Annotated in this window: 52 protein-coding genes and 1 pseudogene (1 of these 53 running past the window's edge); 30 read left to right on the forward strand and 23 right to left on the reverse strand. The window is 38.5% G+C overall.

Annotated features, from left to right (window positions below; genetic code table 11):
• From CRO15_RS12675 to CRO15_RS20035, 6 genes and pseudogenes are all read left to right on the forward strand, one after another.
• Positions 1 to 1,023, forward strand: a pseudogene (locus CRO15_RS12675) (hypothetical protein); the annotation flags it as partial.
• 6 nt (positions 1,024 to 1,029) lie between these two features.
• Positions 1,030 to 2,043, forward strand: a complete 1,014-nt coding sequence (locus CRO15_RS12680; protein WP_097046226.1) for a hypothetical protein — start codon at positions 1,030 to 1,032, stop codon at positions 2,041 to 2,043.
• Between the two features lie 27 nt (positions 2,044 to 2,070).
• On the forward strand, positions 2,071 to 3,246 hold the full coding sequence (locus CRO15_RS12685; RefSeq protein ID WP_097046227.1) for a gliding motility-associated C-terminal domain-containing protein: 1,176 nt from the start codon (positions 2,071 to 2,073) through the stop codon (positions 3,244 to 3,246).
• Positions 3,247 to 3,333: 87 nt separating this feature from the next.
• A complete protein-coding gene (locus CRO15_RS12690) occupies positions 3,334 to 4,068 on the forward strand; it encodes a M15 family metallopeptidase (protein WP_097046228.1) in 735 nt (244 codons plus the stop codon).
• A 40-nt stretch (positions 4,069 to 4,108) separates the two neighbouring features.
• Positions 4,109 to 4,873 carry a M48 family metalloprotease gene (locus CRO15_RS12695; RefSeq protein ID WP_097046229.1) on the forward strand — a complete coding sequence of 255 codons (765 nt, stop codon included), beginning with the start codon at positions 4,109 to 4,111 and terminating at the stop codon, positions 4,871 to 4,873.
• Between the two features lie 118 nt (positions 4,874 to 4,991).
• Positions 4,992 to 5,159, forward strand: a complete 168-nt coding sequence (locus CRO15_RS20035) for a DUF6747 family protein (RefSeq protein WP_313788691.1) — start codon at positions 4,992 to 4,994, stop codon at positions 5,157 to 5,159.
• Between the two features lie 99 nt (positions 5,160 to 5,258).
• On the opposite strand, the gene CRO15_RS12700 is transcribed toward CRO15_RS20035, so the two are convergent.
• Entirely contained in the window at positions 5,259 to 5,651 is a 393-nt protein-coding gene (locus CRO15_RS12700) for an ankyrin repeat domain-containing protein (RefSeq protein WP_097046620.1), read from the reverse strand.
• A gap of 206 nt (positions 5,652 to 5,857) precedes the next feature.
• Here CRO15_RS12700 and gpmI point away from each other — a divergent pair, with 206 nt between their 5' ends.
• From gpmI to CRO15_RS12715, 3 genes are read left to right on the forward strand one after another with little or no spacing between them, the layout of a single operon-like run.
• On the forward strand, positions 5,858 to 7,375 hold the full coding sequence (gpmI, locus tag CRO15_RS12705) for a 2,3-bisphosphoglycerate-independent phosphoglycerate mutase (RefSeq protein WP_097046230.1): 1,518 nt from the start codon (positions 5,858 to 5,860) through the stop codon (positions 7,373 to 7,375).
• Between the two features lie 59 nt (positions 7,376 to 7,434).
• Positions 7,435 to 8,253, forward strand: a complete 819-nt coding sequence (gene map, locus CRO15_RS12710; RefSeq protein WP_097046231.1) for a type I methionyl aminopeptidase — start codon at positions 7,435 to 7,437, stop codon at positions 8,251 to 8,253.
• A 27-nt stretch (positions 8,254 to 8,280) separates the two neighbouring features.
• Positions 8,281 to 9,045 carry a class I SAM-dependent methyltransferase gene (locus tag CRO15_RS12715; protein ID WP_097046232.1) on the forward strand — a complete coding sequence of 255 codons (765 nt, stop codon included), beginning with the start codon at positions 8,281 to 8,283 and terminating at the stop codon, positions 9,043 to 9,045.
• A gap of 32 nt (positions 9,046 to 9,077) precedes the next feature.
• On the opposite strand, the gene CRO15_RS12720 is transcribed toward CRO15_RS12715, so the two are convergent.
• From CRO15_RS12720 to CRO15_RS12770, 11 genes are all read right to left on the reverse strand, one after another.
• Positions 9,078 to 10,151, reverse strand: a complete 1,074-nt coding sequence (locus tag CRO15_RS12720) for a TlpA family protein disulfide reductase (protein WP_207763882.1) — start codon at positions 10,149 to 10,151, stop codon at positions 9,078 to 9,080.
• A 109-nt stretch (positions 10,152 to 10,260) separates the two neighbouring features.
• Positions 10,261 to 11,334 carry a helix-turn-helix domain-containing protein gene (locus CRO15_RS12725; RefSeq protein ID WP_097046234.1) on the reverse strand — a complete coding sequence of 358 codons (1,074 nt, stop codon included), beginning with the start codon at positions 11,332 to 11,334 and terminating at the stop codon, positions 10,261 to 10,263.
• A gap of 104 nt (positions 11,335 to 11,438) precedes the next feature.
• Positions 11,439 to 12,449 carry an FAD:protein FMN transferase gene (locus CRO15_RS12730; protein ID WP_097046235.1) on the reverse strand — a complete coding sequence of 337 codons (1,011 nt, stop codon included), beginning with the start codon at positions 12,447 to 12,449 and terminating at the stop codon, positions 11,439 to 11,441.
• Positions 12,446 to 12,811, reverse strand: coding sequence for a Na(+)-translocating NADH-quinone reductase subunit F (locus CRO15_RS12735; protein WP_097046236.1), 366 nt, complete (start codon positions 12,809 to 12,811; stop codon positions 12,446 to 12,448). The genes CRO15_RS12730 and CRO15_RS12735 overlap by 4 nt, the downstream gene beginning before the upstream one ends.
• A 23-nt stretch (positions 12,812 to 12,834) precedes the next feature.
• Positions 12,835 to 13,695, reverse strand: coding sequence for a DUF4846 domain-containing protein (locus CRO15_RS12740; protein WP_097046621.1), 861 nt, complete (start codon positions 13,693 to 13,695; stop codon positions 12,835 to 12,837).
• Between the two features lie 123 nt (positions 13,696 to 13,818).
• The gene (nqrF, locus tag CRO15_RS12745) at positions 13,819 to 15,126 is read right to left on the reverse strand and encodes an NADH:ubiquinone reductase (Na(+)-transporting) subunit F (RefSeq protein ID WP_097046237.1); all 1,308 of its coding nucleotides are present in this window, start codon (positions 15,124 to 15,126) and stop codon (positions 13,819 to 13,821) included.
• A 2-nt stretch (positions 15,127 to 15,128) separates the two neighbouring features.
• The gene (gene nqrE, locus CRO15_RS12750) at positions 15,129 to 15,869 is read right to left on the reverse strand and encodes an NADH:ubiquinone reductase (Na(+)-transporting) subunit E (protein ID WP_097046238.1); all 741 of its coding nucleotides are present in this window, start codon (positions 15,867 to 15,869) and stop codon (positions 15,129 to 15,131) included.
• Between the two features lie 10 nt (positions 15,870 to 15,879).
• Positions 15,880 to 16,527: an NADH:ubiquinone reductase (Na(+)-transporting) subunit D gene (locus CRO15_RS12755; protein WP_097046239.1), complete on the reverse strand. Its 648-nt coding sequence runs from the start codon at positions 16,525 to 16,527 to the stop codon at positions 15,880 to 15,882.
• A 1-nt stretch (position 16,528) separates the two neighbouring features.
• Entirely contained in the window at positions 16,529 to 17,278 is a 750-nt protein-coding gene (locus CRO15_RS12760; protein WP_097046240.1) for a Na(+)-translocating NADH-quinone reductase subunit C, read from the reverse strand.
• A gap of 2 nt (positions 17,279 to 17,280) precedes the next feature.
• A complete protein-coding gene (locus CRO15_RS12765) occupies positions 17,281 to 18,546 on the reverse strand; it encodes an NADH:ubiquinone reductase (Na(+)-transporting) subunit B (RefSeq protein ID WP_097046241.1) in 1,266 nt (421 codons plus the stop codon).
• A gap of 1 nt (position 18,547) precedes the next feature.
• The gene (locus CRO15_RS12770) at positions 18,548 to 19,900 is read right to left on the reverse strand and encodes a Na(+)-translocating NADH-quinone reductase subunit A (RefSeq protein ID WP_097046242.1); all 1,353 of its coding nucleotides are present in this window, start codon (positions 19,898 to 19,900) and stop codon (positions 18,548 to 18,550) included.
• Positions 19,901 to 20,050: 150 nt separating this feature from the next.
• Here CRO15_RS12770 and CRO15_RS12775 point away from each other — a divergent pair, with 150 nt between their 5' ends.
• The 4 genes from CRO15_RS12775 to pruA all read left to right on the forward strand — a co-directional run bounded on the left by CRO15_RS12775 (position 20,051) and on the right by pruA (position 24,654).
• Entirely contained in the window at positions 20,051 to 21,295 is a 1,245-nt protein-coding gene (locus CRO15_RS12775; RefSeq protein WP_097046243.1) for a type IX secretion system plug protein, read from the forward strand.
• 29 nt (positions 21,296 to 21,324) lie between these two features.
• A complete protein-coding gene (locus CRO15_RS12780) occupies positions 21,325 to 22,518 on the forward strand; it encodes a DUF3667 domain-containing protein (protein WP_097046244.1) in 1,194 nt (397 codons plus the stop codon).
• 3 nt (positions 22,519 to 22,521) lie between these two features.
• Entirely contained in the window at positions 22,522 to 22,908 is a 387-nt protein-coding gene (apaG, locus tag CRO15_RS12785; protein WP_097046245.1) for a Co2+/Mg2+ efflux protein ApaG, read from the forward strand.
• 117 nt (positions 22,909 to 23,025) lie between these two features.
• On the forward strand, positions 23,026 to 24,654 hold the full coding sequence (gene pruA, locus CRO15_RS12790) for an L-glutamate gamma-semialdehyde dehydrogenase (RefSeq protein WP_097046246.1): 1,629 nt from the start codon (positions 23,026 to 23,028) through the stop codon (positions 24,652 to 24,654).
• 241 nt (positions 24,655 to 24,895) lie between these two features.
• Here pruA and rsmG read toward each other — a convergent pair whose 3' ends face one another.
• Positions 24,896 to 25,537 carry a 16S rRNA (guanine(527)-N(7))-methyltransferase RsmG gene (gene rsmG / locus CRO15_RS12795; RefSeq protein WP_097046247.1) on the reverse strand — a complete coding sequence of 214 codons (642 nt, stop codon included), beginning with the start codon at positions 25,535 to 25,537 and terminating at the stop codon, positions 24,896 to 24,898.
• A 112-nt stretch (positions 25,538 to 25,649) separates the two neighbouring features.
• Between rsmG and CRO15_RS12800 the strand changes: the two genes are divergently transcribed.
• Together CRO15_RS12800 and CRO15_RS12805 are read left to right on the forward strand one after the other, a co-directional pair.
• A complete protein-coding gene (locus CRO15_RS12800; RefSeq protein WP_097046248.1) occupies positions 25,650 to 26,753 on the forward strand; it encodes a fatty acid desaturase family protein in 1,104 nt (367 codons plus the stop codon).
• A gap of 13 nt (positions 26,754 to 26,766) precedes the next feature.
• The gene (locus CRO15_RS12805) at positions 26,767 to 27,957 is read left to right on the forward strand and encodes a pyridoxal phosphate-dependent aminotransferase (RefSeq protein WP_097046249.1); all 1,191 of its coding nucleotides are present in this window, start codon (positions 26,767 to 26,769) and stop codon (positions 27,955 to 27,957) included.
• Between the two features lie 47 nt (positions 27,958 to 28,004).
• On the opposite strand, the gene CRO15_RS12810 is transcribed toward CRO15_RS12805, so the two are convergent.
• From CRO15_RS12810 to trkA, 5 genes are read right to left on the reverse strand one after another with little or no spacing between them, the layout of a single operon-like run.
• Positions 28,005 to 29,069, reverse strand: coding sequence for a proline racemase family protein (locus tag CRO15_RS12810; protein ID WP_097046250.1), 1,065 nt, complete (start codon positions 29,067 to 29,069; stop codon positions 28,005 to 28,007).
• The gene (lhpI, locus tag CRO15_RS12815; RefSeq protein ID WP_097046251.1) at positions 29,066 to 30,022 is read right to left on the reverse strand and encodes a bifunctional Delta(1)-pyrroline-2-carboxylate/Delta(1)-piperideine-2-carboxylate reductase; all 957 of its coding nucleotides are present in this window, start codon (positions 30,020 to 30,022) and stop codon (positions 29,066 to 29,068) included. Before lhpI ends, CRO15_RS12810 begins: the two co-directional genes overlap by 4 nt.
• A gap of 28 nt (positions 30,023 to 30,050) precedes the next feature.
• The gene (locus CRO15_RS12820) at positions 30,051 to 30,482 is read right to left on the reverse strand and encodes a YybH family protein (RefSeq protein WP_097046252.1); all 432 of its coding nucleotides are present in this window, start codon (positions 30,480 to 30,482) and stop codon (positions 30,051 to 30,053) included.
• Positions 30,483 to 30,516: 34 nt separating this feature from the next.
• Positions 30,517 to 32,007, reverse strand: coding sequence for a TrkH family potassium uptake protein (locus CRO15_RS12825; RefSeq protein WP_097046253.1), 1,491 nt, complete (start codon positions 32,005 to 32,007; stop codon positions 30,517 to 30,519).
• Positions 32,007 to 33,356: a Trk system potassium transporter TrkA gene (gene trkA, locus CRO15_RS12830; RefSeq protein ID WP_097046254.1), complete on the reverse strand. Its 1,350-nt coding sequence runs from the start codon at positions 33,354 to 33,356 to the stop codon at positions 32,007 to 32,009. The genes CRO15_RS12825 and trkA overlap by 1 nt, the downstream gene beginning before the upstream one ends.
• A gap of 195 nt (positions 33,357 to 33,551) precedes the next feature.
• On the opposite strand from trkA, the gene ubiE reads away from it, so the two are divergent.
• A complete protein-coding gene (ubiE, locus tag CRO15_RS12835) occupies positions 33,552 to 34,280 on the forward strand; it encodes a bifunctional demethylmenaquinone methyltransferase/2-methoxy-6-polyprenyl-1,4-benzoquinol methylase UbiE (RefSeq protein WP_097046255.1) in 729 nt (242 codons plus the stop codon).
• 4 nt (positions 34,281 to 34,284) lie between these two features.
• The gene (porT, locus tag CRO15_RS12840) at positions 34,285 to 34,983 is read left to right on the forward strand and encodes a type IX secretion/gliding motility protein PorT/SprT (RefSeq protein ID WP_097046622.1); all 699 of its coding nucleotides are present in this window, start codon (positions 34,285 to 34,287) and stop codon (positions 34,981 to 34,983) included.
• Between the two features lie 13 nt (positions 34,984 to 34,996).
• Here porT and CRO15_RS12845 read toward each other — a convergent pair whose 3' ends face one another.
• Complete coding sequence (locus CRO15_RS12845; protein WP_097046256.1) at positions 34,997 to 35,728, reverse strand: TrmH family RNA methyltransferase; 732 nt, start codon at positions 35,726 to 35,728, stop codon at positions 34,997 to 34,999.
• A gap of 24 nt (positions 35,729 to 35,752) precedes the next feature.
• Between CRO15_RS12845 and tamL the strand changes: the two genes are divergently transcribed.
• From tamL to accD, 3 genes are read left to right on the forward strand one after another with little or no spacing between them, the layout of a single operon-like run.
• Positions 35,753 to 38,344: a translocation and assembly module lipoprotein TamL gene (tamL, locus tag CRO15_RS12850; protein ID WP_097046257.1), complete on the forward strand. Its 2,592-nt coding sequence runs from the start codon at positions 35,753 to 35,755 to the stop codon at positions 38,342 to 38,344.
• Between the two features lie 54 nt (positions 38,345 to 38,398).
• Complete coding sequence (gene fbaA / locus CRO15_RS12855; RefSeq protein ID WP_097046258.1) at positions 38,399 to 39,466, forward strand: class II fructose-bisphosphate aldolase; 1,068 nt, start codon at positions 38,399 to 38,401, stop codon at positions 39,464 to 39,466.
• Between the two features lie 34 nt (positions 39,467 to 39,500).
• Positions 39,501 to 40,361 carry an acetyl-CoA carboxylase, carboxyltransferase subunit beta gene (gene accD, locus CRO15_RS12860; RefSeq protein ID WP_097046259.1) on the forward strand — a complete coding sequence of 287 codons (861 nt, stop codon included), beginning with the start codon at positions 39,501 to 39,503 and terminating at the stop codon, positions 40,359 to 40,361.
• Between the two features lie 130 nt (positions 40,362 to 40,491).
• Here accD and CRO15_RS12865 read toward each other — a convergent pair whose 3' ends face one another.
• Positions 40,492 to 41,370: a hypothetical protein gene (locus CRO15_RS12865; protein ID WP_097046260.1), complete on the reverse strand. Its 879-nt coding sequence runs from the start codon at positions 41,368 to 41,370 to the stop codon at positions 40,492 to 40,494.
• A 151-nt stretch (positions 41,371 to 41,521) separates the two neighbouring features.
• On the opposite strand from CRO15_RS12865, the gene rpsO reads away from it, so the two are divergent.
• Both rpsO and CRO15_RS12875 read left to right on the forward strand, forming a co-directional pair.
• Positions 41,522 to 41,791, forward strand: a complete 270-nt coding sequence (gene rpsO, locus CRO15_RS12870) for a 30S ribosomal protein S15 (protein ID WP_097046261.1) — start codon at positions 41,522 to 41,524, stop codon at positions 41,789 to 41,791.
• Positions 41,792 to 42,010: 219 nt separating this feature from the next.
• On the forward strand, positions 42,011 to 44,230 hold the full coding sequence (locus CRO15_RS12875; protein WP_097046262.1) for a polyribonucleotide nucleotidyltransferase: 2,220 nt from the start codon (positions 42,011 to 42,013) through the stop codon (positions 44,228 to 44,230).
• A 69-nt stretch (positions 44,231 to 44,299) separates the two neighbouring features.
• Here CRO15_RS12875 and CRO15_RS12880 read toward each other — a convergent pair whose 3' ends face one another.
• Positions 44,300 to 45,544 carry an acyloxyacyl hydrolase gene (locus CRO15_RS12880; RefSeq protein WP_207763884.1) on the reverse strand — a complete coding sequence of 415 codons (1,245 nt, stop codon included), beginning with the start codon at positions 45,542 to 45,544 and terminating at the stop codon, positions 44,300 to 44,302.
• Positions 45,545 to 45,747: 203 nt separating this feature from the next.
• On the opposite strand from CRO15_RS12880, the gene CRO15_RS12885 reads away from it, so the two are divergent.
• From CRO15_RS12885 to CRO15_RS12920, 8 genes are all read left to right on the forward strand, one after another.
• Positions 45,748 to 46,611, forward strand: coding sequence for a sigma-70 family RNA polymerase sigma factor (locus CRO15_RS12885; protein ID WP_097046264.1), 864 nt, complete (start codon positions 45,748 to 45,750; stop codon positions 46,609 to 46,611).
• Positions 46,612 to 46,898: 287 nt separating this feature from the next.
• Positions 46,899 to 47,684, forward strand: a complete 786-nt coding sequence (locus CRO15_RS12890; protein ID WP_097046265.1) for a leishmanolysin-related zinc metalloendopeptidase — start codon at positions 46,899 to 46,901, stop codon at positions 47,682 to 47,684.
• Between the two features lie 194 nt (positions 47,685 to 47,878).
• Positions 47,879 to 48,946 (forward strand): sensor histidine kinase, encoded by a 1,068-nt coding sequence (locus CRO15_RS12895; RefSeq protein WP_097046266.1) that lies wholly within the window; start codon positions 47,879 to 47,881, stop codon positions 48,944 to 48,946.
• Between the two features lie 16 nt (positions 48,947 to 48,962).
• Positions 48,963 to 49,715 (forward strand): LytR/AlgR family response regulator transcription factor, encoded by a 753-nt coding sequence (locus tag CRO15_RS12900; protein WP_097046623.1) that lies wholly within the window; start codon positions 48,963 to 48,965, stop codon positions 49,713 to 49,715.
• Positions 49,716 to 49,935: 220 nt separating this feature from the next.
• On the forward strand, positions 49,936 to 52,149 hold the full coding sequence (locus CRO15_RS12905) for a DUF5916 domain-containing protein (protein WP_097046267.1): 2,214 nt from the start codon (positions 49,936 to 49,938) through the stop codon (positions 52,147 to 52,149).
• 61 nt (positions 52,150 to 52,210) lie between these two features.
• Complete coding sequence (rpe, locus tag CRO15_RS12910) at positions 52,211 to 52,870, forward strand: ribulose-phosphate 3-epimerase (protein WP_097046268.1); 660 nt, start codon at positions 52,211 to 52,213, stop codon at positions 52,868 to 52,870.
• A complete protein-coding gene (locus CRO15_RS12915; protein ID WP_097046269.1) occupies positions 52,870 to 53,841 on the forward strand; it encodes a YpdA family putative bacillithiol disulfide reductase in 972 nt (323 codons plus the stop codon). Before rpe ends, CRO15_RS12915 begins: the two co-directional genes overlap by 1 nt.
• Before the next feature lie 64 nt (positions 53,842 to 53,905).
• Complete coding sequence (locus tag CRO15_RS12920; RefSeq protein WP_097046270.1) at positions 53,906 to 54,655, forward strand: hypothetical protein; 750 nt, start codon at positions 53,906 to 53,908, stop codon at positions 54,653 to 54,655.
• Between the two features lies 1 nt (position 54,656).
• Here the strand turns inward: CRO15_RS12920 and CRO15_RS12925 are convergent, their stop codons facing one another.
• Together CRO15_RS12925 and CRO15_RS12930 are read right to left on the reverse strand one after the other, a co-directional pair.
• Positions 54,657 to 56,270 (reverse strand): glutamate synthase-related protein, encoded by a 1,614-nt coding sequence (locus CRO15_RS12925; RefSeq protein ID WP_097046271.1) that lies wholly within the window; start codon positions 56,268 to 56,270, stop codon positions 54,657 to 54,659.
• A gap of 198 nt (positions 56,271 to 56,468) precedes the next feature.
• On the reverse strand, positions 56,469 to 57,671 hold the 3' portion of the coding sequence (locus tag CRO15_RS12930; protein WP_097046272.1) for an aldehyde dehydrogenase (NADP(+)). The gene runs 381 nt beyond the window's last position; 1,203 of the gene's 1,584 nt are visible here — the last part of the coding sequence; its start codon lies beyond the right edge, outside the window; the stop codon is at positions 56,469 to 56,471.

Genomic DNA, 57,671 nt, shown 5'->3' on the forward strand with positions numbered 1-57,671 from the left:
AATCAAGGACCTGACGGGAACCAAGGACCGCAAGGACCAATAGGAAACCAGGGACCAGATGGAAATCAAGGACCCGATGGAAATCAAGGACCCGACGGAAACCAAGGACCTGACGGAAACCAGGGACCCGATGGAAATCAAGGACCTGATGGGAACCAAGGACCCGATGGAAACCAGGGACCCGATGGGAACCAAGGACCTGACGGAAATCAAGGACCTGACGGTAACCAAGGGCCGCAAGGACCAATAGGAAACCAGGGACCTGATGGGAATCAAGGACCTGATGGGAATCAAGGACCGCAAGGACCAATAGGAAATCAAGGGCCTGATGGGAACCAAGGACCGCAGGGACCTGACGGAAATCAAGGACCTGACGGTAACCAAGGGCCGCAAGGACCAATAGGAAACCAAGGACCCGACGGAAACCAAGGACCTGACGGAAATCAAGGACCTGTTGGTGACCAAGGGCCGCAGGGGCCACCTGGACCATCAGGGCCTGTACAAACTCTAACCAAAACAGGTATCACCATTACATTAAGCGATGGTGGGGGATCAGTTGATGAAACTGTAACCAACTTATCACAAAACACAGGAACAGGGGTAATAACATATACCAATGAGAATTCAACAAACCAAACCGCAAATGTAGTAGGTACGGAAACCGACAATAGCATTTCCGTAGGCTCCAATGGTGGTGCTTATTACGTAAGTCCAATTAAAGCCTTCGGAAAAATTGCTTCAAATGGTTCCATACTAAGGGCAACTTCAGGTATAACCGTTACCAAATTGGGAGGAAATGGTCGCTATCGGGTCAATTTACCATCCGGATTAGTATCAGACGCAAACTATATAATACAACTAACTCAACCAGGAAGGGGTGGCGCAGGAAATGATGATCCAGGGATATCATACAACAATCAAACATCATCCAGTTTTGAAGTCATTGTTGGTGATAACGACAATGGTGGTGGCAACCGATTTAGATACAATTCTGAATTTATGTTTACCATTTTAGATTTATAGATAACTATGAGAAACGTATTCACAATATTAGTTTTTATTTTAACAGCCAACGCTTCTTATGCCCAAATTGAGGCTGGCCTATTGTTTAGCCTCAATACAGGTACTACATCTGAAATAAATGCCATTACCGGCATGCAACAGGGGCAAATGTTATTCAATACGGATACCCGGGAACTATTGGTTTTCAATGGGAGTAACTGGGTAACCACTTCAAATTCCAATTGGCTTTTAACAGGAAATGTAGGTAGCAATGGATCCTTCTTAGGCACAACCAATGATGTCAGTATGGATATAAGATCCAACAATGTTAGTACTCTAGAGGTTGGAAGAAGACAAACACTAGGGTTGGTCCAAAATTATCTTGATTATACCGATGGAAATCAATACCTCACCTACCTTAAAGGTGTCAATGGAGTTTCTGCATTACAATTTCAAGCGGACGCCGCAGCTTTTTACAAGCCTATGTTCTTTACCAATAGTGATGGAAACTTTAGACTAAAAGGGAGTGCAGCAAGTACTGATTTTTTTGAAATTGGATCCAATGGAGTATCCAACGCTGGAGAACTGGAATTTATTATCGCTGATGATGGTGCAGAACCTTTCATTTTTAAACGCTTTGATTATAGAGATCAGCAGCTTAAAGAGCTTTTTAGAATTCAAGGAAGTGCCAATGCCCAAAATGCAAAACCCAGAGTTGGTGTAAACACAGGGCAAATGGCCAATTCCACCCTACAGGTCAATGGGTCCGTATCAGCAGCAATTGCAAGAATTACAAATAGTATCACACTTACAGAAGATCACCATACCATTATTATGACAGGTGGTTCTCCCAATATAACCTTACCAAATGCCAATAGTTGTTTAGGAAGGGTTTACATTATTAAAAATTATTCAGGTAGTAATAGATTTAGTTCAACATACAGAACCGATAATGGGGGCACCAGTACCCAAATACGCAACGGAAGATGTTATATGCTTCAAAGTGATGGTGTAGAGTGGCAACAAATAGTTAGAGATTAGATAAAACACAAGCATATCAATGATCATATGTTAAAATCTAAAAAGCAAATAAAATCTTTTTTACTAGGATTAAGTCTAAGTTGGGCTTTATTCGCCAACGCCCAAGATGCGGTACATAACTTTGGAAATCTTCAGTTTCACGCTACGGCGTCCGTAGGTTTCCATATTGACCTAATAGATGATGGTGTATTTGATAATAATAAAGGGTTGGCAGGTTTTTACAGTTCAAACAGGCTGACTGTATCTGGTTCCTCAAACCCTATTTTCAACGATCTTGAAATTGTTGTGGATAATGGTCTACAATTGGATACTTGGATGGGAGTTACCAATAACACCAATTTTGTGATAGGCAATATACTTACCCAAAAAGGCACATCCAATAATTATTTGAACTTCATGAATGCCGCATTTTATAATGGAACAGGAAATTCTACTCATATAAATGGGTATGCAGGTGCCACCAACAAAGAAACTATAACATTTCCAGTTGGAAATGGGGAACGATTGCGGTATCTAACACTAACATCAAGTGCCATTAACAGCTTGGCCAAATGCGCCTATTTTTTTGAAAATCCCAATAACCCTGCCTCAATTGAACAGCAGTTTAATACCGAGAATAAGGAGTTTGACAACCTAAAAATCAGTGAACTTGAATTTTGGAAATTGGAAGGTAATCTGCCTTCCGTGGTAACACTTAGCTGGGACACCAACAGTAATACCAGTTTGTTGGCAAATACTACGGATGAATTGGTTGTTGTGGGTTGGAGCAAGCAAGAAAATCGCTGGGAACAATTGGGAAATTCTTCAATAAATGGAAATCTCCAAACTGGTTACATTACTTCTGACACCTTCGTTCCTGATGATTATGAAGTTTTGACCCTGGGCGGAACAGATGATTTATTGGAGCCTTTCTCTGTACTTGACCTCGACAATTACTTCTTAACTCCAAATGGAGATGGTGTCAATGATTTTCTATTGATTGACGGTATTGAGAATACGCCCAATAATATTCTGAACATTTACAATAGATATGGGGTTTTAGTATATTCCAAATTAAATTACGCAAACGAATTTAAGGGCGTTTCCAATAGAAATTCTGTCATTAGCCGGGATTCCGGTCTCTCCTCTGGAATCTACTTTTATGTACTTACCGTGCAAGATACACGCGAAAAGTTTCAGGGATATATGTACATTTCGGAATAAACAAGAGTTAAAGTTAAATCAAAGTCTCTGTACCTCCCTTACACTTAAAAATACTTCTTAACTTACTCACATAAACAAATCATATTAATGAAACGTAGGACTTTTATCAAAAAAACTGCTGTATCAGGCTTGGCATGTACCCTTCCTCCTATTTTCCCAGTATATCCCGATTTGGAATATTCAGTGGATGAACTAATGGGAAAAGCAGATATTGAACTCTTTGGTGAAGGAATAAATCTGCGTAAAGAGGCTTTTGAGTCTTTTGAAAAAATGAAAAAAGCAGCCTATTCGGATGGATTTGATATCAAGATGATTTCCAGTTATCGTGATTTTTACAGACAGGAAGGTATTTGGGAAAGAAAATATCTTCGTTTTACAGAAGATAACGGAATGCAACCTTTAGATGCCATAGACAAAATAATAGAATACTCAACAATCCCTGGAACCAGTAGACATCATTGGGGAACAGATATTGATATTATTGATGGTTACCCAAAAACTTCTGGAGATGTTTTGGTTCCTGAAAAATTTGAGGCAGGGGGACCTTTCGCCGATTTTAAGATTTGGTTGGATGAAAACTCGGAAAAGTTTGGGTATTATATGGTTTACACCAACGAACCGAAAAGACGCGGTTTTAAATACGAACCTTGGCACTATAGTTACGCCCCCATTTCTATACCAATGCTAACGGCATATAGAAAATTGAATATTTTGAAACTACTTCAGAAAGAAGAATTCTTGGGTTGTGAATACTTCACATCAGGATTTTTAAGAACATATATCCAGAACAATATTTTAGATATCAACCAAAATCTTTTGTAACTCATTTTTTGTATATTGAGTTTTTAAGAACACTAACACTATGAGAAGAGGAAGTTGGAAAATCCGTATCCTAATCGGACTTGCCATTGTAGCTTTTGCTTTTGTCCAGCGTTGCAACAATAAGGAAGAAAATCCATATACAGGTAGAGTCCAAAACATAAATATGACAGCAGATCAAGAAATAGCCATTGGTTTGCAAAGTGCTCCAGAAATGGCCCAACAACATGGTGGGCTATATCCTGACGAAAGAATGCAGGCCTTGGTTGATGCCGTTGGGCATAAACTTGTAAATAGCAGTATTGCCAGGGAAACACCGTACGAATATGATTTTCACTTATTGGCAGATGACAGAACCATAAATGCCTTTGCCTTACCGGGCGGACAATGTTTCATTACATACGCATTGTTTTCACAACTTACCGAAGCACAGCTTGCTGGGGTATTGGGACATGAAATTGGTCATGTCATAGGAAGGCACTCGGCAGAAAGGATTGCTGAAAGTAGTTTTTGGCAGACATTGACCATGGGTGCATCTGTAGGTGGAGATATGGGAGGTTTGGTAAGTGGTATTGGACAAAACACTTTATTAAAAAATGGAAGAGGAGACGAACTTGAAAGTGATGAACTTGGGGTTTTATTTATGATTCAATCTGGATACGACCCCAATGAGATGATCCAAGTAATGAAAATCCTAAAGGCGGCGGCAGGACCAAATAGGGTTCCAGAGTTCCAGAGTACGCATCCAGACCCTGAAAACAGGATAGAAAAAATAAAAGAAGCCATTGAAAAATATTCAGGTCGATAGATTTGGCACGTTCATCGATTAAAAAGTTTCATTCGTCAGTTTTGTCTACCTTTGTGTGACCCCAAATCAATATTACCTTTTCTTTTAACCCATTTTTGCTATCTAACGAGAACAGCATATGGGAACACTATTACATTTCAAAAGCCTTTACACAGAGGCGTTTGATAACTGCAAACCGAGTTTTGTGGTTGTCTTATTAAAGGGATACGCAATATTTTGTGGCGTTTTGTTGACTATGGCAGTATATGCATTTTTATACAGAGCCTTTACAGGATTTGATTTTTAAAAGCAAAAACCGATTTACTCTTTTACATGAACACTAAATGAGTTAAAAAGCCCATCCGTTTGGATGGGCTTTTTTGGCTTGGATGAATAAACTCCTTCCTTATTTTTTCATAGCCGTTTTTAAAATTTCCAAAGCTTCCTTAGCATTGGACAACTCTGCATATTTTTTTGGAGTGTAACCTTTGTCACAACGTTTTTTAAAATCCGCTCCATTGGCAATAAGCAGTTTTAAGATCTCAGCCTTATTGTAACGTGCCGCAAAATGAACGGGAGCCATTCCCATTGATTTTTTGTTCACATCCTCTCCAAGATCAATTAGTTTTTTTACCATATCCACATCACCATTTAAAATAGCTTTACAAAATGAACTAAGTTCATCAGGGATAGCAGTGATGTAAACGTTGTCTTTAGCAGAAATTGCTGATTCGTTGGCAAATGTGCCTGTAGCCACAAACATAAAAGCAACAGCTACGGTTAGGATTGTTTTTTTCATGATGAATAATTTTTGATTAATGATTAATTGATATAAAAATAGACTCCATAGATTATCAATTGTTACAGCATTAACACTTAAATAACTAAACTTTAACAAGTCTGTTTTTTTTAACATAAATAATTAACAAATACAAAGGCAGAAAATCTCCTAATTACTGGTGCATCCAGCCAATTCAAACTATTTTTGATGTTTAATTCTACAGCATGAACAAGAAAGTGATCCTTATGATTTTGGATGGCTGGGGGAAATCTCCGGATCCAAAAGTATCGGCCATAGAACAAGCCAACACCCCCTTTATTGATTCTTTGTATACCAAATATGCAAATGCCAATTTGTTAACGGATGGAATGAATGTTGGTCTACCCGAAGGACAAATGGGAAATAGTGAGGTAGGACATATGAACCTTGGAGCAGGAAGGATTGTCTACCAAGATTTAGCAAAAATCAACAAAGCTGTCCAAGAAGACACTTTAAAACATGAGAAAGTCCTTAAAAATGCTTTTGAACATGCTAAAACCCATGACAAGGCTGTTCATTTTTTAGGATTGGTAAGTAACGGCGGTGTGCACAGTCATATAAATCACTTAAAAGCGCTGATCAAAGCAGCGGATGAAAATGGAGTTCAAAAGTCTTTTATCCATGCATTTACAGATGGTAGGGATGTTGACCCCAAAAGTGGGAAAGGCTTTCTTGAAGACGTGGAGAATTTCTGTTCAGATAAAAGCACAAAACTGGCCACTGTGATAGGTCGATATTATGCAATGGACCGTGACAAAAGATGGGAACGTGTAAAACTGGCTTATGATGTAATGGTGAACAATTCAGGAGAAAAAGTGACAGATATTTCACAAGCCATGCAAAAAAGTTACGATGAAGGCACTACAGATGAATTTATAAAACCTTTGGTCTTGACAGATCAGGAAAACAACCCTGTTGCGAAAATTTCTGAAGGTGATGTTATTGTTTTCTTCAATTTTAGAACTGATAGAGGTAGGGAATTGACACAGGTTTTGAGTCAGGAAGATTTTCACGAACAGAACATGCATAAATTAGACCTATATTACGTAACTATGACCAATTATGATGATTCATTCCAAGGAATCAAGGTGGTCTATGACAAGGAAAATATTAAAGAAACATTAGGAGAGGTTCTTGCCTCGCATGGCAAAAAACAAATCCGAATAGCGGAAACTGAAAAATATCCACATGTCACCTTTTTCTTCAACGGAGGTAGGGAAGAACCTTTTGAAGGTGAAAAACGAATTCTTTGCCCATCTCCAAAAGTAGCTACCTATGACCTTCAGCCAGAAATGAGTGCCTATGAGATTAGAGATGCCATAATACCAGAATTGCACACAGCAGAAGCCAGTTTTGTATGTCTCAATTTTGCCAATCCAGATATGGTTGGCCATACAGGTGTTATGGAAGCCGCAGTAAAAGCATGTGAAACTGTAGACTCATGCGCCAAAGATGTAATAACCGCTGGACTTGATAATGGTTATTCAACAATAGTTATTGCCGATCATGGCAATTGTGATACAATGGTCAATCCTGATGGAAGCCCGAACACGGCACATACCACTAATCCAGTCCCATTGATTTTGGTCGATAATGAAATCAAAGAAATTAAAGATGGGGTACTGGGAGATATTGCTCCAACTGTCTTACATCTTTTAGGAATTGAACAACCTAGTTTAATGACTCAAAAATCACTGGTTTAAACAGTTATCCCCTTATTAGAAATCCTGTCGTTAATTGATTTCAGCTTATCTTTGCACCCATGGTAAAAATTAAGACAGCGGAGCAGATTGAACTGATGCGCGAAAGTGCATTGGTAGTTTCTAGAACTCTGGGAATGTTGGCTTCAGAAATAAAGCCAGGTGCCAATCCATTGCATCTGGATAAATTGGCAGAAGATTTTATACGTGAGCAAGGTGCAGAACCAGGTTTTTTGGGTATGTACGACTTTCCAAACACTTTAAACTGGAGCCCAAATGCCCAAGTGGTTCATGGAATTCCCAACAATGACCCACTAAAAGAAGGAGACATTATCTCTGTAGATTGTGGCGCTTTCAAAAATGGATATTATGGAGATCATGCCTATACTTTTGAGGTAGGTGAAGTTGCTACGGAAACCAAAAAATTGCTTAGAGTTACCAAAGAATCCCTTTATGTTGGTATTCGAGAATTTAAAGAAGGTAATCGGGTAGGAGATGTGGGCTACGCCATCCAAAAATATTGTGAGGACCATGGCTATGGTGTTGTCCGAGAATTGGTGGGGCACGGTCTGGGGACCGAACTCCATGAAGATCCTCAAATGCCAAATTACGGAAAACGGGGCAGAGGGAAAAAATTTGTAAATGGGATGGTAGTCGCTATTGAACCCATGATCAATATGGGCACCAGACGAATAAAACAACTTAAGGATGGATGGACCATTCTAACTGCAGATGGCAAGCCAAGTGCACATTTTGAACATGATGTGGCATTGATAGATGGTAAGCCTGAACTATTATCCACCTTCCAATATATATACGATGCTCTAGGAATCAAAAGTGAAGAAGAAGAAGAGTTCCGAAGTAAAAAGCTTCAGATTTAAACAAGTTACTCTTTCATTAAATAAAAAATGAAACGGTTTTTTAAATTTTTCCTGAACCTTTTTCCCAGACCATTGCTCATCAAATTAAGCTATTGGGTAAGGCCTATTATTGCCTTATTCTTGAAAGGCAAAAAACATGTAGATCCCATTGATGGCAGAAGTTTTAGGACATTCTTGCCTTATGGTTATGAAAACCCGAGGGAAAATGTACTCTCCCCCTCCACCCTTTCTTTAGAAAGGCACAGATTATTGTGGTTATTTCTAAAAACAGAAACAGATTTTTTTACCAAAAACCTAAGCCTTTTGCATTTTGCCCCTGAACAGGCTTTTCATAAAAGGTTTAAAAAGTTAGAAAACATAAAATATACCACCACAGATCTAAATTCACCTCTTGCAGATGTAAAAGCAGATATTTGCAATCTTCCTTTTGCTGATTACTCTTTTGATGTTATTCTTTGCAATCATGTTTTGGAACACATTCCTGATGATACTAAAGCCATGCAGGAATTATATAGGGTGTTAAAACCAGGTGGATGGGGAATTTTCCAGATTCCACAGGATTTAAATAGGGAAAAAACCTTTGAAGATAATTCCATAACCGACAAGAAAGAGCGAGCCAGAATTTTTGGTCAATATGATCATGTCAGAATCTACGGAAGAGATTATTTTGATAAGCTAAGCAGCATTGGCTTCAAAGTTGAAGAAGTTGATTATTGTCAAAAACTGTCCACCAAAACCATTGAAAAATATAGATTGGCAAAGGGAGAAATCATTCCTTTAGTAAGAAAGTAATTCTCCCTTTGACATCATTTTTTCTTATTTCTTTATCTCAATTCTTTTAGCTGAATTTTTAACTTTTCAGCAGTGATATTTTTTGAAATTATCCTTCCCTCCGGATCCAATAAAAAATTAGCCGGAAGTGATGATAAAAGATATTGTTTGAAAACAGTTTGATCCGTATCCAAAATTTGGCTCCATTCAAGTCCATCTTTCTCAATGGCATTGTTCCAATGTTCTTCATTTGCATCTATACTGATTCCCACAATATCAAATTTTATATGCTTGGTGTTTTTATAAAGCTCTGACAATTTAGGATTTTCAACCCTGCAAGGTCTGCACCATGATGCCCAAAAATCCACTAATACATAAGAGCCTCTAAAATCTGTAAGGTTGATTAATGCTCCTTTTTTGTTCAACGCCTTAAAGTTTTCCATTTTACTGCCTATTGCAAGTAGGTCCGCCTTTCTAATTCTTTTTTGTAAAGACTTGCTCATTCCACTTGACGGATATTCTATTTTAAATCTTTTCAACATCTCTTTAAAAAATCCGTTGTTCTTATAAAGATCAAAGTAGCCCAAAGCATCATAAGCCTTTGCCGACGGTCCCATTTCCCTTACCAGATTCTCCATGGCCTCTATAAATTCAATCAGCACTCGGTCTTTCTTTTTTTCAAGCTCAGCGATTCTCTTTTGATCATTTTCTTTCATGGCCTTATCAAAATCCTGGATCATCCCAGCAAAAAACTCATTATTGAGGCTATCAATACTTCGATTGAAGTTGAGTTCCGATGCAGCTTCCGAATCCAACACAATCCCATCACCCAATTGAAGATTGATTTGACCGCTCCGCTCAACGGCAATTCTCATCTCTTTGCCTGTATTCAACTTTACTCCATAAATTGATGGTTCCATAAATTGAATACTTTCATTGCGGGGTTCATTCGCGTTAATGTCAGCAATAGATTTCCATTCGACCATTTTTTCTTTATTATAATCGTATTTGGAAATGGTTATTGTTTTGATTTTTTCCGAATTAGCCTCTAAATAAAACGTGGTCTCTACTGTTTGTTGTGACCTACAGCCAATGGCAAAAAGGCATAGAAGTAATAAGATTCTCATTGTTTTCATGATTGATGTCTTTTAAAATTTGCATCAAAAATATCCTCACAACAAATACCTGTCGTCCTAAAACGCGAATCCGAACTCTTTTTTAAAACAATTGGAAATTTTAGTTGTACTTGGATTTAAACTCTGAAGGAGTGATTCCAGTTTTTTTCTTAAAAGCAGTATTAAAGGACGATTTAGAATTGAAACCAACCTCATACAATACTTCCAATATGGTTTCATTGGGGCTTTGAGGATTCATAAATCTTTCTTTAGCCCTATTGATTCTATAGGTATTGATAAAGTCCACAAAATTCTGATCATAATGATCATTGATCAATTCTGAAAGTTTTCTTTTTGGAATACCAATTTCGTTCGCAAGGGTAGCAATGGTAAGGTTAAAATTTTTAAATGATTCTCTACGCAACAAATGCGCTTCCAACCGATCAATGAGCTCTTTATTTTCTTCCAGAGTTGTGTTAATACGGTTTCGGGATGTTAATGAAGCAGAGAATTCTAGGTCGTCCTTACTATATCCAAAAGGGTTTCTGGAAGTTGTAAATCCATAGAAATACAATAGGTTAATGGCTGCCAACATTAAAAGAAACACCGCATTCTCTAAAAAGTAGGTGTTTAACTTCAAAAAGAAAGCTACAAACTGGGTAATGTCAACCAAGACAATCAAACTAAATATGATGAAGACCCAATGCAACCAGCCCACATTTAACCATTCCAATCTTGAATAATTATCCTTGATAACTCTTTTATATCTCCTAACTTCTAAAAAACACAGAAAGATGTAGATGAGAACATGTGCAACATAACCAATATACAGTTCCGGTTGACAAATATTCCCTTCCGTAAACCAAATACCAAAACAAATGGTGATAAAGGGAAGAAAATGAAAAGCACTCACCTTACCAAAGGCAAACTGTCTTTGGGCAATACATTTATTGTAAAAAAGTAGCAATGGTCCGTACAAAAAACCATAGGCACAATTAATACTTTGAAAAAAATTGCTTGCAATACCCCGGTTCACCAAAAACAACCCAAGAACTTGGATGGTAAGTGTTCCAATTATAGCCGCAAGCATAAAATCTCCTTTATTTTTTTTGGGATTGGAGATTAAAATGTATAACGTAAGCAATGCTCCTTGAAAAATGATGATGATATGGATGACATTGGTAAAGGAAAACATATAATATAGCCTATATACGAATAGATTGATGTTGGCTAAATATACAAAGGGACCATCAGATATTGGTGATAATGTTAAAGTACAGCTGTTTTGACGCTCTCGCTCTAGTTATTGGGGTTTACTATTAATTTTTCAAAGCCAGAGGTCATATACTCTTTTGTTTCTCCTTTTCCATTCAAAAAGATAATGTAAGCCTCCAACTCAGTACGAGCTGCCAACAAACGTTTGGATGCTGATAAATCCATTGCCATAAAGGCAGTGGCAAATGCGTCCGCCTCCGCACAAGTTCCTGCTATAACGCTGGCTGCCAAAACTTTTGAATTTTTGGTATATCCGGTCTTGGGGTCTATAGTGTGTACGAATTTTTCTCCAGTTTCTGGGTCAATTCTAAACTTGCGGTAGTTGCCGGAAGAGGCCATGGCTTTATCTTGTAACGATACAATCAATTTTAGTTGTCGTCCTATTTCAACCTGGGGGTCATCAATTCCTACGGACCATTGTTTCCCTGAAATTGTATTTATTCCTTTGGTTACAACCTCTCCCCCTACTTCAACCAAATAATTTTCAATGCCCTTAGCATCCAGCAAAGCACCCAAGCGATCAATGGCATATCCTTTAGCCACAGCATTAAAATCAAAGCGTGTTTCTGAATGGTTTTTGGATATTGTTCCATCGGCATTAAGTTTTACTTTATCCCAACCTACATAATTTAACAAGCTATCTACTTTTAAGCTGTCCAACTGCAATTGTTCACCAGGACCAAAACCCCAAGCATTGGCCAATACCCCAACGGTAGGGTCAAAATAGCCTTTAGAAGCCTCATGGACTTGGCTAGAGGTTTCAAAAACATCTTTGAACATGTGATCGACCACTATAGTGGAATCTCCGCTATTTATTTTTGAAATGTCGGATGTGGGGATATATGTAGATAAGGACTGGTTGAGCACTTGAAAGACAGAGTCTATCTCTTTTTGAAAATCCAGCTGTTCATCGTCCAAATAGATTATGGAATAGGTTGTACCCAGGGCATTACCCACCGTTTGGTTCTTTATTAATGGATTATTGGAGCATCCAAATGAAAGTGCCGCAATACCTACAAAAATCAATTGTCTCATTCTAAAATTTCTATTAAACCTTGATAATCTACTATGTAGTCTTCATTTAAATAAACAGGATGTTCCCTGTTTGAAGCATTTGAAAGTCCCACTCCAGCAAAATATGTTCTAGCTTCAAATTTTTCCGCATGGTTTTTCACCTTTTGCATAACCTCCAAATCATAATCCTTTGGATTGTTGGGATATTCCACATTTCTAACTACTATAAAATGAAGTACCTTCTCTTTTAAACAAACGTATTGGGGGTTCTTTTTAGGCTTGCTATTGATCGCCATAAATTCATACCCCTCAGCTTCCAATTGTCTTCCAACAATGTTCATTGCCAAATTGTGCAATTCTTGTTCTGTCAGTGGTTTGCCCATTGCACAAAATTAGGGTTTAAAAGTTATTTGAACCGTACAAATTTAGCGCTATCAAACGTATAATTTGACACAGGGATTACTGCATCTTTTTTCAAAGTATACCATGGGGAAATGGATGTTTCTTCCAAATTTTTAACCAAGTGTACGCTTTGTGCAGGCGTATTGCCCTGAAAAAGCAGATACAACTTTTCGCCATCGGCATTAATAGCCTCATCGCAAATCATAACTATATGCCCGGGACTACCGCCTTTGATAAGCATATCCCCAATTTTCAAGTTTTTCGCATCTTCAATTCTTGGAAGCTCGTGGTATAGCGATAAGGTACCGGAATAGGTGTAGATCAAATTCAGATAGCGATAAAAACTCTCCTTGCTATAATTCTCTTGGGCGATTTTATGGAAAGTAACCTTATTTCCATCAATTTTTGGCCTGAATCCTTTGGCATACTGCTCCCAAGAACAATAATGCCCACTGGTAAAATTAAAGCCTATTTTATCCTTTCTGTTGTTGTTCCACAGATACTCACTTCGAATCCGAATCAGAGCGTCGGCACATTGCTGCAATCCATTTACGGGAACCGGAATTTCCAAAATACCAATATGTCCATGCTGCCAAAAATATTCAGAGCTATCATAATTGATAATCTTGCTTCCGAAAGGTTTTAACTTGTAGTTCCTCAAATATTCTTGAAAAGAGCCTTTGGGGTATGCAACTCGTTTATATCCTTCTGGCACGTTTACCCTGGTTTTAATGCTAAGGCTATCTTCATTCACCAATTTGGGTTCAATAACCATTGCTGAAACCACGCGCTTAACGGGTTTGATTTTGTATGCAATCAAACCTAAAACCGAAATTGCCAACACAATGAATATGAGTTTCTTCACAAAATTAAATATCAAACAAAAAAACCGATGCTTTCGCATCGGTTGATTTTTATATAAATATTTTAACATTTTGGCTTGCTTCGACTCCACTCAGCAACCAAAACTGAGTACAAAACTTAAATATTATCCTCCAAAGTCATCAAATCTGATGTTCTCATCAGGGATCCCGAAATCTTCACCCATTTTTTGAACAGCCTTGTTCATTAATGGTGGACCACAGAAATATAGTTCAATATCCTCCGGGGCATCATGATGATCCAAGTAGTTATCAATTACACAATTGTGGATGAATCCAACAAAACCATCTCCTTCAGCATCAATATTTTCCTTCACTTTCCAATTGTCTTCTTCCATAGGCTCTGAAAGTGCCATATAGAATTTAAAGTTTGGAAATTCCTTTTCCAATTGTTTGAAGTGATCAATATAGAACAACTCCCTCTTAGATCTACCTCCGTACCAATAGGTTACTTTTCTATTGGTTTTAAGGGTTTTGAACAAGTGATATAAGTGCGAACGCATTGGAGCCATTCCGGCACCACCACCTACGTACAACATTTCCGCTTCAGACTCATTGATGAAGAACTCACCGAAAGGTCCTGAAATGGTTACAGGGTCTCCAGGTTTCAATCCAAAGATGTAAGAAGAAGCTACACCTGGGTTAACATCCATCCATCCGTTTTTGGAGCGATCCCATGGTGGTGTTGCAATACGAACGTTTAGCATGATCTCACGTCCTTCTGCTGGGTAAGAAGCCATGGAATAAGCTCTTTCCACAGTTTCCGTGTTTTTCATTACCAAAGGCCACAGGTTGAACTTGTCCCATTCATTTTTGAACTTATCTGGGGTTTCATGTTCTTCTGGGTGAGCCGTGATATCAATATCGGAATATTTTACTTCGCAAGGCGGAATCTCAATCTGGATGTATCCTCCTGCTTTATAGTTCATATCTTCCGGAATCTCAACTACAAATTCTTTGATAAAAGATGCCACATTGTAATTACGTACAACTTTTGCAGGCCATTTTTTAATACCGAAAACTTCTTCAGGAATGGTAATTTCCATGTCCTGTTTTACTTTTACTTGGCAGGCCAATCTTGCTCCATGGGTCAATTCCTTTTTAGAGAAATGAGGTGTCTCGGTAGGCAATGCCTCTCCTCCACCTGAAAGTACATGGCACTCACATTGAATACAGGTTCCACCACCACCACAAGCAGATGGCAAAAACACTTTTTGGTTACCCAATGTGGTCAATAGGGAATCTCCAGAAGCAACTTCGATCTCCTTTTCGCCATTAATAGTGATGGTCACGGGGCCAGAAGGAGATAGTTTCTCCTTTGTGAACAACAAAAGTGCTACCAACAATAATAACAGGATAAGAAATGCTACTACAGTAATTAGAATAGTACCTCCGGTACTGGTGGCTAAAATCATCTTTATTCGTTTATAACTTCGTTATATGAGACTGCTTTTTCTTCGTCTTCAATCTCTTTCTTAATTTCTTTTTCTTCAATGGTCTTGGCAGTAGAAGTTTCAACCTCCTCTGGTGGCTCATTGTCACCAGTTAGCATTCCACCAAAACTCTGGAAACCGATACCCATTAATCCAGTAATGATAAATGTGATTCCCAGTCCACGAAGTGGCGCAGGAACATTGGAGTATCTAATTTTCTCACGGATAGCCGCAATGGCCAAAATAGCCAAGAACCATCCTATTCCTGAACTTACCCCATAGTTGAAAGCCAATCCCAAGCTTGGTATTTCCCTGGCTTGCATAAAGAGTGACCCACCCAAGATAGCGCAGTTAACCGCAATCAGTGGCAAGAAAATACCTAAGGAATTATAGAGGGACGGAGAAAATTTTTCCACAACAATCTCTACCAATTGTACCATAGTGGCAATGGTTGCGATAAATAGGATGAATGATAGGAAACTTAGGTTATAATCGGCATACTCAGGGCCTAACCAAACCAAGGCTCCATCACGCAACAAATATTGATCCAACAACCAGTTTAATGGTACGGTAACTGCCAATACGAAGATTACAGCAGCTCCCAACCCAACAGCGGTGGATACTTTTTTAGATACGGCCAAATAGGAACACATTCCCAAAAAGACCGCAAATACCATATTATCAATAAAAATGGACTTAAAAAACAGTTCTAAATGCTCTAACATATCTTCCTATTTATGCTTCTTCTATTAATGCTTTGTTTCTGGAACGTTGCACCCAGATAATGATTCCCACTACAATCAATGCTGCTGGGGGAATGATCATAAACCCGTTGTTCTCATATCCAGTGGCGTACAATCCAGTTTTTGCAATGGGATCTCCCAATACTGGAATCCCAAAAAGCGTTCCTGAACCTAAGAGTTCGCGGAAAAATCCAACAATAATTAGTATAACACCATAACCAAGGGCATTTCCTATTCCATCCAAAAAGGATTTCCAGGGCCCGTTTCCTAAAGCAAAGGCTTCAAATCGACCCATGATGATACAATTGGTAATGATCAACCCTACGAAAACAGCTAGGGTCTTACTCAATTCATAAGCGAAGGCTTTTAGCACCTGATCTACCACAATTACCAAGGTGGCCACTACGATCAACTGCACTATAATCCTGATTTTTGATGGAATGATGTTACGCATAAGCGATATCACCACATTACCAACACCCAATACAAAAAGTACTGAAAGTGCCATTACTACAGACGCTTTTAGCTCCGCTGTAATTGCCAAAGCTGAACAAATTCCCAAAACCTGAATGGTGATCGGGTTGTTATCCGCTAATGGATCTAATATTAGATTTGCATCTTTTTTTGAAAGTAGCCCCATATTATTTGGTTCTAATAGTTTCTAAATAAGGTTTGTAAAGTTTAAGCGTCTCCTTGATCATAGCGGAAACTCCATTTCCTGTGATGGTTGCACCCGCAAGGGCATCCACTTCATTATCTTCCTTGTCATTGTTCAAGGGGTCATTATTTCCTTTGATAACAGATATTCCTGAAATACGGCTTCCATCCAAAATGGATTCACCGGTGAAATCATCCATAAAAAAACGAAGCTTGATATTGGCACCCAATCCAGGGGTTTCCCCTTTATGATCAAATACCACACCTTGCACAACCATGTTCTCATCCAAGGAAATGAATCCCCAAATAGCATCCCACAGCCCTTTTCCGTACATTGGAATGATGTAATATTTATTTCCTTCTTTTTCCCCAATGAAAAGTGGTAACTCGGCCTCATCACCATTTTTGATGATATTCAATTGCTTTTTAAGGTCAATTAAATATGCTTCTTCTCTTTCTTTGGTCTCGGAACCTACAACAACAAGTTGTTGTTTGATATATTTTGAAAATTCTTCTTCAACGATATCCGTAGGAATAAAATCTGCGCTTCCACCTTCTTCGTTCTGGTTGACCCCCATGGCATACAGAATGTTCTGTTGTTTTTCAAAACGCTCATTCTCATCAATTCGTGGTCTTAATCCAGATGCTAAAAAAGCCAAAAGAGAGCCCACAATGATCACCATTACGGCTGCAAAAATTACAGTATAGCTATTTTTATCCGTGTTGATTGCCATAATTAAACTGTTTCCGTTTTTAATGCTTCCACTTCGCCAGATGTTTTTGGATATATGGTAGCGTTTTTCAATCGCTTCATTCTTCTTTTGATGTTCCCTCTTACCACATAGTGGTCAATGGTAGGTGCAAATACATTCATTAATAGGATGGCCAAGAATACTCCTTCTGGATATCCTGGGTTGAATACACGAATCATAACGGATAGGAATCCAATTAAAAATCCATAAATCCATTTTCCTCTATTGGTTTGTGAACCTGTTACAGGATCCGTAGCCATAAATACAATACCAAAGGCCAAACCACCAACAAGAAGATGTTGCCAGTATTCAAAACTCATGAGTCCATAGAATTTGCTGTACTCTGGAATCCATCCGGCAGCAACAATGCTGTTAAAAATCAATCCCATAACCAAAGAACCAATAACTGCGCTCAACATAATCCTCCATGAGGCTATTTTAGAGAAAACCAAGAAAAGTCCTCCTAGTAAAATCAATAATGTTGATGTTTCACCAACGGAACCTGGAATAAATCCAAAGAACATATCTGAAAGGGAATATGAAAATTCATCCACTCCTTTACCTTGTGCCAAATAACCTAGGACTGTTTCACCAGAAATTGCATCAGCGGTTCCGGCCGTGTCCACAGCACCATGCACCCAAACCTTATCACCACTCATCCAAGTTGGATAAGCAAAGAACAAAAAGGCTCTAATAGTCAGTGCAGGGTTTAGGATATTCATTCCTGTACCGCCAAAAACTTCTTTACCAATAACAACACCAAAAACAATGGCCACGGTCAACATCCAAAGTGGTAAATCAATAGGCACAATCAATGGTACTAACATACCCGTTACCAAATACCCCTCTTCTATTTCATGACCTTTGATTACGCAGAATATGAACTCAACGGTCAGTCCCACAACATAGGAAACCACCACTAATGGTATCATTTTCCAAAATCCTAGTATAAAATTATCCCATGTCCAAAATGCTGCGCTAAAAAAACCATCTGCAGCTGCCTGAATTTCACCCAATGCCAAGTAATGTTGATATCCAGTGTTGAACATACCGAAAATCAAACAGGGTATAAGCGACATTACCACGGTGTTCATGGTACGCTTTAAATCATCCGCTCCCTTAACATGGGTTCCGCTGTGTGTAGTTTCATTTGGAGTAAATAGAAAGGTATGGAAACCACTAAAAACCGGGAACCATTTTTTTCCTTGATTCTTTACTCTGAATTTATGTAAGTTTTCTTTTAATCCCATCTTATCCTATTTCTTGATGTAATAAATCCAATCCTTCCCTGATTATCTGTTGATGTGGTTGTTTGGAAATACAGATGAATTCTGTCAAAGCAAAATCCTCGGGAGCCACTTCGTACAATCCCAATTGTTCCATTTCATCAAGATCTTTTACCATACATGCTTTTAACAGTTGTAGTGGGTAAATGTCCATTGGGAACACCTCTTCATACTGTCCGGTTACCACAAATGCCCTATGTTCACCATTGGTATTGGTGTTAAGGTCATATTTCTTTTTGGGCTGCATCCAAGAAAAGGTAAGTGCCCTTGTTGTAGATATTTTATTGAAAACAGGTTTGTTCCATCCAAAAAGTTCATAATCGTCACCCTCTGGAATGGCTGTTACGGTATTATTATAGAAACCAAGATAACCTTCGGTGTTAGTCCTTGAACCTGTAAGAACATCTCCATTGATCAACCTGAATTTATCCTCGTTTACACCACTTGCATATAGAAAGGTAGAAATTTCCGCTCCTATTTTAGTAGTGTAATATTTTGGTGCTTTAACCACAGAACCTACCAAAGCTACGGTTCGCTCGGCATTGAATTTCCCTGTAAGGAACAATTCTCCAAGAATCACTAAATCTTGTGGAGCAATGGTCCATGCCACTTCTCCTTTATTGATAGGGTCTATTTTATTGATTTGGGTACCCACCAATCCAGCAGGATGTGGTCCATTTACTTTATGAAGTGAGATACCGTCCAAATTTGCCAAAGGCGAATTATTCGATTTTCCTATAGAAACATGTATCTGACCAGGCGTTAATTTGCCCAAAACATTGACTGCAGCCTGAAGTTCGGCCTCTTTCCCTTGCAAAACATAATCGGCATCAGCCGCCAATGGAGCCGTTGTATATCCTGAAACAAAAATAGCTTTTGGTGTAGCATCAGGATTTGCAATGATATCGTACGGACGCTGCTTTATAAAAGGCCATCCTCCTGATTGCAATAAAAAGGTTTTAATGCCCTCTGCATCAGATTTAACCAAATCCAACGGCTTATGCTCCACATATTCTTGAGTTTTATCTGCAAGAATCTTGAGGGTCAAAATTCTTCTTCTAGCGCCACGGACAATCTCAACCAATTCTCCACTTACTGGAGAAACAAAAAGCATTTCCTCTTTGTTTTTGTTATAAAATAAAGGTTCGCCGGCTTTTACCTCAGCCCCTTGTTTTACTAACATTTTTGGAGTTATTCCATGAAAATCGTCTAGGTTTAGGGCATATACGTTGCTTAAAACGGCTTTAGAAGTAGTCTGCTCAGCTGCCCCGATAAGGTTGATGTTCAACCCTTTTTTAATCCGGATGTCTTTAGACATATTGTTATAGACCTTTTGTTATCAAAATCGCGGCAAATTTAGCACTAAAAGGATTGTTTTCATAATTATTTGACCATAAAAATGGGATTACATCGAGCTAAATTTGCCAGGCACACTTTTTGTTTACCTTTACCCAAAAATAAGCCCTGAATGCGCTTTTTAATCAAACAAACATTCTTTTTCTTTTTTATAGCCGGTGTTTTTGGCCAAGTACAAGAGGAAATCAATCCTCCTGAACATATAAAGACCGTAGTTTTTAGAGGGCCTACAGAAGATCAATTTCCTGTCATTAAATTGGGTGAGTCCTTAAATCTGGAATTTGATGACCTTACAGCAAGTGAACAAGATTATTACTACAAAATAATCCATTGCAATTATGATTGGACTCCTTCTCAACTTCTAAAATCACAATATTTAGTTGGAGCGGACAATCTACGTATCATTGATTATGAAAATAGCTATAACACGCTTCAACCCTATTCCAATTATAGATTAACCATTCCCAATAACAACCTTCGGCTGAAAGTGAGTGGCAATTACCTTATTGAGATTTACAATAGTTATGGCGAACTTCAATTTTCCAGAAGGTTTGTGGCATATAGGGATTTGGTAAAAGTTGGCGGTACTGTAAAACGTTCAAGGGATTTCAATTTTTTGAATGAAAAACAAGTTGTTCAATTCAAAATTAACACCTCTGGTTTCCAAGTGGTCAATCCAAAGAAAGAAATTAAGATTGCCATTCTACAAAATCACTTTTGGCCCACAGCACTTTACAACATTAAACCACAGTTTACCTTGGGCAACGAGCTGGTCTATAAATATGATCAGGAGACAAGCTTTTATGGAGGCAATGAGTTTCTCAACTTTGACACAAAAGATTTGCGCTCACCCACTTTTGCCATTTCCAAAGTGGAGTTCAAAGAGTTGTACAATCATTATTTGTTTACCAATGAGTACCGAAATGATGAAGTGTACACCTATTTTCCTGACATTAATGGTGATTTTTTGGTTCGCACGCTACAAGGGGACGATGTATCCAGAGAAGCAGAATACTCAAACATTCATTTTAGTCTCCCATATTCCAATGAAATAGGCCTAGACAATGTTTATGTTGTTGGAAAGTTCAATAATTATGACCTTGGAGAAGAAAATAAAATGATTTTCAATGACGAGAATGGCAAGTTGGAACTTACCCTACCCATTAAACAAGGTTTTTATAACTACAAATATGTGGTTGAACGTCAGGATGGAGCAATTGACCTTAATTATATAAGCGGAAATTTTCATTTTACGGAGAACAACTACTTAATCTTGGTGTATTATCGGAATTTCGGTGAACTCTACGATAGTATCATAGGCATTGGGTCTGCCAATTCCAGAAATATTAGCAATTAGCTATCTTAGCGCCAAATCCTTAATAGGTAATGGCCAACAAACCTAACTTAATTACCAAGGGGCGTTACGAACTTAAGTTTAGGGGCAATGAGTGTCTAAACTGTTCTCATCCTTTAGATATAAGCGATAAATACTGCCCAAACTGCTCCCAAGCCAATAGCACAAAAAAATTGACGCTAAAAGATTTTTTTGATGAGTTTTTTTCCAATCTCATTAATTACGACTCCAAGCTTCTAAAAACACTATATGCTCTTTTGGTAAAACCAGGAACCATAACAAAGGATTACATCAATGGAAAACGTATTGCATATACCAATCCATTCCGCTTTTTATTGAGTTTGGCATTCATTTATATCTTACTGTTTACCTACGACAATAACCTTTACAATCTGGATGACCTTGGCTTAGAGGATAAAATTGAAAAGACAGGTCCATTATCCTATGGTTTTAATGATGAAGAAGCTTCTAAGGACAGTACCAATATAAAAGAACAGACCGAAGAAGTGCTAAATCAACTTGATTCCCTGAATAACCTAGAAAAAATTCCCATCCCTGGAATCCAAAGTATAGATTCATTGCAAACCATTATAGGTCAAGGAATACAGAAAGAGGCCAGTAAAGATTCCTTTATGCTCGCTAACCCCAGAAAATATCTTGAAAATATACAAGCTAAGAATACTGGAGGTCTTGGGGAAAGAATGGAGTTTTTCTTTACATTTTTACAAAAGGACTCCATAAAAACCTTCGAAGAAGCAAAGGAAAAGTATGGAGCAAACACATCTTGGAGAAACAGAATAACCTTCAATGGATCAAAGAGTTCTTTAAAAGCAATTGCACAACCTGGCACATACTTAAACAATACCATTGCAAAGCTGCCTTTGGTTATTTTCTTCTTCCTTCCCATCTTCACTATTTTCATTTGGATGGTATACATCAGAAAAAAATACACCTACACCGATCATCTTATCTTTAGTTTCCACAACCAGTCATTATTATTTATCTTGCTCATCCTTAGCCTGGTAATAGATGCTATTTTCAATACGGCAAGTATGGGTATCTTTTTTCTGATTTTCAGTTTTTACCTGTACAAATCAATGAGAAGGTTCTATGGGCAAGGAAGGGTTAAAACGATTGTAAAATATCTCTTTCTGAATACAATGTTTGCTTTTTTAGCAATGTTTGCAATTATTTTGTTGTTTACGGGAAGCGTCTTTACCTATTAAAATATGTTCACTCAGATCACAAAAGGAATTAAAGTATCGGTGCAGACCACTTTTGAAGGTACATTTTTCAAGAACTATAAAATGTACTATGCCTTTGGCTATACTATCACCATAGAAAACCAAGGTAAGGATACAGTGCAGCTTACGGCTAGACATTGGGATATTTTTGATGCACTCAAAGAAATGGAAACTATAGACGGTGAAGGTGTAATTGGAAAAAAACCGGTAATCAAACCAGGAAAATCCCATACTTACAGTTCTGGCTGTTTATTGGCAAGCCCTATTGGCGCTATGAGAGGGCATTACCATATGGTAAACTTTGCCTCAACTGAAGAATTTGAAGTTGACATTCCCACTTTCAAATTTGCCGCTCCCTTTGCGATAAATTAAAATTTAGAGCTCTTTATTTTCATTAATTCAATTACAATATCTTGTAATTATTAATCTGCAAATACTTTTTTCTTTTAGTACCTTTGTCGGAATTTTTAACACATAAAATCCACCATAATGGGAAAAGGTTTTTTTCAAGTTCCGACTGCTTATAATGAGCCAATAAAAAGTTATGCTCCCGGCACTCCAGAACGTGAGGAAGTACTTAAGCAATATGATGCTTATTACAATGGAAATGTTGAAGTTCCGTTGTACATCGGTTCTGAAGAAATCACAACCGGAAATACCATATCAATGTCACCTCCGCATGAGCATGGACATATAGTTGGAAAATTCCACCTAGCAGAAAAAAAGCATGTAGAGCAGGCTATTTCCAATTGTTTGGAAGCAAGAAAAGCCTGGGCTGATCTTACATGGGAACAAAGAGCTGCCATTTTCTTAAAAGCTGCAGATTTAATCGCCGGTCCTTATCGTGCAAAAATTAATGCGGCCACTATGATGGCGCAATCCAAGACCATACATCAGGCGGAAATTGATGCTGCCTGTGAGTTTATAGATTTCCTAAGATTCAATGTGGAATACATGTCTCAAATCTATGCGGAGCAGCCAGAGTCTGCTGATGGGATTTGGAATCGTGTGGAATATCGCCCATTAGAAGGTTTTGTATATGCCATTACACCTTTCAACTTCACAGCCATTGCCGGAAATCTTCCTGCAAGTGCAGCTATGATGGGGAATGTTGTGGTTTGGAAACCTAGTGATAGTCAAGTTTTCTCAGCAAAAGTAATTATTGATGTATTCAAGGAAGCTGGCTTACCAGATGGAGTTATAAACGTAGTTTTTGGAGACCCAGTTATGGTTACTGAAACCGTACTTGCCCACCCTGATTTTTCAGGACTCCACTTTACAGGCTCCACCTTTGTTTTTAAAGAATTGTGGAAACAAATTGGAAACAACATCCACACGTACAAAACTTACCCAAGAATTGTTGGGGAAACCGGAGGAAAAGATTTCATTCTTGCACATCCAACAGCAAAACCAGCTCAGGTAGCAACGGCAATTGTTAGAGGCGCTTTTGAGTTCCAAGGTCAAAAATGTAGTGCTGCATCACGGGTATACCTGCCAAAATCAACTGCAAAAGAAGTTTTGGATTTGGTTAAAACAGATATTGACTCCATGAACAAGCCGGGCTCTCCAGCTGATATGAGCAACTTCATCACCGCTGTAATCCATGAAGGTTCTTTTGATAAATTGGCCAAGTATATTGATCAGGCCAAAGCAGATGACAATGCAGAAATAATTGCTGGTGGCGGTTACGATAAATCCGTAGGCTACTTTGTAGAACCCACAGTTATCTTAACTCAAGACCCAAAATACACTACTATGTGCACGGAGCTTTTTGGACCTGTGGTAACTATTTATGTGTATGATGACAAAGATTGGAGCAAAACTTTGGAATTGGTTGATGGAACATCGGAATATGCTTTAACAGGCGCTGTTTTATCCACGGACCGTTACGCTATTGATGAAGCTACCAAAGCATTGCAAAACTGCGCCGGTAACTTCTACATCAATGATAAACCAACGGGAGCTGTTGTTGGGCAGCAACCATTTGGTGGAGCAAGAGCTTCAGGAACCAATGACAAGGCAGGTTCCGCGCAGAACTTGCTACGCTGGGTGTCTCCAAGGTTAATCAAAGAAACCTTAGTTACTCCGGAAGATTATAGATATCCTTTTTTGGGGTAAACACCTTATAAAAAGCTAGTTACAACCGCATCCTTAAAAATAAGGATGCGGTTTTTTTGTGTTAAAAACGGTAACTAAACTAGGTATTAGCAATATTATATGTAAATTTAACGTTAAGTAATTGTAAATTTAACGCAATTTAAACTCCATTTCCTATGAAAAAGCGAATTGATAACCTTATCCAATATATTAAGGATTACTCTAGAAAGTGTAAGTTGGTATATAACAGAATGTTGAGCATTTAGCCAGGCACTTTATACTTCTGAGGCAGGTAAACCACCTTTTTGGTTTCGAAAAACACTTCGGAAAAATGCTCTTTCAAATTAAAAATCTGAGCAGTTTTATAATCTTTCAACTCCTCTGCCAAATCTCCTCCTTTTAAATAGAGGATTCCATTTTTACGCTCATGCGTAGAGTCTTTTTTGATTTTCCCTTTGGTCCAGTGCACAAACGTTGGCATGGCAGCCACAGCGCGACTTACAATAAAATCAAATTGCCCGTTCAAATCCTCCACGCGGGAATGATGTGCACTGACATTTTTCAGACCTAACCCATCAATAACCTCTTGCACTACCTTTATCTTCTTGCCAATGGCATCCACTAAAGTAAATTGCACTTCTGGATATAAAATTGCCAGCGGAATTCCAGGAAAACCTCCACCGGTTCCTACATCCAAAATTTGCGAACCTTCATTAAACTGCTGAATCTTTGCAATACCCAATGAATGTAACACATGGCGAAGGTACAACTCATCAATATCCTTTCTGGAGACTACATTTATCTTTTTGTTCCAATCCTGATACAGCGCATTCAAATCCTCAAAATGGCTTCTTTGAACTTCGGTGAGTTTCGTAAAATATTTAAAAATTAAGTTTACATCCATCTACAATCTGTTAATTTGGGCAAAATTAATACTTTTGGCATCTTAACATCGTTTTATATAAAGGCAACTCACTTAAGAGGTCAATTTAATTACCTTTGAAAAAAATTATTTTATGGAAAAGGAGATTATCCGGTTTTCAAGAAAAGATTCAGCACAATTCTTCAAAACACTAAACAAAAGGGTAAACCAATATTTTAGTGAAAACCAAATAAAGAAGACCGGAAATTGGAGGCTCCACTTGAAAACAGTGGTAATGTTCGCCGTATTTCTTACCCCCTATTTCTTAATGTTGACATTGAACCTTCCTTTTTGGGGCTATGTTCTATTGTCCATTACAATGGGAGTAGGTATGGCCGGTGTTGGAATGAATGTAATGCATGATGGCAACCATGGTTCTTACTCCAATAAAAAATGGGTGAACAAACTTATGGGTGGTAGCATATACATATTGGCTGGCAACGTATACAACTGGCAAGTGCAACACAACGTGCTACATCACACATATACAAATATCCAAGATCATGATGAGGACATGGAAGCTGGTAGAATTCTTCGATTTTCAAGGCATGCCGAATGGCGAAAGCATCATAAATTTCAACATTATTACTCCATATTCCTTTACGGCCTGTTGACTTTCAATTGGGCTATTACCACAGACTTTCAACAAATGTACCGTTACATGAAAAGAAAGCTATCCTATGGTAAATTACCCAATCCCGTTATTAACTGGAGCACCTTGGTAGTTACCAAACTACTTTACATTACCATTTGGATTGTGCTTCCATTGATTTTTGTGGAAATTGCATGGTGGCAAGTGTTATTAGGTTTCTTTATTATGCATTATGTTGCCGGAGTCATTTTGAGCGTAGTGTTTCAGTTGGCACACATTGTTGACGAAGCCGAAACTCCGCTTCCAGATGAAAATGGAACTATGAAAAATACTTGGGCTATCCATCAATTGGCCACTACGGTTAATTTTGGCACAAAAAATAGAATTGTAAATTGGTTTACAGGCGGTCTGAACCACCAGGTTGAGCACCATATTTTTCCAAATATCAGCCATGTTCACTACACAAAAATTTCCAAAATTGTGAAACAAACGGCTAAGGAGTTTAATTTGCCTTACAACGAATATAAAACTACTAGAAAAGCTATAATTTCGCACTTCAAACACTTGAGAGAGTTGGGAAAAAACCCAGCTCTTCAATACCAGTAAAACAATTGGATTTATGAGCAACCAACTTTCGGATAGGATTAATAACTTAGTCCCTTCCGCAACCCTTGAAATGGCTGCAAAAGCCCGTGAATTAAGAGCAGAGGGAAAAGATATCATTGGACTGAGCTTGGGTGAACCTGATTTTAAAACCCCAGATTATATTAGAGAAGCAGCTATCCAAGCCATAAATGATGGATACAATTCGTATACACCAGTTGATGGATATGTGGAACTGAAAGACGCTATCATTACCAAATTCAAGAGGGATAATGATATAGACTATGATCGCTCCCAAATTGTGGTTTCGACCGGCGCAAAACAATCGCTTTACAATGTGGCCCAAGCTTGTTTGAACAAGGGTGACGAGGTCATTCTACCTTGCCCGTACTGGGTAAGCTACAGCGACATCGTTAAACTTACCGGTGGTGTGCCCATTGAAGTTGCCACTTCAATTGAAAATGATTTTAAAATGACTCCAGAACAGTTGGAAGCTGCTATCACCCCAAAGACCAAAATGCTTTGGTACAGCTCTCCATGCAACCCCAGTGGATCTATTTATAGCAAAGAAGAGCTAAGAGCTTTGGCTGATGTATTGCAAAAACACCCACAAATTATTGTGGTCAGTGATGAAATATATGAACACATTAACTATGGGGTAACAGAACATGCATCTATGGCAGGTTTTGAGGATATGTACAACCGAACGGTTACCATTAACGGAGTTGCCAAAGCCTTTGCCATGACAGGTTGGAGAATTGGTTATATAGGTGCTCCGACTTATATTGCCAGAGCCTGTAACAAGTTACAGGGACAGGTTACCAGCGGCGCCAATTGTATTGCGCAGCGCGCTGTTATTACGGCCCTTTTGGAATCTCCCAGCCGTGTGCAATACATGGTAGATGAATTCCAAAACAGAAGAAAACTTATCCTGGAATTGCTGAACAATATTCCAGGCTTCAAATGCAACGAACCCCAAGGAGCCTTTTATGTATATCCAGACATAAGTGCCTTTTTTGGAAAAACACTGAATGGCATGCAGATAAACAATGCTTCTGACTTTGCCATGTATTTATTGGAAGAAGCTAATGTTGCAACAGTTACCGGTGATGCCTTTGGAAATGGTAATAGCATTCGAATTTCCTATGCCGCTAGTGTAGATGAAATCAAGGAAGCTATTTCACGAATCGCTTCAGCTGTATCATAACTAAATACCGAAATTGAATTAAAAAGGAACCAATAGGTTCCTTTTTTTTATCTAAGAATAAACCCTTTTTTCATTGGATCTTTTGGGTCGATAAAAAAAGTGTGCATTCCTGTTATATGTGCAGTACCTTCTACCTGTGGAACTACCGCTTTAAAGGGGCCATAGTCTTGTTCCGAGACCACACTTCCTTTAAAAATAGAGCCTGTAATACTCTCAATGGCCATGGTTTGATTCAATTCCAACTCCTTTCTCGCCCAATGAATGGCCATTCTACCAGAAACTCCAGAGCCGGTAGGGCACCTATCAACCTCACCTTCGGCAAAAATGCAAACGTTTTTGCTATCAATATCTTCTTTGGAAGAACCATCAATAAAAATAGTTCCATAAAGAAAGCTCAAATCATTCTCAAAAGGGTGCAGCACTTCAGAATCTTGCTGCACTACGGCATGTTTAATAGCCATTCCTTCGGCAATTAAATCTTGATAAGATTCTGGTGATAAATTTAGACCAAGGTTATTCTTGTGTAAATCTACATAGGCATAAAAAGCTCCTCCATATGCCAAATCATAGGTTATTTCCCCCAATCCTTTTACGTTGATTTTTCTATCAAGTCCAACCACAAAACTGGGTACACAATGAAAACGAACACTCTCTACTTCATTGTTAACCACATTAACATAAGAAATAACCCTTCCACAAGGCGCATCAATTTTAAGTACATTTTCTCCCTCACTAACATCAAACCATTCCATTTGAGCCGCTAAAGTAGATATTGCAATAATGGCATGGCCGCACATGGTACTATAGCCCTCGTTGTGCAAAAACAAGATTCCAAAATCTCCTTCTTCATCATTAGGGGGCACTAAAATGCATCCATACATGTCAGCATGACCTCTAGGCTCAAACATTAGTGCCGTTCTCAAATCATCATGATTTTCCTTGCAATACCTCCTATAATCCAGCACAGAATTTCCTTTTAACTCCGGAAATCCTTCTAGGATCACTCGAAGTGGTTCTCCACCCGTATGTATGTCAATAGTTTTAATCTGCAACCAATCCGACGGGGCTGAAAAAGTGGCATTTTCCAACATTCTTTTATATGTAGTCCTCATTTTTGAAATTTGGAATAATAATAGGTCGCAGCAGCCAAATCCTCTAAAGCATGCCCCACAGATTTAAATAGCGTAATTTCCATGTCATCCGTTCTTCCTATATGGGTTTCCCCACAGAGACCAAACAAATCAGCCTTAATATCTGATTCCTTCAGAATCCCCTCTTTTAGAGGAACCGCAATATCTCCGCTTTCTTTCAATCCTCCTCCATACGTGTCCAAAAAAACGGAAGTCTTCAAAATGGCTTCGTTATCGGCCTCCCGCATATTGGGTTTATAGGCCCCAACCAAATCAACATGTTGTCCAGAGACCAGTTTCTCACCAAATATCAATGGGTTTTCCGAAAGGGTAGCGCAAGAAATAATATCTACTTCTGAAATTTTCTCATCAATACTAGCTATTGCTTTGACCTCATATTTCTCTTTGGAAAGCGTTTGACTAATCTCTTCCGTTTTTTTTAGATTTCTACCCCAGACAAAAACCTGTTCTATGGGTCGGACAGAAGCATGTGCCTTGATTAAATTCACAGAAAGTGTTCCAGTACCAATCATCAACATGGACGTAGCATTCTTTTTAGATAAATAAGATGACGCAAGAGCTGAAGCTGCCGCTGTCCGTTTTGCTGTTAAACTCTTGGCCTCCATTATTGCTTTTAAGGTTCCTGTGATGGCATCCAAATACAAATAGCTACCTTGAATAGAAGGCAAGCCGAAAGTATCATTACCAGGGTTTACAGTAACTATTTTAACTCCCGCTTCTTTTCCAGCGTTCCATGCAGGCATCAGCAATAAAGTGCTGTCTTTACCTGTTTTCGGATTTGGAAAGTCATGATGATGTCGTTGAGGCACTGTAATGGAATTCGAATTGAAAACCTTTCTAAGTTCATTAATAAGTTCAAGAAAATTGGTGTTTTCCTCAATAAATTCCGAGCTTATTTGAATGGGTTGCCGCACTTTTTAAAATAGGTGTAAGAAGTTCAATTTAACAAGACATATCAGCGACAATTTTCCATTCGCCTTTGATTTTTTTCAATATAATCAGAAATACGCCATTGGCATCTCCTACTTTTCTGGTAAGATGGTATTGCCCCATTACGTAGTATGCTTCTTTTTCAATTTTGGTAATGGCATCGATAGTAAACTTTAATGTTCCCGTTTCATCCTTTGTAGGATATCTTTTTTGATAACCTTCCAAAGTTTTTTCCCAACCTAAGGTAAGCCCTCTTGCTCCATAAAATTGCAATGAATCGCTTTCCCAATAGGTTTGCATAAATCCTTCCAAGTCATGATTAGACCAAGATTTTTCCTGATCTTTTAAGACTTGAAGTATCTGATCCCTTTCATTATCCTCTGAGACATCACAACCAAAAAAACACAAACAAACACCTAGAAAAAGAAGAAAGATTTTTTTCATAGAATTTAAAGTTGAATTTAAAACGGTAGGTAAGCTACGTTTTTTTCCAGAAATATGGGGTAAGAATAATCAATACGGTAAAAAGCTCCAATCGTCCTAGCAGCATTAAAAATCCACACCACCACTTGCCCGCGTTGGGCAAACTATTGTAGTTGCTCACCGGATTAAGACTCCCCAGTGCCGGACCTACATTACCCAGAGAGGAAGCCGAGCCTCCAATTGCCGAAACAAAATCCAAGCCTAAAAAACCCAAAACCAATGACCCTATAATAAATAACAACATGTAAAGCACAAAGAAGGCAATGATATTATAAACGATATGTTCTGTAACCGTTTTGTTGTTGTATCGGACGGGAATAACAGCATTGGTATGCAGTGTTCGCTTAAATTCCAATAATCCATTTTTTATGATAAGAAGATGCCTCATCACCTTAATTCCACCTGCGGTTGATCCCGCTGACCCTCCAAGGAACATTAAACCAAAAAACAAAACTGTTAAAAAAGGAGTCCAGCTGGTAAAATCCGCAGTTACAAATCCTGTAGTGGTAACCACTGCAACAACTTGAAAAAGCGTATGCCTAAAGGCACTTTCCGCTTTTCCAAAAACCATAGGGTGAAAGTCTGAAATTGGCACGTTTGCTTTATAATAAACCACCAAAGCTGCTACTACGGTAAAAAGAACTATAAAACTCGTATAATATTTAAATTCTTCATCCTTTATAATCCGTTGTACTTTTCCTGTGAATGCAAAGTAGCTCAGAACAAAGTTACTCCCAGCCAAAAACATGAAAAGAATGGTAATATATTGAATTAAAGGTTGGTTGTTCCAATAGGCCAAACTAGCATTTTTTGTAGAAAAACCTCCCGTAGAAAGTGTGGCAAGTGAATGGTTCATGGCATCAAAAAATGACATGCCCGCCAATTTTAATAGTATGGTTTCCGCTACCGTGTACCCAAAATAAATAAGCCACAAACGTTTGGCAGTATCAGTGATCCTTGGGTGTAGTTTATCTCCTGCCGGACCTGGGGCTTCGGCTGCGAACAGTTGCATCCCGCCTATTCCTAAAAGCGGTAAAATAGCAATGGCCAGCACAATAATCCCCATTCCACCTATCCAATGGGTAAGGCTCCGCCAAAAAAGTATTCCTTTGGGAAGCGATTCAATATCATCTAGTATGGAAGCCCCCGTTGTAGTATAACCAGAGATGGTTTCAAAGAAAGCGTTGGTCACAGATGGTATGGCTCCAGAAAAAAGATAGGGTAAAGTGCCTGAAATTGACATGATTATCCATCCAAAGGTTACTACAATGTACCCTTCTTTTCGTTTCACCTCTTTTTTATGACCTCTAGTATAGAACATAGCCATTACACCAAAAAGCATGGTAACAATGGCAGCAAGTGTTATATCTAATGTTACACCATCCTTATAAATGCCGCTTACAAAGGCTGACAAAAGCATGAAAGAGCCATTGCAAAGCAACAACAACCCCATTATGTGAATGATTATCCTAGTATTAAGCCTCATTACAAGAATAACTTTTCTATCCTAGGGATAGCTTTGGGCAAACAGCAGACCACTACACGATCACCTTCCAAAATCTTAAAATCTCCAAGAGCAATGATACCTTTTCCATCTCTAATAACTCCGCCTATACTTGCTTCGCGTGGAAAATTCAATTCTCTAATAATTTCACCATTGACCAAAGAAGTTGCTTTTACTTCAAACTCCAATATTTCGGCATTGAGATTGTTTAGACGAGTCAAGGCCAGTACCTCCCCCCTTCTTATGTATCTAAATATGTTATTGGCCGCCAACAGTTTTTTATTGATCAGTGTGTCTACTCCAATAGAGTGTGATAACTGGAAATAATCCATGTTTTCTACCATTGCAATGGTCTTTTTAATCTTTTTGGACTTAGCAACCAAACATGACATTATATTGGTCTCCGAATTACCAGTTACGGCAATAAAAGCATCCATGGAATCCAAACTTTCCTCATCCAAAAGCTCAACATTTCTTCCATCTCCATTGATTACCAAAGCATGTGGAAGATCATCAGCAATATCAAAGGCCTTTTCTTTATTTTTTTCTATAAGCTTTACATTGAACTTTTTGTTGCAAAGGTCGCGGGCCGTATTGAAACCAACTTTGCTTCCACCAAGAATCATTACGTTCTTAATTTCCTTCTTTTGCATGCCTGTGAGCTTATACAGCTCATCCACCCCTTCGGCTGAAGTGATAAAATAAACTTGATCACCTTCTTTAAAAACAGTATCCCCTCTTGGAATCAATGTGTACTGGGTCCCCATGCGTTGCAACGCAATAGGCATGAAATGGAGTTCTGGGAAAATTTTTGCAGCTTCTTTGACCATTTTACCCACAAAAGGCGCTGATTTTGGCAAGAAAACACCAATCATGGTCAATAATCCTCCTTCAAACTCGTAAGTATCGTTAAAAGCTGATTGGTTCAATAGGAGTTGAATTTCTGTAGCCGCCAGTTTCTCAGGGGAAATTAATTCATCAATCCCAAGCTCGTCAAACTTGATCAATTCCCTATTGTCCATAAATTCCGTATTGGAAATTCTGGCAATGGTTCGTTTACATCCCAATTGCTTTGCCAACATACAAAGTGTGAGGTTGGTTGTCTCCGATGAGGTTACCCCAATGACAAGACTGGAGCTTTCAACACGCGCATCTTGCAAAACTTCAATAGAAGTGGCATCACCTCGGAGTACTCTAATGTCCAAATGGTTGTCCGCATAGGACAAACTTTCCTTATCGGTATCGATCAATGTGATATCCTGTGCTTCATACGACAATAATTTTGCCAAATGAAAGCCTACTTCACCTGCTCCCGCAATTATAATCTTCATTGATTAGAATAAGATGTTTTTAAAAAAACCAGTCCGTGCAATTTAAATGACAAAAAAGAATGGTCCACACTGTCTGAAAGACGAATACATAACATAATACGGAAAAGATTTCCATTGTTGTTGGGCAAAATTACACAATTATTTTTGTACCCCTTCCATATACCTAAGTTGTATATTTGCCAGCAAATTCTGCAAATGTCAAAAAAAGTTAAACCATATAAAGATTCTGACCTAGGAAAAAAGGAGCAGGTGAGACAAATGTTCGACACCATTTCTGAGGATTATGATGGATTGAACAGGGTTATTTCTTTTGGCATCGATTTAAAATGGCGTAGGCGAGTAGTATCTTTTCTTAAAAAGAAATCGCCCAATACCATCTTGGATATTGCCACAGGCACGGGGGATTTGGCTATAGCATTAACCCAAACAGGAGCTAAAAAGATTATAGGTTTGGATCTCTCTCCCGGAATGTTGGAAGTTGGAAAGAACAAAATTTTAAACAAAAACCTCCAGAATACCATTGAAATGGTGGTAGGTGATAGCGAAAACTTACCTTTTGAGGACAATACTTTTGATGCCATTACCGTAGCTTTTGGGGTGCGCAATTTTGAAAACCTAGAAAAAGGACTTGCCGAAATACTAAGGGTTCTCAAACCGCAAGGAAGTTTTGTGGTTCTTGAGACTTCGGTTCCGACTAAAACACCTTTTAAGCAAGGGTATCACTTTTATACTAAATACATTTTACCAACTATTGGAAAAATCTTCTCTAAAGACAGGTCTGCTTATGCCTATTTGAGTAAATCAGCATCAGTTTTTCCCCATGGACAGGAATTCAACAATATTTTGGACAAAATTGGGTTTATAGGTATAGAGAACAAACCCCAAACATTTGGGGTGGCATCCATTTATGTCGCTACAAAATAAATTAATGAAAAACGTCCTTCTTCTATTTGGCCTGCTGTTATTAGCATGCCCAAATTCCATGGCTCAGTTTAAAAAAGACCCAATCCTTAATCTCCAAAGTGAGGATTTAAAATTTTTGAATTGGGGCTATTACTTAGGTTTTAACCAATATGATTTTCAATTTGAATATAAAAATGATATTGGTCAAGATGTTCTAGTAGATAAAAGTGTTGGATTTAATGTTGGTCTAATAGGGGAAATGCGAATCAATGAGTTTTTGGATGTACGTTTTGAACCTGGCCTATTATACACAGCCAGAAATTTAGGTTTTCCTGGTTTTACATCTCAAGTAGATGCCATTCGCGAGGTAAAATCAACATACATAAGATTCCCATTGTTACTGAAAGCTAGCGCTAAAAGGTTTGGAAATTGGAAACCTTTTATCACAGGAGGAGTTTACACCTCAATGAACTTGGGAAGCAAAGAAGATAGTTTGGATGATAACAGCAGTGGGGAATTTCGCATGAAGAAAAATGTATATGGCTATGAGCTTGGATTTGGCATAGACATCTATACGGAATACTTTAAGTTTTCTCCTTCAATTCGTGGAGTTTTTGCGCTTACCGATGAGCTGATTCGGGATAACGATCCAAACAGTCCGTGGACGGGGAATATTGATGCTATGCGAACCAGAGGGTTCTTCATCAATTTTACTTTCGAATAATCCTGAAACCTTGTTACTCTCGCAGTTGTGGGCGCCTAACCTCATTTAAAAGAACCGCAGTGGCCGTAGCCACATTTAAACTTTCCGTGGTTTGTTCTCCAAACTGTGGTATTGAAATTCGTCGAGCGACTATTCGCTCAATTGCATCAGAAATCCCATTGGCCTCATTACCCATTACCAAAACACCTTTTTCAGGTAATTTTTCATCATACACAGTATTTCCATCCATAAAAGCACCGTAAACCGGCAGTGATGTTTCCGCAAGAAAATCAGATAAATCCGTATAAATGCAGTTAACTCTGGCAATAGAGCCCATGGTTGCCTGCAATACTTTAGGGTTATAACTATCCACCGTATCCAAAGAGCACACTAAATGTTTTATTCCAAACCAGTCACACAATCGTATTATGGTTCCTAAATTGCCAGGATCCCGAACTGCATCCAAAGCAACCACCCAATCCTTTCCTTCAATTTCAATCCTTTCTGGTTTATAAAAAACGGCCAACACACCACTTGGAGTATTTAAACTGCTCATTTGCTTTAGTTCAGCTTGAGATACAAGCTCTGCTTCTTCAAAACTCTTAACTTCATGTACATCGGCAACAAACAATTTAAACAACCTCATTCCTGCGCTCAAAAGTTCATTTACGGTTTTTTTTCCTTCGACCACAAAGAGTCCATGTTGAGTTCGGTACTTTTTTTGCTGTAAGCTTGTAACTAGTTTAATTTGGTTTTTGGTAACCATCTAAATCGCGTATTTTTGGCGTCTATGAAGGGTTCTTTAGGTCTAATGTGCAACTGGGCAAAAATAAGATTATTGTTGCTTATGTTAACCATGGTTGGTTGCAATACCCTAAAAAAAGTGGGAGATGATGAGTTGCTCCTTACCAAAAATTCCATATTTACCGATGGTGAAAAGATTAAGAATGAGGACATAAAAAGCCTAATTGCCCAAAAACCCAATAGCACCCTTCTAGGGTATCCGCTGCGTCTAAATCTTTACAATCTAGCCAAAGAAAACCCAGATTCCTCGTTTCAGAATTGGTTGCACAGAAAGGAAAAAAGAGAAAAAAGACTTAACAATCTGCTTTCCCAAAAACAGGTGAACAGATTAAGAGAATCTTTTATAGTAAAAGGCGCTAGTGATTTTTTAAAAAGAATTGGGGAAGCCCCAATGATTATAGATACTTCCCTAACCCAAAAATCCGTAAATAGATTAAAGGCCTATTATAATAGTAAAGGGTATTTTAACAATACAGGAGCATATAACATTGTTAAAGGAAAAAGAAAAAAAAGAGGCAAGATTGAATACAATATCAACTTAGAAAAACCTTTTTTCATAGATACCATTCAAAAGAATATATCCTCACCTGAACTAGATTCTATATACAATAGGGCCATAGAACAATCATTGGTTAAAACTGGAGATCAGTTTGATCTGGCTAAATTCAACAATGAGCGGGAGCGCCTGACCACTTTGTTTAGGAATTCTGGTGTTTATAATTTTCAAGAAAGCTCCATTAATTATGACATTTTAAGGGATACCATAAAACTAGCAGATGACCAATCCATGGATGTTCAACTTAACATTCAAAAACCAAGAAGTGTCAATGATTCAAGCTCTGTAGGCAATGACTACAAGATATTTCGTTTTAAGAAGGTAAATATCTATGCAGATTATAAGATTGGATGGGCTAAAGATTCCCTGAAATCCATAGACCATGAAAACTACACTATTTATTATTACGATAAGCTCAAATACAAACCCGAAGCATTGACCGATGCTATTTTCTTTGAAAAGGATAGTATTTATAGAGATTTGGACCGAATTCGTACCTACCGGCAGGTTACCAACTTAAACACCTTTAAATACCCCAGTATTATTGATTCTCTAGTGGGGAACAACAAACTCATCTCAAGTATCTATCTTACCCCTAGACCTAAGTTTTCATTGAACTTGGATTTTGATGTCACCCACTCAAATATCCAACAGGTAGGAACTGCATTTAGTGCCTCAGTGATTACTCGAAATGTTTTTGGCGGTGCGGAAACCTTGAATATTTCTGCAAGAGGTTCCGTTGGCCTACTTAATGGCCGTAATATAACAATAGGTGGTGACACCTTTACATCAGAAATAGGTGGTGATGTAAACATTACCTTTCCTAGAATTTGGTTTCCATTGAATACAGAGAAAATAATTCCACATTATATGTTACCTCAAAGTCGCTTTTTGGTGGGAACAAATTTTCAAAAGAACATTGGTTTGGATAAGCAATCCTTTAATACGGTACTTTCATACAATTGGAATCCTTCCAACAGTCTGCGCAACAACATAGAATTAATGAATGTGGAGTTTGTACGCAATGTAAATCCTGATAATTTTTACAACCAATACCAGAACACCTTTGCAAGATTGGATGAAATTGCAAACAACTTTCAAGATGACCCACAATATGCCTCATTCTTTGAAGAAACAGGTAATACCGAAGACCCTTTACAGTTAAGTATTCCCACTGGAGCCAATGATTTTGCAAAAGCAGTTTTGGACAACGAAATTCCAACGGACCAGCAACAACGTGCCGATGTAAATAGCATTGAGGAACGTCGACAACGATTAACGGAAAACAACCTCATTTTTGCAAGTAATTATACCTTTTCAAAAAACAGCAAAGTAGACATCAACGATAATGATTTCTACCAATTTAGAATGAAATTGGAAAGTGCAGGCAACCTTCTTTCTCTTCTGGAAGATGTAGTACCCTATAATAAAAATGACAATGACCAACTTTTGGTCTTTGGAGTGCCTTTTTCGCAATATTTTAAAACCGAGTTCGATTTTATCAGGCACTGGGAAGTATCAAACTCAAAAGTTTTGGCCTTTAGAAGTTTTTTAGGGCTAGCAGTTCCTTATGGCAATTCGGAAAGTATTCCTTTTGTTCGAAGTTATTTTGCCGGCGGGTCTAACGACAATAGAGCTTGGAATGCATATGAACTTGGGCCGGGAAAAACCAGCAATATCAACGATTTTAATGAAGCTAACCTAAAATTGGCCTTAAATCTTGAATATCGATTTCCGATTGCAGGTGATGTTAAAGGTGCTTTTTTTGCCGATGCAGGTAATATTTGGAACGTTTTTGACAACGAGGACAATCCCGATGCCATCTTCAGTGGATTTAACTCTTTATCAGATATTGCTTTGGGCACCGGATTTGGGCTACGGTACGACTTCACTTACTTTGTTTTTAGGTTAGATATAGGTTTTAAAACCTATAATCCAGCTGAAGAAGCAGCAAAACGCTGGTTTAGACAGTATAACTTTAAAAACGCTGGTTTCAATATCGGTATAAATTATCCCTTCTAGACCGAATATTTTATTACTTTTGTTCACTTATTTAACCAATAATTAACTAAAAGTATGTCCCACAATATTAAGCCGGGCGTTGCAACTGGCGATGAAGTTCAAGCTATTTTTAACCACGCAAAAGAAAATGGTTATGCACTTCCTGCAGTAAATGTGATTGGATCTAACACCATAAATGCTGTCTTGGAAACTGCCGCTGCCCTAAACTCACCCGTTATTGTTCAATTCTCTAACGGCGGAGCACAGTTCAATGCAGGAAAGGGATTATCTAACGAAAACCAAAGAGCTGCTGTACAAGGAGCTGTTGCAGGTGCCAAACACGTACACCAATTGGCAGAAGCATACGGAGCTACCGTAATTCTTCATACAGACCATTGTGCAAAAAAATTATTGCCTTGGGTTGATGGACTTTTAGATGCAAGCGAAGAGCATTATGCAGCCACTGGAAAATCACTGTTCAGTTCGCATATGATAGACCTTTCTGAAGAACCCATTGAAGAAAATATTGAAATCTGCAAGGATTATCTAGAACGCATGAGCAAAATGGGCATGACTTTGGAAATTGAGCTTGGTGTAACCGGTGGTGAAGAAGATGGTGTGGACAATACAGATATTGATAGCTCCAAACTATATACACAACCTGAAGAAGTTGCCTATGCATATGAAGAATTGTCAAAAATTAGTCCTAAGTTCACTATTGCGGCTGCCTTTGGTAATGTTCATGGGGTATACAAGCCGGGAAATGTAACATTGACTCCAAAAATCTTGAAGAACTCCCAAGAATTCGTTTCTGAAAAGTATGGAGTGGAACACAATCATATTGATTTTGTCTTTCACGGTGGATCTGGATCCACTTTAGAGGAAATCAGAGAGTCCATTGGCTACGGTGTCATCAAAATGAACATTGACACTGATTTACAATACGCATTTCTTTCAGGAGTAAGAGACTATGTTCAGGACAAATCAGATTATCTTCAAGCCCAAATAGGAAATCCAGAAGGAGATGATCAGCCAAATAAAAAGTTCTATGATCCTAGGGTTTGGCTTCGTGAGGGAGAAAAGTCCTTTGTTGAAAGGTTGAAAAAGGCCTTTGAGGATCTTAATAATATCAATACACTTTAAAATAAATACAGCGGTTTAACCTAATATTGATTCCATGTCGTCTTGGTTTAAAAGAAAAGAAAAAGGAATACAAACAGCTACTGAGGAAAAAAAGGATACTCCTAAAGGCCTTTGGTACAAATCCCCCACTGGGAAAATCGTTGAATCTGAGGATTTAGCCAAAAACTTTTACGTAAGTCCAGAAGATGACTATCACGTAAGAATTGGTAGTAAGGAATATTTTGAGATTCTTTTTGATGACAACAAGTTCAAAGAACTGGATGCAAAATTATCCTCCAAAGATCCATTGCGTTTTGTGGATACCAAAAAATACTCGGAACGCTTAAAGGCTGCGGAGCAAAAAACCAAATTGAAGGATGCGGTGCGCACTGCTGTGGGAAAATCCCAAGGCAAGGAGTTGGTCATAGCTTGTATGGATTTCAGCTTTATTGGTGGATCTATGGGAAGTGTGGTAGGTGAAAAAATTTCACGTGCCATTGACCATGCCAAAAAGAAGAAGGTTCCATTTGTAATGATTTCAAAATCTGGTGGCGCACGAATGATGGAAGCTGCACTATCTTTGATGCAGTTGGCCAAAACATCAGCTAAACTAGCTCAATTGGCGGATGCAAAAATACCTTACATTTCTTTATGCACTGATCCAACCACTGGCGGAACAACTGCTTCTTATGCCATGTTAGGAGACATTAATATAGCCGAACCAGGTGCATTAATAGGTTTTGCAGGACCAAGGGTAGTGAAAGATACTGTTGGTAAAGATCTTCCTGAAGGTTTTCAAACCTCTGAGTTTTTAAAAGAACATGGGTTCTTGGATTTCATCTCCCATCGAAGAGATTTAAAAAAGAAAATCAATCAGTATATTGATTTGATTATGAACCAACCCATGAGATCATAAAAAAAGCCCCGAAATTCGGGGCTTTCCTTTTCATAATGTCAGTTCAAACGCGGTCGAGAACTTTTTTCAGTGGGCAGATTAAAACACACATCTAGACTCCCCTCAATATGACAACCAATTCTTAATCAAATTATTTTTTAAAACGCCTCAAGAATATTTCCTTTTCGGTGCCATCAGGTTGGGTTAGAATACCGATAGCATCACAAGTCCCATCACCAAAATCCAAACTAGCGGTGTTTTCATTTCTAGTGATTTCCAAAACGCCACTAACAATAAATCTACAGGCCATTTCCCTTCGTAATGGTGTAATCACTTCCTTGACAAAAACATTGCCTTCTCTACCTACATAAGTTCGTTTACCTGTGATCAAGAAAACATTGTCTCCCCAAAAACCAGACCCGTAACCTTCTATCCACTCTCTGGTACGGGTTCCTTCAAAGGAAGCAGTATCACCATCAGGCCACGTAGTAGCAAAAGATGCATTCGCAGTAGATTGTGGGTTTTCATTTTCATTGGAACGCTCACGGAGAATATTGGCACTTCCCTCAATAGCTGCACCATTGAACGTGAAATTTTCAAGGCTCAAAGTCAATGTTTTGGTAGCTGCTTCCATATCTTTCGCATAGCTCAAATTGATTATACCGCTCAACACATTTCCATTGGGCAATTCACAACCTTCTCCAAAATCAATGGTTTTTTCCTTGGTGGTATCGGTAGTCACTGTAGTAATGGTAACACAATCTGGAAGGAAGTCCGATCTATGTGGTATCTTGGAAATGAACGAAATCTCATCAGAAGCATACACATCTTCAGCTATTGCGGTAACTTCTTCCGAAATCATTTCGGTTTCATCACTGTACTGTAATTCTGCAGCCGAAATCACTGCAGTGCTGGACAACTCCTCTGTAGTATCTTCTTCCTTACTACATGAAGTTGCCATCAAAAGCACAGTTCCTATAAAAACCAATGTAATTTTTGTAAAATTGAATTGTTTGGGATTCTTTTTCATAATGATCAAATTTTAGAGTTTGGTTCTATGACCCATTCAAAAACAAAAGGTTTAATCGTAGCGCAAAATTTTTCATTCCAAAAAAAGAGATTATCTTTGCACGCTGATTGAGAGACAATCAATACATAAAAATCATTTAAATAATATTGGAATGTATTTAACAAAAGAAGTAAAGGCCGATATCTTTAAGAAACATGGCGGCTCTGAGAGCAACACAGGTTCTACGGAAGGACAAGTTGCATTGTTCACACACCGTATCAACCATTTGACGCAACACCTTAAAAAGAACCACAAGGATTACAACACCGAGCGTTCTTTGGTAAGATTGGTAGGTAAAAGACGTAGTCTTTTGGATTACCTAAAGAAAAAAGATATTGTAAAATACCGTGAGTTAATTAAAGAACTAGGTATTAGAAAATAAAAATAAAAAGGGGAGGCTTGGCTTCCCCTTTTATTTTGCCAAACTCGTTTTGGCACTTAAATCCCAATCTTAGGATTGGGCAAACACAAAAAGCTGCCTACAGTTTTTCATTGGTCAGTGCCATTGGCACACTCAACAACAACACAACCCGACCGTCCGGATGGCGGTAGACCAAATGTTTAACGACCCACGTAAATTTTAGTGGGTAAGACTAATTCTATGATTCCAAAAACTTTTAAAGAGGTCATTGACCTTGGTGACGGTAGGGAAATTTCTATCGAAACCGGAAAATTGGCAAAACAGGCCCATGGTTCTGTTGTTGTTCAATCTGGCAAGTGTATGCTGTTGTGTACAGTTGTCTCCAATTACAAACAAAGCGATGTCGATTTTTTACCCCTTACGGTAGATTATCGTGAAAAATTCGCCGCTGCCGGGCGTTATCCAGGTGGTTTCTTCAAACGTGAAGCAAGACCAAGTGATGGTGAAGTATTGACCATGCGTTTGGTGGACAGGGTCCTAAGACCTTTGTTCCCTAAAGATTATCATGCGGAAACGCAGGTAATGATTCAGTTAATGTCGCATGATGACGAAGTAATGCCTGATGCCATGGCCGGACTTGCTGCTTCTGCAGCTATCCAACTTTCAGACTTTCCGTTTGAATGCGCGATCTCAGAAGCTCGGGTGGGACGTATTAATGGTGAATTTATCATCAACCCAACCAGAGAACAGTTAAAAGAATCTGACATTGATATGATGATCGGTGCCTCTGCAGATTCCGTAATGATGGTTGAAGGAGAGATGAAGGAGATTTCCGAAGAGGAAATGACAGAAGCTATCAAATTTGCACATGAAGCTATTAAAGTACAATGTGCTGCTCAAATAAAATTAGCCGAAGCTTTCGGAAAGAAAGAAGTACGTGAATACGAGCCAGAAAGAGAAGATGAAGATCTAGCCAAAAAAGTATATGACCTAACTTATGACAAGGTGTATGCCATTGCTAAAGCAGGTTCTGCAAAACATGAACGTAGTGCGGCGTTTGATGCTATTAAAGAAGAAATAAAAGAAACTTTTTCTGAAGAAGAATTGGAGGATTTTGGCGATTTAGTTTCAAAATACTTCTACAAGGCCGAAAAAGAAGCCATTCGTAATCTTACATTGGAAGAAGGATTGCGCTTAGATGGGCGTAAAACCGATGAAATCAGACCAATCTGGTGTGAAATTGATTATTTGCCATCTGTGCACGGTTCTTCAATCTTTACAAGAGGAGAAACACAAGCTTTGGCTACAGTAACTCTAGGTACATCAAGAGAAGCTAACCAGATAGATATGCCATCTTATGAAGGTGAAGAAACGTTCTATTTGCACTACAACTTCCCTCCTTTCTCTACTGGAGAAGCTAGACCAATCCGTGGTACTTCCCGTAGAGAAGTAGGTCATGGGAACTTGGCCCAGCGTGCACTTAAAGGAATGATTCCTGAAGATTGCCCTTATACCGTACGTGTAGTTTCTGAAGTATTGGAATCTAACGGATCATCTTCCATGGCAACGGTTTGTTCCGGTACTATGGCCTTAATGGATGCCGGTGTCCAGCTTAAAAAGCCTGTTTCCGGTATTGCAATGGGGTTAATTTCTGACGCAGATTCTGGTAAATATGCAGTTTTATCTGATATCTTAGGTGATGAAGACCACTTAGGAGATATGGACTTTAAAGTCACTGGTACTGCCGATGGTATTACCGCTTGCCAAATGGATATCAAGGTAAAAGGTTTATCCTACGAAATTTTGGTAAAAGCATTAATGCAGGCCAAAGACGGAAGACTTCATATTCTTGAAAAACTGACAGATACTATCGCTGCTCCGAATGCAGACGTTAAATCATACGCTCCAAAAATCGTCACTAAGATTATACCTGGTGAGTATATTGGTGCTGTTATTGGTTCAGGTGGAAAAGTTATTCAAGAATTGCAAAAAGAGACCAATACCACAATTGTCATCAACGAAGATCCAGATACAGAGGAAGGTATAGTGGAAATTCTAGGTACTGGTCAAGAGGGTATCGATGCCGTAATCGCAAAAATTGATGCTTTAATGTTCAAGCCTGAAGTTGGAAGTGTTTACGAAGTGAAAGTGATAAAAATGCTCGACTTTGGTGCTGTGGTTGAATATGTTGAAGCTCCTGGCAACGAAGTTTTACTTCATGTTTCCGAATTGGCTTGGGAACGCACAGAAAATGTTTCTGATGTAGTAAACATGGGAGATGTATTTGACGTGAAATACTTTGGCCTTGATCCAAGAACAAGAAAAGAGAAGGTTTCTAGAAAGGCCCTTTTGCCAAAACCAGAAGGTTATGTTGAAAGACCGCCAAGAAATGATCGAGGTAATCGCAGAAACAACGACCGCAGAGGTGGTAATCGTGACAGAAAACCAAGAAGGGATTAAACCCTTTCATATCTAATTCATAAAAAACTCGCTCCTTAGTTGGAACGAGTTTTTTTTTGAAATTTAGTTTTAGAAGTGGAACCGACGTACATATCCCATGGTAAGTTCACTAAAATCAGCCTGCCCTAAATTTGCATTAATAAAAGCTCCTACAAAGAAATTATGTTTTGGTGCCTTGTCTGTATTAAATAGATAATATTTTAGGCCCATTCTACTAGAAACATGATGTTTTACATTATAATACCCATTAAGCTCTCCCAATACAATATTTTCCTGTCCGTTGGAGAAAGTTGTATAACCTTCATTCAATTGCCAATCAATCTTATAAAAAGGTTTAAAATAGTTTAATCCTACATTTAGCTCCATACCAACATGACTCAACAACAATTCTGCGCTTCCAAAAACCCCCATGGCAGATGCATATCGTATAGGATGATCCTTAAAATGGGGCTCCTGGGTTCTCACTAACGTTTCTTCATTAATAATATAATTGTAATAGTGGTTATAAAAGTAATAGTACAGCCCTAAACCCAATTTAAAAGTCTTATTAATAATCTTTCCTCCAGAAAATGCAGCAGCAAATACCTCATCCTTTGAATTGAAAACATCGGAAAAGGAATTCTGGCCTATTCCCAACCTTCCCGTATAAAACCATTCCAACTTTTTTGGATATTCTTCAAAACTTACATTCTTATGTAATGAAACATCATTTTTAAAATTAACAGAAGTCCCTAAAAGAAACGCATTATATCCCCTATTAGGTTTTCGAGTATGTCCATTGGAATGATGAAAATATCCCAGCCCCACACGCCACGTGTTCTTGTTGCTTTTTAAAAGATCATAATAAAGGAAAGATTTGTAAGACCAATTTAACCGAGTGGATACCCCTTTGTTAAAAGGGTTGGATTCTTTATTGAATCGCTTTGTCATATAAGAGCCGCCAAATGAAACCAATAAATTCAAACCATTAAGCTTTTGGGGAAACAATGAAAACTCCGCATACGGCATTACACTGTAAACATAGCCTAAGGCATCTTTGTCCCCCAAATCAGAAAAACCAAGGGAAATTCCAGTTTTAGGCTTATTCAGATAATACCTCCAATATTTTTGGTCTTTCGAATCGAAGCTCCCAAGGTTCACGAAAAAACTTTTTTGTAACCCATGATCTGGAAAACCACTGTTTGAATCACCCAACTTCCCAATAGCAAAGTCAAAACCAAAATAGCCATATCCATTGGAGAGTTCTTGTTGTGCACACACAGATACCGGAAGTAACCAACACAACATTAACCCAATACGGGAGAATAATTTCATCATCTAATTTTGAATATCAATAGGTTAACTCTTTTCTTAACATTTTATGATTCAAAAAAGTCGTGAATATAGCCAATGAGCGTTTTCTTTTGCCAAAGAGACCAAAAAATCAAAATAAATTTTACCAAAATGTAACTTTTTACGTTTTCCTACGTATAACTTAATGAGCTTCGGTTCACAAATTTAATTTGAAGGGAAAATAAATGAGACAGTTAAAGATTACAAAACAGGTTACCAATAGGGAAACCGCTTCGTTAGACAAATATTTACAGGAAATTGGTAAAGTGGACCTGATCACTGCCGATGAGGAAGTAGAATTGGCACAGCGAATAAAAGCGGGTGACCAAGTAGCCTTGGAAAAATTAACTAAAGCCAACCTCAGATTCGTGGTTTCTGTTGCAAAACAGTATCAAAACCAAGGATTGACCCTTCCTGATTTGATAAATGAAGGAAACCTGGGACTAATCAAGGCAGCACAACGTTTTGATGAAACCCGTGGATTTAAATTTATTTCGTATGCAGTATGGTGGATTCGCCAGTCCATTCTTCAAGCATTGGCGGAGCAATCCCGTATTGTACGTTTACCCCTGAACAAGATTGGTTCCATCAACAAAATCAACAAGACCTTTGCTTTCTTGGAGCAAGCACATGAGCGTATTCCATCAGCAGAGGAGATAGCCAAAGAATTGGATATGACGGTTGAAGATGTAAAGCAATCCTTGAAAAACTCAGGTAGACACGTATCTATGGATGCACCATTGATTGATGGTGAGGATTCCAACCTTTACGATGTATTACGTAGTGGGGAATCTCCAAATCCAGATAAAGACTTGTTGCACGAGTCATTGCGTACCGAAATAGAACGGGCATTGGAAACTTTGACACCAAGAGAGGCAGATGTTATTCGTCTTTACTTTGGTTTAGCAGGGCAACATTCAATGACCTTAGAAGAAATTGGTGAAACTTTTGATTTAACAAGAGAGCGTGTTCGCCAAATAAAGGAAAAAGCGATTAGAAGGTTGAAACATACCTCTAGAAGTAAAATTTTAAAGACTTATTTGGGATAATCATAAGATTATCCGCACAAATTACAGTTAAACAAACCCTAAATTTGTTTTTTGGCAAGAAAGTTGTAATTTGTAATCCTACAACAGTTTATCATGACTGTTCGTTTTTTGATTGATGAATAAACTCCGGCTGATTACCGGAGTTTTTTCATTTATATACTTTAAGTATTCTGTAAAAAAAATTGACACTACCATTTCATTCTCTGTTAAAGTTTTTTCAATCACTTCCAATTCGCCAATTTCCAACGTAAATATTAAGGGCTACATATTAATCTAAAGCAATAGATATGAGTTTTTCAATAGAAGTAAGGTTCTTGGGCGGATTGACCCAGAGTCAACAAGAGGTTTTTGACACTGCTGCTTGCAGGTGGCAAGAAATCATCACTGGTGAGCTCCCTAGAGTTCAATTGGCCAATGGGGATATGGATATCATTAGTAATGTAAGGATTGATGCCCAAGGCACCAATATTGACGGTACATCTGGAATTTTAGGTCAAGCTGGTCCTACCCAGCTAAGGAGTGGAAGTTTTCTGCCTGCAACGGGAATCATGCGGTTTGATAGTGCCGATTTGGCACGACTGGAAGCCGAAAACAGCCTTAAAGATGTCATCATTCATGAAATGGGACATGTTTTGGGGTTTGGTACACTTTGGTCTAGTCAGCACTTGAACCTAATAACCAGGGAAGGCTCAGAAAATCCGCAATTTATAGGTAAAAATGCCATTAACGAGTACAAAATCTTGGCAAACAACACTGCATTGGACACAGTTCCTTTGGCCAATACTGGCGGTGAGGGCACTCAGGATGGGCATTGGCGCGAACTGGTTTTTGACAACGAATTGATGACAGGATTCATTGACAATAAGGATAACCCTTTAAGCAGGATGTCCATTGGAGCCTTTGAAGACATGGGCTATCAAGTTGATTATAAAGCTGCAGACACCTATGAACTTCCTGATCCTACTCTACTTTCTTTAAAAGAATTGAATGAAAATAACCAGTGTAAAATGTGCAATAGAAGAATACTTCGATGCGAACCAATCATTCTACCTGAATCTTCTTTAATAGATTGATAGATAATTATTTAATCCACATACCAGTGCATTGCATTCACGGAAAGAACAAGGTATTTGACTCCAAAAAAGCTGTTGTCTACGGTTTTCGCTCTTAATCCTGAATGCTATTTTGTAAATTCACACCCAATATTTTCTATCATATACAAATCGGTTGAAGCAGGAAGTGAAGGTTCCGATAAAATGTGTATTGGATGATTGACAAAATTTTAAATACAAAGAATAGAATATCCTATCATATCCTCTTTTGGCTGGGATATATTTTATTTTACACCATTTTTTGGGGAAGTTACGAAGGCAATTATTGGGACCAATTTCTTCAATTGTTATTCCTGTTGCCTTGGAAAATTATTCCCACATACATTACACTGTATTATTTGATGCCCAAGTACTTATATCCCAAAAAAATGGGAATGTATATTGTGCTTTCACTTATACTGGCCATAAGTATGGCTTTGATAGACCGATACATGACCTGGAGCTATCTGTACCCCTGGTTCTATTCTGAAGAAAAAGAACATTGGGATCATTCTGTTTGGTATTTCCCAAAAATACTCAACTCACTTATTAGGGTTTACACACCGGTATTTGTTGCCATGGCCATTAAATTACAGCGGTTTTATTATCAAAAAGACCAAATTAACAAGGCTTTGGAAAAAGAAAAAATAGAAACCGAGTTGAAATTTTTAAAAGCGCAAATCCACCCTCACTTTCTTTTCAATACGTTAAATAGTATTTATTCACTCTCCTTAAAAAAATCTACCAAAACACCTGACTCAGTTTTGGGCCTATCAAAATTCTTGGATTATATGCTGTATGAATGCAATGACAAGTTTATTACCGTGGAGCGGGAATGGGAGCAATTAATGAACTTGGTAGAGCTGGAAAAGCTTCGGTATGGGGATAAACTCACTATTTCTACCAAACTGAAGGACGATAACCAAGAAAGTTTGATTCCACCTTTGTTATTGTTGCCCTTTGTAGAAAATGCTTTTAAACATGGGGCGGACAACCTAATTTCAGATTCATGGATTAATATCGATTTACGTTTAAAAGATCAACAACTCCAATTTATGGTGGAAAATAGCAAGGCATCATCCCAAACCAATGAAGTTTTGGATAGTGATAAGAACATTGGGCTTAAAAATGTAAGAAGAAGGTTGGAACTGTTTTTTCCAGACAAGCATGAACTGAAAATATTGGAAGAACCAGACAGTTTTTTGGTTAAATTGGAGATTGATCTTAGTGGTATAAGCACCTAAATCCAATGTTATGCAAATGGCAAGAAATATTAAATGCATTATTGTAGACGATGAGCCCCTTGCAAGGAGCGTACTTGTAGATCATGCGCAGCAAATTGACCAATTGGAGGTTGTTGCGGTTTGCGCCAATGCCGTAGAGGCATTTGGACATTTACAAAAAGAAGAAATCGACCTTGTTTTTTTAGACATAAAGATGCCCAAAATTAGCGGTTTGGAACTATTGGAATCGCTAGATCATCAACCTTTGGTAGCTTTTACAACCGCTTATAGGGAATTTGCCATCAAAGCTTTTGAATTGGATGCCATAGACTATTTGTTAAAACCCGTGTCGTTGCCTCGTTTTATGAAAACCATATCTAAGGCCAACAAATACCTTATGGGGAGCAATGCCCTTGAAGTAAGTGACCAAACTGCTCAAAAAAATACAGTTTCTAATCAACAAGCCTCTGAACCAGAACTGCTCTACATTAAATCCCAAAGGAAAATCATAAAATTGGATCTATGTGATATCAATTACATTGAAAGCCTAAACGACAAGGTAATAATCCACACCAATGAGAATGAGGTAATGACCACACAACGTATAGGCTATCTGGAGGAGAAATTACCGAAAAATAAATTTATCAGGATTCATCGGTCCTTTATAATTTCGGCAAAAAAAGTGGCCGCATTCAACAGTATTATGGTTGAAGTCAAAGGGAAAGAACTACCAATTGGACGAAACTATCGTGCCCAGGCTTTGAGCATTCTTCAAAAAAGAGCTAAATAACCCACGATCAAATTTTATCATCCCTTTTCTGTTAAGCATTCCTTAAATCAAGCTTCAGTGTCACTCCAAACCCATTTATGACACTTTTACATACGTTTTCGGCTCCAAACTGCCCTTAAGTGTCGTTTCCTAGTTATAGGCCTACATTCCCAAAAATCACTTGTGAATAGTCTCAAGGTGCCTGTTCTTTGAGCTATCATCATCAAAAAACGAACAGCTTATGAAAACTGTTTGGATAATCATCTTTATTTTAATTCCAATACTTAGTTTTTCCCAAAACGGTGGCGGTAACACAAGGTCACTTTATAAATACCATATCAAAAAAACCACCAATCCTATTACCTTGGATGCCGCCATTGGGGAAAATGAATGGAATCATCACACACCCATCACCAACTTTTATAATCATTGGCCCAATGACTCAGGTCAGGCCCAAAATCAGACCGAGGTTAAAATGACCTATGATAGCCAAAATCTGTACATCTTGGCAAAGTGTTACGACAACGGAGAACGTATTGTGCAATCGTTGGCAAGAGACCGAGATGAGGACTATTGGGGCAGTGATAACTTTTCGGTAGCATTAGACCCCGTTAACACCAAGCAAAGTGGTTTCATGTTTGGAGTAACTGCAGGAGGGGCAGAAATTGAAGGTAGTTTGACCATTGAAGGTTCTCTGACTTGGCTTTCAGAAAACTGGGATAACAAATGGGCCTCCAAAACCGCACAATTTTCCGATTATTGGCTTACCGAAATTGCTATTCCCTTTAAAACATTGCGTTATAATGCCAATCAGCAAACTTGGGGAATCAATTTTATTAGAGGGGACAAGCAAAACAACGCTTACACCACCTGGACCCAATTTCCAGTAAATTTTAATGGCATCAGCATGAATTATATGGGGTCTTTGGAATGGGACCAAAGCCCAGAGAAAGCAAAAGGGGTCTTCATCTTAAATCCCTATGTTACCTCCTCTTCAGTTCGGGATTATGAAAATGAGGATGAAAATGAAGCACAACTGAAAAATGATTTGGGAGGAGAGGTGAAAATTGCGCTGACAAGCAGTCTAAATCTAGACCTGACCTTGTTCCCAGATTTCTCCAATGCTGATGTTGATGAACAAGTAACGAACATTACCCGTTTTAATATCTTCTTGCCTGAACAACGTAACTTTTTTCTTGAGAACAATGATATCTTTTCAAACTTTGGGACTTATGATGTAAAACCATTCTTTTCAAGAAGAATAGGGATTATTGAAGGAGATGCCATTCCCATTGATTTTGGGGGCAGGTTGACAGGTAACATTTCACCTAACCTTCGTATTGGGGTCATGAACGTACAAACCAGACAAATTGGAGAGTATGCTGCCCAAAATTATAGTGTAGGGGCTTTTCAACAAAAAGTATTGAAAAGATCGATCATCAAAGGTATATTCATAAATCGACAGGCAACAAGTACTACAACGGAGTTGGAATATTCCAGAAACGCTGGTTTGGAGTTCAGCTACGTTTCAGAAAGTGGAAAATTGAACACTACCTTTTTATACCATACTTCACTCACCCCAGAAAACTACAAGGACACTCATTTTTATGGTTTTGATGGCTATTATAGTTCCAAACGGCTTAGAACAGGTTGGACTTTAAATGTAGTTGGCGATAACTACATTACCGAGTTGGGAATCAATCCACGTTTAGAAAATTACAATGCTGAAACGGAAGAAACAGTGCGTCTAGGCTATACTTTGATCAATCCGTGGTTACGTTATTTGACTTTTACCAAAGATGAAGACAAAAAACTGAATTATCATGGATTGCGTACTTGGCACAACTTGTATCTAAACTCAGACGGCACCTTTAATGAAAGTCAGAATAATGCTGGATACGATTTTGAATATAAGAATACCGCCCGTATGATTCTATTGGCTAGATATAGAAAGGTAGATTTATTGTTTCCAACCTCTTTGCTAGGTGATGATTATACGCCAATACCCGTTGGTGACTATTCATTTGTTTGGTCGGAGCTTCGGTACAGTTCGGATGTTAGAAAGACCTTTGTATGGAATACCAATGTAAATTATGGGCAATTTTTTAATGGAACCCGATTAGGTACCATGATCGAAGGTTCACTTCGTTTTAGACCTTGGGGGAGTTTTGGCATTACTTATGACTTCAACGATGTAAGTTTGGCTGAAAACTATGGTAAAGACAAAATACATTTAGTACGATTTAATGGGGACGTTAGTTTTTCCAATAAGCTATCATGGAGAAATGTGGTCCAGTATAATACCCAAGGTGATAATTTCAGCATTTTCTCCCGTTTGCAATGGAGATACAGCCCAATGTCTGACATCTTTCTCATCTTCAATGAAAATCACGACACCACTGGTTTGGGGATAAAAAATAGGTCCATAGTGTTAAAAGCTACGTATTGGCTCTAGAAAACAGACAGCCCACTAAACCCGCTACATTTGCTTATTTTTGTACGCATATAAAGCACAAATGAATACAAAATTAGTAGCTCCTTCCCTATTGGCATCAGATTTTGCCAACCTTCAACGTGATGTAGAAATGGTAAACCAAAGTGAGGCCGATTGGTTTCATTTAGATATTATGGATGGTGTTTTCGTCCCTAATATTTCCTTTGGAATGCCCGTGATAAAAGCTATAGCTGAGCACGCCAAAAAAACATTGGACGTTCATTTAATGATTGTTGACCCGGACAGGTACATCAAAACTTTTGCAGATTTGGGGTCTAACAATCTCACCGTACATTATGAAGCATGTACTCATTTGCATCGAACTTTACAGGCTATAAAGGGTGAAGGGATGAAAGCAGGAGTGGCCTTAAACCCGCATACCTCCGTAAACTTATTGGAAGATACCATCCAAGATATCGATTTGGTCTGTATGATGAGTGTAAATCCTGGTTTTGGTGGACAATCTTTTATCGAGAATACCTATCAAAAGGTATCTGAACTAAAAAATATCATCGAGAAAAAAAATTCGAAGGCATTGATTGAAATTGATGGAGGGGTAAATGCTACCAATGCCAAAAAGTTGGTGGATGCCGGAGCTGATGTTTTGGTTGCAGGCAGTTTTGTATTTAAAAGCGAAAATCCCACCAATACCATTAAAAATCTAAAAGAAATCATCAATTGATGCAAGAATTTGATGTATTGATCATTGGCGGAGGACCTATTGGCATTGCTTGCGGATTGGAAGCCAAGAAAAAAGGACTTTCCTATCTTATTGTTGAAAAAGGGCCTATTGTCAACTCCTTGTTCAATTATCCCATCAATATGCAATTTTTCTCTTCGTCGGAACGATTGGAGATTGATGATGTTCCTTTTATCAGCAAGGAAGCCAAGCCAAAACGTAATGAGGCACTGGAGTATTATCGTAGGATTGTTACATCCAATAAACTCAACATCCATCTTTTTGAAAAAGTAACCAAGGTTCAAAAGCAATACCAAGCATTTTTGGTCACCACCGATAAAAATCAGTATTTAGCTAAAAATATTATAGTTGCTACCGGATTTTACGATTTGCCGAATAAAATCAACGTGCCTGGAGAAGATTTGCCTAAAGTATCTCATTACTACAAAGACCCTCATTTTTATGCAAGTCAAAAATTAGCCATTGTTGGAGCAAGTAATTCAGCCATAGATGCTGCTTTGGAGTGCTGGCGTAAAGGTTCAGAAGTCACTTTGATCATTCGAGGGCCAGAAGTGGGACAACGGGTCAAATATTGGGTCCGTCCTGATATCATCAATCGTATTGAAGAAGGGAGCATAAAGGCTTACTATAATTCCAACGTAAAGGAAATCAAACCTACGGAACTTATCATTGACACCCAGGATGGTGAGGTAGTTTTGGAAAATGACTTTGTATTGGCACTTACCGGTTATATGCCCAACTTTGAGTTTTTGGAAAAACTGGGGATTGAACTCTCAGAAGATGAAAAACGTCTTCCCAACTATAATCCAGAAACCATGGAGACCAATATTAATGGACTATTCTTGGCAGGGGTCATCTGTGGAGGTATGGAAACCCATAAATGGTTTATTGAAAATTCCCGGATTCATGCACCCATTATCATGAATGCCATCATTAAAAAAAGGGAACTATAAAACCTTGATTTTCTTTTTGTAATCAATTCTGTTTGGCACGACTAAGATTCCATACATTTATAGTATGGACACATTAGCACAAGTACATTTGGTATCCCAATATTTGGCCACGGTAGGTAAAAGTTTTCTGGTACCAAAATCTGATGACAGCCACACCAATGTTGGTTTTTTCTCCGAAGACCATACATTACGAACATGGGATTTGGATGAATCTGGAACTTACTTGGCTTTTCAGTACGACCATTTTGCATTGAGCTGGGTTTCCAAAGACAAAAATGAGACGCTTACCCTTAAGGGTAAATCGCACGGTGAAATTGTGGAATGGATTTCTAAAATGGCTGTGGAATCCAAACTTTCTAAACCATACGTCTATGATTTACACTATGATCTGCCCTACTCCCCATCTGATGATTTCAAGTTTAGCCATCCAAATTCCGAAGAATTACAAAAATTGACCAATCTTAGAACATTGGCACAAAATACATTGAAATCTTTCCTACAAAAAGAAAATCTGAAGTCCAATATTCGTGTTTGGCCGCATCATTTTGATACTGGTGCCTTTGTGATGCTAAGTGATGGTTCCGGAAAATCCGTTGGAATGGGTATGGCTATCCCAGATAGTATCATCAACGAGCATTATTTCTATATCAGCGGATATCATGGGCATGATGGGATTGACACCTCAACATTTAAAAACCTTGCTCTAGGCGAATGGAAAAATGATGGTTTTAAGGGAGCTATATTAAAAACATCGGGTACAACTCAAAAAATAGCTGTCAATTTCGTTGAGGAAGCATTTTCCTCATATAAATAAACTACTGCACTCCCGCATAATTGATTCCAGATAACCCGTGCATATCCTTGTTGAAGGTTGACAGGTCATGATGATTAAACTTAGAAATATCATCATACCCACAGGAACGCGCCACAACTTTGATCAGGTCATTGGTTGCCGTAAAAAAGTTATATAGTTGCTTGGCAGAAGCTTCAATGATCAACCTACTTCGTAAATTCTCTTTCTGTGTAGCTATGCCCACAGGACAATTATTAGTTCCGCACGCTCTCATTCCCAAGCAACCCACAGCTTGAATGGCCGAATTGGAAACCGCGATAGCATCCGCTCCCAGCATCATGGCCTTGGCGAAATCTTCTGCAATTCGCAATCCTCCTGTAATGACCAGGGTTACATCTTTAGCTCCCACTTTATCCAAATATTTTCTGGCCCTGGCCAGAGCGGGAATTGTTGGAACATTAATGTTATCTCGAAGTATAGTGGGCGCGGAACCGGTTCCTCCTCCCCTTCCGTCTAGAATGATATAATCAACGCCAACATCCAGCGCAAATTGAATATCTTTTTCAATGTGGCTTGCCGCGATTTTGAATCCTACGGGGATTCCACCTGTTCGCTCCCTTACTTTTTTGGCAAAGGACTTAAAGTCCTCTACTCCATGAAAATCAGGAAATGTAGCTGGACTAATCGCAGTTTCTCCTTCTTTTAAGCCACGCACCTCGGCAATCTCCTTACTAACCTTACTTCCTGGCAAGTGTCCTCCGGTACCTGTTTTGGCTCCCTGCCCCCCCTTAAAGTGAAAAGCCTGTACGTTGTCCAACTTATCCCATGAAAAACCAAATTGTGCTGAGGCCAGTTCATAAAAATATCGAGAGTTGTTCTTTTGTTCATCGGGCAACATTCCGCCTTCTCCCGAACAAATTCCGGTTCCAGCCATCTCTGCCCCTTTGGATAATGCTATTTTAGCTTCTCTGGATAAAGCACCAAAACTCATATCACTCACAAAAAGCGGAATGTCCAACACCAGCGGTTTTTTTGCTTTTGGCCCAATGGTCACTTTGGTGGCTACATCTTCATGATCTAATAAAGGTCTTGTTGCCAACTGGGCTGGTAAAAATTGGATGTCACTCCATTTGGGAAGCGTATTTCTATCCACTCCCATTGAGGCTGAAAATCCATGATGGCCCAAGTTTTTTAATCCATTTCTAGCCAATTCTTTTATATAACCTGTGTAGGGTTCGGTGTCCTCAGGATGTGTGTCGGCATATGTGCCTAAGTAAGCCTCTCTGTCAAACGGTTGTGGGTGTTCTTTTTCAAAAACGGCAACTTCGTTCTCATCAACCTGAAGCGAGTCTCCTTCAATATATTCTTGGAATTTATGGAGTTGCTCATCATTATTGTATTCGCTGATACCCGTATCGTACCTGTAATCCCATCCGTGTACACCACAAATCAAATTATTACCATCAATATGTCCATCAGCCAATAGCGCACCGCGATGATGGCACCGACCATATAAAACGGATATCCCAGTTTCATGTTTTACAATGACTAAATCCGTGTTTTTGACTAAGGCGTATACTGGTTTTTTCTCGTCAAGGTTGGAAACTTTGGCAATCTCAATACGTTTTTGTGACATGTTTGGTTTAGTCTTTAGAGTTAGTTGAATTAGGTTTTAGGTCGAAATATTTTAATTCACATTACATCAGTAAGTTAATGTAAAAACCAACACCTTTAGATAAAAATAGAAATAGCCGGAATTGAGAATAATCCCACTAAAAACAAAGAAGCCCAAGAATAATTATTCTTGGGCCTCTCAAAAACGGTTTCAGTTTATTTATTCAGGAAGTATATATTTTCCATTCTCCAACCTCAAAATATTCAACGGGTTTGCAGCTTTCAACTCATCCGGAAGCAATGCATCTGGATAATTCTGATAACAAATGGGTCTTGTATACCTTGTTATGGCTGCAGTTCCAACAGAAGTCATTCTAGCATCTGAAGTTGCGGGAAAGGGTCCTCCATGAACCATGGAATGACATACTTCTACCCCCGTTGGGAATCCATTGATAAGTAGTCTACCTACTTTTCTCTCCAAAATTTTAAGTAAATCGGCATATTCCGCCAAATCAGCTTCCGTACCCTGAACAGTAGCAGTAAGATGACCATTTAATCCTTTGGCTATTTTTATCATCTCATCCTTGTCCTTCGTTCTTACCAAAAGTGTTGATGGACCAAATACTTCTTCTTCCAACTCTTTGTCGGATAGGAAATCATTGGCTGAGACTGAAAGAACCTCTGGAACTCCTTGTGACTGTTGTTCACCTTTTTTCCCGAAAGAAACAGATGCAACAGCATCTTTTGCCTTTAGTTTTTCAAGTCCAGAATTATATGCTCTTTGAATAGACTCTGTAAGCATCGTAGCCGATTCAGCATCGGAGATACTTTCTTTTAATATGTTTTCAAAAAGAGAACCTTCTTCTTGTTCTGGTACTATGGTCAATCCTGGGTTGGTACAAAACTGTCCCACACCCAACTGTACAGAACCGGACAAGCCTTCTGCCAAAGCCTGGTGATTCTCTTTTAAAGCACCTGGAAGTACAAAAACAGGATTGGTGCTTCCCATTTCTGCGTAAACTGGAATGGGTTCCTCACGCCTAGCGGCTTCATCAAACAAAGATTTTCCACCCCTAAAAGAACCCGTGAATCCAATAGCTTTTATAAATGGATGACGCACGACCGCCTGACCCACATCAATTGAGGCTCCATGGACCATGGAAAACACTCCATTGGGCATCCCGCACTTTTTGGCTGCTTTTATAATTGCATTTCCTACCAGCTCTGAAGTTCCTGGGTGAGCTGGATGTGCTTTCACTACAACCGTACAACCCGCAGCAAAGGCCGAAGCTGTATCTCCACCTGCCGCAGAAAACGCCAAAGGAAAATTACTTGCGCCAAAAACTCCAACAGGTCCTAATGCAATCTGCATTTGTCTGGTGTCTGGTTTTGGAACAGGTGTTCTATTGGGGTCTGCAGTATC

It is taken from the genome of Flagellimonas pacifica, from assembly GCF_900215465.1.
In the GTDB taxonomy this organism is placed as follows: domain Bacteria; phylum Bacteroidota; class Bacteroidia; order Flavobacteriales; family Flavobacteriaceae; genus Flagellimonas; species Flagellimonas pacifica.

Excerpts from the sequence above, each read along its gene's own strand:
- CRO15_RS12905 (WP_097046267.1), top strand. The coding sequence starts at position 49,936 with ATGAAAACTGTTTGGATAATCATCTTTATTTTAATTCCAATACTTAGT.
- map (WP_097046231.1), top strand. The coding sequence starts at position 7,435 with ATGGTAAAAATTAAGACAGCGGAGCAGATTGAACTGATGCGCGAAAGT.
- CRO15_RS12805 (WP_097046249.1), top strand. The coding sequence starts at position 26,767 with ATGAGCAACCAACTTTCGGATAGGATTAATAACTTAGTCCCTTCCGCA.
- CRO15_RS12825 (WP_097046253.1), bottom strand. The coding sequence starts at position 32,007 with ATGAGGCTTAATACTAGGATAATCATTCACATAATGGGGTTGTTGTTG.
- CRO15_RS12760 (WP_097046240.1), bottom strand. The coding sequence starts at position 17,278 with ATGGCAATCAACACGGATAAAAATAGCTATACTGTAATTTTTGCAGCC.
- CRO15_RS12880 (WP_207763884.1), bottom strand. The coding sequence starts at position 45,544 with ATGAAATTATTCTCCCGTATTGGGTTAATGTTGTGTTGGTTACTTCCG.
- CRO15_RS12820 (WP_097046252.1), bottom strand. The coding sequence starts at position 30,482 with ATGAAAAAAATCTTTCTTCTTTTTCTAGGTGTTTGTTTGTGTTTTTTT.
- CRO15_RS12755 (WP_097046239.1), bottom strand. The coding sequence starts at position 16,527 with ATGGGGCTACTTTCAAAAAAAGATGCAAATCTAATATTAGATCCATTA.
- CRO15_RS12915 (WP_097046269.1), top strand. The coding sequence starts at position 52,870 with ATGCAAGAATTTGATGTATTGATCATTGGCGGAGGACCTATTGGCATT.
- rsmG (WP_097046247.1), bottom strand. The coding sequence starts at position 25,537 with ATGGATGTAAACTTAATTTTTAAATATTTTACGAAACTCACCGAAGTT.
- CRO15_RS12770 (WP_097046242.1), bottom strand. The coding sequence starts at position 19,900 with ATGTCTAAAGACATCCGGATTAAAAAAGGGTTGAACATCAACCTTATC.
- CRO15_RS12780 (WP_097046244.1), top strand. The coding sequence starts at position 21,325 with ATGGCCAACAAACCTAACTTAATTACCAAGGGGCGTTACGAACTTAAG.
- porT (WP_097046622.1), top strand. The coding sequence starts at position 34,285 with ATGAAAAACGTCCTTCTTCTATTTGGCCTGCTGTTATTAGCATGCCCA.
- CRO15_RS12885 (WP_097046264.1), top strand. The coding sequence starts at position 45,748 with ATGAGACAGTTAAAGATTACAAAACAGGTTACCAATAGGGAAACCGCT.
- CRO15_RS12925 (WP_097046271.1), bottom strand. The coding sequence starts at position 56,270 with ATGTCACAAAAACGTATTGAGATTGCCAAAGTTTCCAACCTTGACGAG.
- rpsO (WP_097046261.1), top strand. The coding sequence starts at position 41,522 with ATGTATTTAACAAAAGAAGTAAAGGCCGATATCTTTAAGAAACATGGC.
- rpe (WP_097046268.1), top strand. The coding sequence starts at position 52,211 with ATGAATACAAAATTAGTAGCTCCTTCCCTATTGGCATCAGATTTTGCC.
- CRO15_RS12695 (WP_097046229.1), top strand. The coding sequence starts at position 4,109 with ATGAGAAGAGGAAGTTGGAAAATCCGTATCCTAATCGGACTTGCCATT.
- apaG (WP_097046245.1), top strand. The coding sequence starts at position 22,522 with ATGTTCACTCAGATCACAAAAGGAATTAAAGTATCGGTGCAGACCACT.
- CRO15_RS20035 (WP_313788691.1), top strand. The coding sequence starts at position 4,992 with ATGGGAACACTATTACATTTCAAAAGCCTTTACACAGAGGCGTTTGAT.
- CRO15_RS12920 (WP_097046270.1), top strand. The coding sequence starts at position 53,906 with ATGGACACATTAGCACAAGTACATTTGGTATCCCAATATTTGGCCACG.
- gpmI (WP_097046230.1), top strand. The coding sequence starts at position 5,858 with ATGAACAAGAAAGTGATCCTTATGATTTTGGATGGCTGGGGGAAATCT.
- CRO15_RS12890 (WP_097046265.1), top strand. The coding sequence starts at position 46,899 with ATGAGTTTTTCAATAGAAGTAAGGTTCTTGGGCGGATTGACCCAGAGT.
- CRO15_RS12690 (WP_097046228.1), top strand. The coding sequence starts at position 3,334 with ATGAAACGTAGGACTTTTATCAAAAAAACTGCTGTATCAGGCTTGGCA.
- CRO15_RS12845 (WP_097046256.1), bottom strand. The coding sequence starts at position 35,728 with ATGGTTACCAAAAACCAAATTAAACTAGTTACAAGCTTACAGCAAAAA.
- CRO15_RS12730 (WP_097046235.1), bottom strand. The coding sequence starts at position 12,449 with ATGAGACAATTGATTTTTGTAGGTATTGCGGCACTTTCATTTGGATGC.
- CRO15_RS12900 (WP_097046623.1), top strand. The coding sequence starts at position 48,963 with ATGGCAAGAAATATTAAATGCATTATTGTAGACGATGAGCCCCTTGCA.
- CRO15_RS12715 (WP_097046232.1), top strand. The coding sequence starts at position 8,281 with ATGAAACGGTTTTTTAAATTTTTCCTGAACCTTTTTCCCAGACCATTG.
- nqrF (WP_097046237.1), bottom strand. The coding sequence starts at position 15,126 with ATGATTTTAGCCACCAGTACCGGAGGTACTATTCTAATTACTGTAGTA.
- CRO15_RS12680 (WP_097046226.1), top strand. The coding sequence starts at position 1,030 with ATGAGAAACGTATTCACAATATTAGTTTTTATTTTAACAGCCAACGCT.
- nqrE (WP_097046238.1), bottom strand. The coding sequence starts at position 15,869 with ATGTTAGAGCATTTAGAACTGTTTTTTAAGTCCATTTTTATTGATAAT.
- CRO15_RS12865 (WP_097046260.1), bottom strand. The coding sequence starts at position 41,370 with ATGAAAAAGAATCCCAAACAATTCAATTTTACAAAAATTACATTGGTT.
- CRO15_RS12685 (WP_097046227.1), top strand. The coding sequence starts at position 2,071 with ATGTTAAAATCTAAAAAGCAAATAAAATCTTTTTTACTAGGATTAAGT.
- pruA (WP_097046246.1), top strand. The coding sequence starts at position 23,026 with ATGGGAAAAGGTTTTTTTCAAGTTCCGACTGCTTATAATGAGCCAATA.
- CRO15_RS12810 (WP_097046250.1), bottom strand. The coding sequence starts at position 29,069 with ATGAGGACTACATATAAAAGAATGTTGGAAAATGCCACTTTTTCAGCC.
- accD (WP_097046259.1), top strand. The coding sequence starts at position 39,501 with ATGTCGTCTTGGTTTAAAAGAAAAGAAAAAGGAATACAAACAGCTACT.
- CRO15_RS12875 (WP_097046262.1), top strand. The coding sequence starts at position 42,011 with ATGATTCCAAAAACTTTTAAAGAGGTCATTGACCTTGGTGACGGTAGG.
- fbaA (WP_097046258.1), top strand. The coding sequence starts at position 38,399 with ATGTCCCACAATATTAAGCCGGGCGTTGCAACTGGCGATGAAGTTCAA.
- CRO15_RS12800 (WP_097046248.1), top strand. The coding sequence starts at position 25,650 with ATGGAAAAGGAGATTATCCGGTTTTCAAGAAAAGATTCAGCACAATTC.
- CRO15_RS12775 (WP_097046243.1), top strand. The coding sequence starts at position 20,051 with ATGCGCTTTTTAATCAAACAAACATTCTTTTTCTTTTTTATAGCCGGT.
- CRO15_RS12720 (WP_207763882.1), bottom strand. The coding sequence starts at position 10,151 with ATGAGAATCTTATTACTTCTATGCCTTTTTGCCATTGGCTGTAGGTCA.
- CRO15_RS12895 (WP_097046266.1), top strand. The coding sequence starts at position 47,879 with ATGATTGACAAAATTTTAAATACAAAGAATAGAATATCCTATCATATC.
- CRO15_RS12765 (WP_097046241.1), bottom strand. The coding sequence starts at position 18,546 with ATGGGATTAAAAGAAAACTTACATAAATTCAGAGTAAAGAATCAAGGA.
- CRO15_RS12725 (WP_097046234.1), bottom strand. The coding sequence starts at position 11,334 with ATGTTTTCCTTTACCAATGTCATCCATATCATCATCATTTTTCAAGGA.
- CRO15_RS12735 (WP_097046236.1), bottom strand. The coding sequence starts at position 12,811 with ATGGGCAAACCACTGACAGAACAAGAATTGCACAATTTGGCAATGAAC.
- CRO15_RS12700 (WP_097046620.1), bottom strand. The coding sequence starts at position 5,651 with ATGAAAAAAACAATCCTAACCGTAGCTGTTGCTTTTATGTTTGTGGCT.
- trkA (WP_097046254.1), bottom strand. The coding sequence starts at position 33,356 with ATGAAGATTATAATTGCGGGAGCAGGTGAAGTAGGCTTTCATTTGGCA.
- ubiE (WP_097046255.1), top strand. The coding sequence starts at position 33,552 with ATGTCAAAAAAAGTTAAACCATATAAAGATTCTGACCTAGGAAAAAAG.
- tamL (WP_097046257.1), top strand. The coding sequence starts at position 35,753 with ATGAAGGGTTCTTTAGGTCTAATGTGCAACTGGGCAAAAATAAGATTA.